Origin of the sequence: Streptomyces kronopolitis (assembly GCF_014646275.1) — a bacterium.
GTDB lineage: Bacteria > Actinomycetota > Actinomycetes > Streptomycetales > Streptomycetaceae > Streptomyces > Streptomyces kronopolitis.
This window is the reverse complement of the sequence record NZ_BMND01000013.1, coordinates 1-56,452: the sequence shown is the minus strand read 5'-3', so window position 1 is coordinate 56,452 and position 56,452 is coordinate 1. Positions and strand designations below refer to the sequence as shown.

Below are 56,452 nucleotides of genomic sequence, written 5' to 3'. Positions count from 1 at the left end.
GGCCACCTCGTCGCCGTCCCGGCCCGCCTCCAGGGCGGCCGAGCGCCACAGCGCGACCATCTCCGCCTTCTCCTCGTCACCGCAGTGCATGCCCAGCAGCATGGGCAGCCCGCGCTCGGCGGCCGTGCGCACCGAGGCGGGGGAGGTGCAGGCCACCACCACGGGTGGGCCCGGGGGCCCGGCGCAGGGATCGTCCGGAGCGGTCAGCGCCTGGTCCGGCCGCGGCACCACCGCCACCTCCCGGAACGCGTACCGCTCGCCCTCCGCGCCGACCCGCGGCTCGCGCAGCCAGCGCAGCAGCAGGTCGAGGGACTCGGGGAAGCCGTGGTCGTACGCGGCGAGCCCGGCGCCGAAGACCTCCAGATCCACCCAGGGGCCGCCCCGGCCCACACCGAGCGTGAAGCGCCCGCCGGTGGTCAGATGCAGCAGCGCCGCCTGCTCACCGAGCGCCACCGGATGCTGGGTCGGCAGCACGCTGACCGCCGTCCCGACACCGATCCGGCGGGTGCGCCCCAGCAGCAGCGCCGCCAGCGTCACCGCGCTCGGACAGACGCCGTACGGCACGAAATGGTGTTCCGCCAGCCAGACGTCGTCGAGTCCGGCCTCCTCCGCGATCTCCGCGGAGCGCACCGCGCGGTGCAGTGCTTCCCCCTGTCCCTGGCCCGGGAATTGAGCGGCCAGGATGAAAGCCCCAACGCGCATCGCTCTCTGCCTCCTCGCAGCCGACGCGACTCCCCCCACCGGCAACAACGGGTGACACGTGCCAAGGGCACGGCCTGACGCGAAATTTCCCGATGATCGCAGAATCCTGCCGAGCGGAGTCCACCCCTGACCGAGCCGCGTACGCTGGTGACATCCCGTGACCCCGTGACCCTCCGAGGTGCTCTGTGTCCCCGCGTCGAAACCGCCAGTACGGCGGCGCGAAGCCCATCGACCGCACGGGCGGTGACCGCTACGGCCTGGAACGCACCGAGGAGTGGCGCGGTGAGACCTGGGTCGTCCGGCAGCTGGGGGGCGGCGGCGCGGCCAAGCACTACCGCTGCCCCGGCTGCGACCAGGAGATCCCGCCCGGGGTGCCGCATGTCGTCGCCTGGCAGCAGCACGGTGATGTCGACGACCGCCGGCACTGGCACAAGGCGTGCTGGAACGCACGGGACCGCCGGAGCGCACGGCTCCAGCGGTCCAGGAACGCGCCCAGGTACTGAGCGGTCGAGCGGCGGGCGCGTCAGACGTCGCGCTGCGCGACGGCGGCGTAGGCGCCGCCCAGCACCACCGCGGTGACCCCGGCCAGGATCAGCAGCGGGGTCCAGCCGCTGGGACCCGTGGTGAGGAACGGGATGTCGTAGAGCTGCGCCAGGGCGCTGGGCACCGAGTACTCGATCAGCACCCGCTGGAGGTCCTTGACGCTCTCGCCCTGGAGGAACAGGGCCAGCAGCATCGGCAGCAGCACGACGCCCATCATCGTGCTGATCGCGCCCGCGGAGTGCCGCAGCAGGGCGCCGACGGCCAGCGCCAGCAGACCGAGCAGCGCGACGTACAGACCGGCGCCGAGGGTGGCGCGCAGCCACTGGTCGGTGGTCGGCGCGGGGCCCCTGAGCAGGGCGGTGTCGAGCAGCGCGACCACGGTGGTCGCGATCGTGGTGAGCACCAGCGCGAGGGCGAAGAAGACGACCGCCTTCGCGGTCAGCACCCGGGCGCGGCTGGGGCAGGCGGTCAGCGTCGTACGGATCATGCCGGTGCCGTACTCGGACGAGATCGACAGCACGCCCAGGGTGATCACGCACAGGCTGCCGAGCAGGACGCCGACGAAGCCGACGCCGAGCAGCGGGTCCATCACCCGGGTCGAGCCCGCCGCGAGGGTGGCCAGCAGGCCGATGCCGACGGTCAGGGAGACCATCACGCCCAGCGTCCAGATCGTCGAGCGCAGCGAGCGGATCTTGGTCCACTCGGACGCCAGCGCATGGCCGAGGTGGGTGGGGCGCACGGGGATGGGCGAGACATAGCCGCCCGCTCCGGCCCAGGCCTGCTGGGGGTGGGCCTGCTGGGCGTGGGCCTGGTGCGGGACGGGGGGCTGCTGGGCCTGGGGGTGGTGCCGGGGGTCCTGGGCGGGCTGCGGCGCGGGCGCGTGCTGCTGCGCCTGCTGCTGTGCCTGGGGCTGGAGCATCATCGTGCCGGCGTCCCGGCCCGGTCCGTGCGCCGCCAGGTGCTGCGGCGGGGCCGGCTGCTGGGGCTGGAGCATCATCGTGCCCGGCTCCCCGGGCTGCTGCGGGGGCGGTGCGGGCTGCCCAAGGGCGGCCTGCTGCCCGGGCTGCTGCTGGGCCTGGAGCGTCATGGTGCCGGGCTCCCCGGCGGGCGGCTGCGGCGCGGGGGGCTGCTGGGGCTGGAGCATCATCGTGCCCGGCTCGCCGGCGGACGCGGGCCGCTGACCGGGCTGCTGCGGCTGCTGCTGACCGGGCTGCGCGGGGGCGGCGGGCGGTTCCTGGGGCGGCAGCGGCGGCGCGGCCGGCAGCGGCTGCTCCCGTGCGCCGGTGTCGTCGGATCCGCGCTCAGGCTGCGGCTGCTGAGGGCTGGTCATCGGGCTTCCTCGTGGTGCGGCGTGGGCTGGTCTGCGGGGGCGGCGGGCGGCGCGAACGGGGCCGCGGGCGGCATCGGCGCGGCGGGCTGCTGCCCGTACGGGTGAGGCGCGGCGTACGACGCGGGAGCCCCGTACGGGTGACCCTGAGCCGGCCCGGGAGGCGGCTGGCCCGGCCCGGGAACGGCACCGGGCGCCTGGGCGTACGGATTGGGGTGGCCCGGTCCGGGCATGCCCGCCGGGACCTGCCCCGGCATGCCGGGCTGACCGGCCGGATACCCGGGACCACCCGGGAACCCCTGCGGGCCGGGCCCCTGCGGGGCGTACCCGGCGGGGGTCTCCTGCAGACCGGCCCGCGCGTCGGCCGTCGAGCGGTAGTCCACGGCGCCCTGCGTCATCCGCATGTACGCCTCCTCCAGGGACGCCTGGTGCGGCGACAGCTCCCACAGCCGGACCTCGGCGGCGTGCGCGAGGTCGCTGATGCGGGGGAGCGGCAGCCCGGTCACCCGCAGCGCGCCGTCCGGCTCGGGGGTGATCTGCCCGCCCGCCTCACCGAGCGCGGCGGTCAGCTTCTCGCGCTGCTCCGGTGCGGAGTCCGGGGTGCGTACTCGGGCGAAGTCGGCGGAGTTGGCCGAGATGAAGTCCTTGACCGACATGTTCGCCAGCAGCTGGCCCCGGCCGATCACGATCAGGTGCTCGGCGGTCAGCGCCATCTCGCTCATCAGGTGCGAGGAGACGAAGACCGTGCGGCCCTCGGACGCCAGCTGCTTCATCAGATTGCGCACCCACAGGATGCCCTCGGGGTCGAGGCCGTTGACCGGCTCGTCGAAGAGGAGGACCTGCGGATCGCCGAGCAGCGCCGCGGCGATGCCCAGCCGCTGGCCCATGCCGAGCGAGAAGCCCTGGGAGCGCCGTCCCGCGACGTCCTGGAGGCCGACCACCTTGAGCACCTCGTCGACCCGGCCGGCCGGGATGCCCGACAGCTGGGCGAGCGAGAGCAGGTGCTGGCGCGCGCTGCGCCCGCCGTGCACGGCCTTGGCGTCGAGCAGCGCGCCCACCTGGCGCGGGGCGTTGGGGAGCCGGCGGTAGGGGCGGCCGGCGATGGTCGCGTGCCCCGAGGTCGGTGCGTCCAGGCCCAGGATCATGCGCATCGTGGTCGACTTGCCGGAGCCGTTGGGCCCCAGGAAGCCGGTCACCGTGCCCGGCCGTACCTGGAACGACAGGTTGTACACGGCCGTCTTGGCGCCGTAGCGCTTCGTCAGGCCGACTGCCTCGATCATTCTCCGCCCCTCGCGAGATGCCTCGGGGCAGAGGCGCCCTCGTACCCCCGTGAGGGTTAGGAGGCTATCCGTAGATTGACGGTTCCCGTCAATTGGGACGGGACGCCGTGCCGGCCCGCCGCCGGCGGAGAGGCGGGTGACGGGCCGGTGCGCGGGCGTTGGCTACGCGTCCCGGCGCCTCAGCAGGACGTAGCCGCCGATCAGCGCCACCACCGTCCAGGCGATCATGATGCCGAGCCCGCCCCACGGTCCGTACGGCACATCGCTGTTGGCGGGCGCGACCACTTGCATGATCTTCGAGCCCGCCTGGTCCGGCAGGTAGCGGCCGACCTTCCGGGTCGCCGAGACATTGCCGAGGATGTTGGAGATCAGGAAGAAGAACGGCATCAGGATGCCCAGCGACAGCATCGGACTGCGCAGCATCACGGCCACCGCCATCGAGAACAGCGCGATCAGCGTCATGTAGAGCCCGCCGCCGAACACCGCGCGCAGCACCCCCGGATCGCCGAGGTGCGCGCGCAGGTCGCCCAGCATCGCCTGCCCCGCGAAGAACGCCACGAAGCTGGTCGCCAGGCCGACCGCGAAGACCAGTGCGGTGGCCACCAGCACCTTGCAGAACAGGAAGGTGCCGCGCTGCGGGACCGCCGCCAGCGAGGCCCGGATCATGCCGGTGCTGTACTCGTTGGAGACCACCAGCACCCCGAAGACGATCATCGCCAGCTGGCCCAGCCCCATCCCGGAGAAGCTGATGTTGGTGGCGTCGAACGACAGCCGCTGCCTGGCCGGCATGGAGTGGAAGTCGTTGCTCGCCAGGAAGCAGATCAGCATGCCCAGCGCGATGGTGAGCACCGCGGCGATGCCCAGCGTCCACACCGTGGACCGGACCGATCTGATCTTGGTCCACTCCGACCGAATGACCTGCCCGAGTGCCGCCATCCGTCAGCTCCTCTTCTTCTGCCAGTCGGCACCCCAGCCGGACGGCTGCGGCTCGCCGGGCCGTGCCCCGGCCGGCTCGGGGGTCCGGGCACCCGGCGCGGCGCCCGCCTGCGCCGGCACCGGCTCGCCGTCGTGTGCGTGGTACTCCACCGACTCCGCCGTCAGCTGCATGAACGCCTCTTCCAGGGACGCCTGCTGGGGGCTCAGCTCGTGCAGCACCAGCTGGTGCGCCGCGGCCAGCTCGCCCAGCCGGTCGGCGGGCACCCCGTCGACCTCCAGCGAACCGTTGCCGGCCACCGCCGCGTCGATGCCCTCGGAGTGCAGCAGGTCCAGCAGCTTCTCCCGCTCCGGGGACCGCATCCGGACGTAGGACCGGGAGTTCTGCTGGATGAAGTCCCGCATCGAGGTGTCGGCCATCAGCCGGCCCTGCCCGATCACGATCAGATGCTCGGCGGTCAGCGCCATCTCGCTCATCAGGTGCGAGGAGACGAAGACCGTGCGGCCCTGGGACGCGAGGTTCTTCATCAGATTGCGGATCCAGTGGATGCCCTCGGGGTCGAGGCCGTTGACCGGCTCGTCGAAGAGGAGGACCCGCGGATCGCCGAGCAGCGCCGCGGCGATGCCCAGCCGCTGGCTCATCCCGAGCGAGAACCCCTTCGCCCGCTTCTTGGCGACCGCGCTCAGCCCCACGGTGTCCAGCACCTCGGAGACCCGGCCGCGCGGAATGCCGTTGCTCTGTGCCAGACACAGCAGATGGTTGGCGGCGCTGCGGCCGCCGTGCACCGACTTCGCCTCCAGCAGCGCCCCGATATAGGTGAGCGGATCCCGGAGCTGGCGGTAGTGCTTGCCGTCGATCCGGACCGTCCCCGCCGTCGGGTTGTCCAGGTCGAGCATCATCCGCATGGTGGTCGACTTGCCCGCGCCGTTGGGGCCGAGGAAGCCGGTGACGATGCCGGGCCGCACCGTGAAGGTGAGGTCGTCCACGGCGACCTTGTCGCCGTAATGCTTGGTCAGCCCCTCGAGCTCGATCATGTACGGCACGCTAGGCGCGGCCGTGGGGCCCTGCCACCGGAGCGGGGCCGCCCGGCTGACCCCCCGTACGCACCGCGCCCCCGCGACCACCGGGACGGCGGTACGGGGGCGTCGGAAGCGGCGGGCCGAGACCTGCCGGGGCGCCGGCCGGCGCGGGCCGGTGGGGGAGGGTCAGCGGGTCTGCTGGGCGGGGACGCCGCGCGAGACGGTCTCCTCGTCGCCGGGGGCACCGGCCGCGGCCACCGCCGCACCGGTCAGCGTCGCGAGCATCTCGCGGACGTTGGTCAGCTGCGCGTTGATCGAGTCGCGGCGGTTGGTCAGCGCCGCCAGCTCGCGCTCGGATTCGCTGCGGATACGGTCGGCCTTGGCGTTGGCGTCCGCCACGATGTCCTCGGCCTGGCGCTGCGCGGTCTCCACCGTCTGGCGGGCCCGGCGCTCCGCGTCCGTGCGCAGCTTCTCGGCCTCCAGGCGGAGCTGCTCGGCGCGGTGCTCGATCTCGGCGAGCCGCTTCTCGGCCTTGGCCTGACGCGAGGCCAGGTCGCGCTCGGACTGCTCACGGCGCTTGGCGAGGTTGGTCTCGAAGTCCGCGGCGGCCTGGGCCGCCTTGGCGCGGGTCTCCTCGAAGAGGGAGTCCGCCTCCTCGCGCTTGGACTGCGCGTCCTTCTGGGCCTCGGCGCGCAGCGTGGACGCCTCGCCCTTGGCCTTCTCGACGATCCGGGCGCCCTCGTCCTCCGCCTTCGACTTGCGCTCGGAGGCGAACGCCTCGGCGTCGTTGCGGACCTGCTGGGCGGCCGACTCGGCCAGCTCGCGGTGCTGCTCGGCGGCCCGGCGGGCCTCCTCGCGCAGATCCTTCGCCTCTTCCTCGGCGAGCCGGAGGATCTTCTCCACGCGCGCCCCCAGGCCCGCGTAGGACGGTTCGGCGTCATTGACCTGCGCCTGGGCGTTCTGCGTCTCGAGGTGCAACTCCTCGATCCGCTTTTCCAGCGACGTGATGCGGGCCAGCGCGCTGTCGCGATCGGCGACGAGCTTCGTAATGCGGTCGTCCACCTGACCGCGGTCGTACCCACGCCGCACGAGCTCGAAGCCGAAGGGGGAGGAAGTGTCGCTCATGGGGTTCCTGTCGAAGAGACCGGTGAGGTGATACGGAGAATCCTAGGGGCCATAACGGCGTGTCATCGAGTCAATGCCGGTTTGATCTGGAGAATGTCCCCTCATTTGAGTGGCTACCCTTCAGACTGCTTGCCACTCGAACGAGTTGCCCCCGCTCCGGCGGCCGCCTTCACACCCCCGCCCTTGCCCTCCCCGTTCCCGCCGGGCGTCTCGAACGATTCCAGCGCCTCCAGCACGTCCTGGACGCGGGAGATCTCGGCGTTGATGTCCTCGCGCCGGCGCACCAGGACCTCCAGCTCCCGCTTGCCCTCGTCCACGATGCGGGCGGCCTCTTCCTCGGCCTCGCGGCGCCGCGCCTCCGCGTCGCGCACCGCCTCGGCTTTCTTGTTCTCGGCCTCCTTGATCAGGCCCTCGGCCTTCTTCACCGCCGAGATCCGGACCTTGCTCGCCTCGCTGTTGGCGTCCGCGACCATCCGGTCGGCCTTCTCCTCGGCCTCCACCTGCTGGGCGGTGGCCTGCGCGATGAGCTTGTCGACGCGCTCGCCGGCGTTCTTCATCGTCTCCGCCGACTCCCGGCGGGCCCGCTCGTGCAGCTCCTCGACCTCGGACTCGATCCGCTGGCGCAGCTCCTCGGCGCGCTCGCGGATGCCGGTGGCGTCGCGGCGGGCCTCCTCCAGCAGGGTGTTCGCGTCCGTGCGGGCCTTCTCCACCCGCTCGTTGCCGTCGGAGGCCGCCTCCGCGAGGACCCGCTCGGCCTCCTTGCGGGCCGCCCCCACCATCGTGTCGGCCTGCTCCTCGGCGGCGGTGGCCGCCTTGAGCGCCTCCTCCTGGGCCCGGGCGACGAGCTGGTCGGCCTGCTCGGCGGCGTCCCCGCGGCGCTGGGCCGCGTCCTTGCGCGCCTCGTCGAGCAGCCGGTCCGCCTCCTGCTGGGCCTCGGTCCGGGTCCGCTCGGCCGCGGCCTCGGCGTCCTCCTTGACCTTCGCGGACTCGTTGCGGGTGCGGTTGGCGTGCTCCTGCGCGGCGGTGACCGTCTCGGCCGCGTCCGCCCGCAGCCGGTCCGCCTCCGCGGTGGCCGTCGCGTGCATCCGGTCCGCCTGCTCCCGGGCGTCGGCCCGGGTGCGGTCCGCGTCCCGCTCGGCGTCCGCGGTCGTCTCCGCCGCCTCCGTGCGCAGCCGCTCCGCCTCGGTCGCGGCCTCCGACATCAGCTGGTCGGCCTGCTCCGCGGCGTCCGAGCGGGTCTTGTTCGCCGCCTCGCGTGCCTGGTCGCCGGTGCGCTCCGCGTCCACCCGGGCGCTCTCCAGCGCCTCGGCCGCCTCGGCGCGCAGCCGCTCCGCCATCCCGGTCGCCTCCGCGACCAGCGCCTGGGCGTGCTGCTCGCCCTCCGCGCGCAGCCGGTCGGCGGCCTGCTGGGCCTCCTGGACGATCCGGTCGGCGTCGCCCTGCGCCGAAGACGTCAGCTCGGTGGCCTCGGTGACGATGCGTTCGGCCTCGGTACGGGCCTCGGTGATCAGCCGGTCGGCCTGCTCCGCGGCGTCCGCGCGCATCCGGTTCGCGTCGTCCCGCGCCTCCGCACGGGCCCGGGCCGCGTCCTGCTCGCCCGACGCCAGCGCGTCCGAGGCGTCGGTGCGCAGCTGCTGGGCCTTCGCGGTGGCGTCCGCGACCAGCTTCTCGGCCTGCGCGGTCGCCTCCGACACCAGCCGGTCGGCCTGCTCGGCGGACTCGGTGCGCAGCGTGCCGGCCTCCCGGCGCGCCTCGTCGAGCCCCGCGGCCGCCTCGGCGCGCAGCCCCTCGGCCTCCTCGATGGCCTCGGAAACCGCCCGCTCGGCAAGGGACTTCGCGTCGTCCCGTGCTTCCTGCGCCTCCTGGCGCACCCGGACGGCCTCCTCGGAGGCGCGCTCGCGCTCCTCGTAGGCCTCCTTGCGGAGCCGGTCCGCCTCGTCCTGCGCCTCGGCGGTGGTGCGCTCCGCGGCGTGCTCGGCCGCCGAACGCAGCCCGGCGATCTCCTCACCGGCCTGCTCGTGCAGCCCCGCGACGGAGTCCCGCACCTGCTGGGCGGTCTGCTCGGCCGCCGCCATCAGCTCGCCGGCCCGCCGGTCGGCGTCCTCGACGAGCCGCTCGGCCTCCTCCTGGGCCTCGCCGACCCGGGTACGGGCCGCCGCCAGCAGCTCCTCGCTCTGCTCGCGCGCCGCGGTGCGCTCCTGGTGGGCCTCCTCGCGGGCCTCGCCCAGCTGCTGCTCGGCCTCCCGGCGCCGCCGCGCGGCCTCCTCCTGGGCCGCGGCCAGCGCCTGCGCTGCCTCCGTGCCCGTGCGCTCCGCGGCGGTCGCCGCCTCCGCGCGCACCCGGTCCGCGGTCTCCTGCGCCTCCGCCTTCAGCCGCTCGGCCTCGGCCGACGCCTCGGTGCGCAGCCGTACCGCCACCGCCTCGGCCTCGTCCCGCGCCGCCGACGCGTCGGCCGCGGCCTCCGCGCGCAGCCGCTCGCTCTCCTCCTCGGCCTGCTGCTCCAGGGTCCGGCGCCGCTCGGCCGACTCCGCCTTGAGGCGGGCCGCCTCCTCCTGGGTCTCCCGGCGCAGCCCCTCCGCCTCGGCGCGGGCGTCGCGCAGCCGCTGCTCGGCGGCGGTGACCTTCTCCTCCGCCTCGGTGCGCAGCCGGTCCAGCTCGGCCTGCGCCTCGGCCCGCCGCTCCTGCGCGGCCTCCTCGGCCTCGGCGCGCAGCCTCGCTGCGGACTCCTCCGCCTCGGTGGTGACCATCTCGGCGGCCTGGGCGCCCTCGGTGAGCAGCTCCTCGGCCTCCGAGCGGGCCCGCTCCAGGGCCTCCTCGGCCTGCCGGCGCAGCGACGTGGCGCGCTCGATGGCCTCCGTCCGCACCCGCTCGCTCTCCGCGACGGCGCCCGAACGGGTCTCCTCGGCGTCGTTCTTGGCCTTGCCCAGCAGCTCCTCGGCGGACCCGGCCGCCTCCTCGATCTGCTGGACCGCCTCGCGGCGGGCCTCGCTGCGGATCCGCTCGCCCTCGGCGACCGCGTCCGCCCGCAGCTGCTCGGCCTCGCCGCGCAGCCGCCGCGCCTCCTCCTGGAGTTCGACGGTCTTGGCGCGGTACTCCTTGGTGTCGTCCTTTGCCGCGCCCTTGAGCTGCGCGACGGTGTCGTGCGCCTCCTCGCGCAGCCGGTCCGCCTCGGACTCGGCCTCGTGGCGGAGCCGTTCGGCCTCCTCGGCGGCGGCCTTGGTGGTGGCCTTGGCGTCCTCCGACGCCTTGGTCAGCACCTCCTCGGCGGTGCGCGCGGCCTTCGCCAGCTGCGCGGCGGAGTCCTCGGCGGCCTGGGAGCGGGCGGACTCCTGGGCCTCGGCGAGCAGTCGCTCGGACTCCGTGCGGGCGTCGGTCCGCAGCTGCTCGGCCTCGGCCTTGAGCGCCTCGGCCTCCTTGGTGGCCTCCCCGACGAGGCGGGCGATCTCCGCCTTGGCGGTGCGGGTGCGCTGCTCGTTGTCCGACTCGACCGCCGACAGCCGCTTGGCGGCGGCCTGCTGCGCCTCCTCGACGAGCTTCTCCGCCTCGGCGCGCGCCTCGCGCAGCGCCGTGTCGGCCTCCTGGATGCGGGTCTCGGCGCTGCGGGTCAGCTCCGCGGCCTGCCGGCGCGCCTCCTCCGACTCGCTGCCGACGCTGGTGCGCAGCTGCTCGGCCTGGTCGGTGGCCTCCTGGGCCTGGCTGGAGGCGGCGTTCAGCAGCCGCTCGGCGTCCGTACGCGCCCGGCGCAGGATGGCCTCCGCCTCGCCGCGGGCCTGCTCCGCCTCGGAGCCGAGCCGCTCACGGGCGCGTTCGGCCAGCCGCTGGGCCTCGGCGCGGGCGGCCGTCAGCGCCTGCTCGGCCTCCGCCCGGGACTCCTCCATCAGCCGGCGGGCCTGCGACTCCGTACGGGCGCGCAGCTGTTCGGCCCAGGCGACGTTCTCGTTGACGTGCGACTCGACGGTCTGGCGGCGCTCGTTGAGCTCCTCGTCGAGCCGCTGGCGGCGGGTGACCGCCTCGGCGTGCAGCTCGGCCTCCAGCCGGGACTGCCGCTCGGACTGCTCCTGGAGCAGCCGCTGGGTCTGCGCCCGCGCCTCGCGGACCTCCCGCTCGGCGTCCGAACGCAGCTGATCGGCCTGGATCTGCGCATTGCGCAGCAGTTGTTCGGCCTGATGGCTGACGTTGTCGTAGGCAGGGCGGGTCGCGAGGTTGCGGCGCGCCTCATGGAGCTTGGCGCGCAGCACCTCGACCTGGTAGCCGAGGTCGTCGGCGTGCTGAACGGCCTTGTCCCGCTCGCTCTTCAGCCGCTCCATCTCGGCCTCGAACTGCGAGAGGTGGTCGTCAGCCTCGTAGCGGTCGTTGCCCCGCACTGCGCGGTCCCATCCGTCCCCTGGTCATGGTGGCGGCCGTCTCCGGATACTGCAGTGCTCGCCCCGTACACGTCACGTCGTACGGACTCGCACCCCTCGGAGCTGACCCTTCCGAAGAAATGGTGTCAGATCATCGGCAGGGTATGGACCGAGCCCCACTCCCTTACCCCGGCCGAAGCTGCACTCTACCGGCCGGGGAAGGCAAAGGTCAGTGGTCCGCCGCGGCAGGGGGCGCCGCGGTGACAAGTTCTGTGAGAACCCCATGGCAGTCCTTGGGGTGCAGGAAGGTGATCCGCGACCCCATCGAACCCGTCCTGGGCTCGTCGTAGAGGACCCGTACGCCCTTGCCGCGGATGGCCTCGGAGTCGCCGTCGACGTCCGCGGTGCCGAAGGCGATGTGGTGCACGCCCTCGCCGTTCTTGGCAAGCCACTTGCCCACCGCGGAGTCCTCGCGGGTGGGCTCCAGGAGCTGGAGGTAGGAGGCTCCGCCGTCCGAGGTCTCATTGATCTTGAGCATGGCCTCCCGGACGCCCTGCTCCTCGTTGACCTCGGAGTGGAACACCTCGAAGCCGTACGTGGCACGGTAGAACTCGACAGTCTTGTCGAGGTCGAAACAGGCGATCCCGATGTGGTCGATTCGCGTCAGCATGGCTCCAGTGCACCCCTCTCATGGCCGGTTACGCAACGTGCGCGCGATCACACCCGCTTGCCGGTGACCCGGCGCGTACCGCTCAGTACATTGACGGGAACCCTCGTTAACTTCCCTGCAAAGGAAGGCCGCACCGCATGTCTGCAACGAACGGCACCAACGGCAGCACCTCAGTGATCGTGGCGGGAGCGCGCACCCCCATGGGCCGGCTCCTGGGATCCCTGCGGACCTTCTCCGGCGCGGATCTGGGCGGTGTCGCCATCAAGGCCGCGCTGGACCGGGCGGGCATCGGCGGCGACCAGGTGCAGTACGTGATCATGGGCCAGGTCCTGCAGGCCGGGGCGGGGCAGATCCCGGCACGTCAGGCCGCCGTCAAGGCCGGCATCCCGATGAACGTCCCCGCCCTGACCATCAACAAGGTCTGCCTCTCCGGCCTCGACGCGATCGCGCTGGCCGACCAGCTCATCCGCGCCGGTGAATTCGACGTCGTCGTCGCGGGCGGCCAGGAGTCCATGACCAACGCCCCGCACCTGCTCCCGAAGTCCCGCGAGGGCTACAAGTACGGCGCCGTCGAGATGCTCGACGCGATGGCGCACGACGGCCTGACGGACGCCTTCGAGAACATCGCGATGGGCGAGTCGACCGAGAAGCACAACACCCGTCTGGGTATCGCCCGGGCGGAGCAGGACGAGGTCGCCGCGCGCTCCCACCAGCGGGCCGCCGCGGCGCAGAAGAACGGGCTCTTCGAGGCCGAGATCACCCCCGTGGAGATCCCGCAGCGCAAGGGCGAGCCGGTCGTCTTCAGCAAGGACGAGGGCATCCGCGGCGAGACCACCGCCGAGTCCCTGGGCAAGCTGCGCCCGGCCTTCGCCAAGGACGGCACGATCACCGCCGGCAGCTCCTCGCAGATCTCCGACGGCGCCGCCGCGGTCGTCGTGATGAGCAAGGCCAAGGCCCAGGAGCTCGGCCTGGAGTGGATCGCGGAGATCGGCGCCCACGGCAATGTCGCCGGCCCCGACAACTCCCTCCAGTCCCAGCCCTCCAACGCGATCAACCACGCCCTGAAGAAGGACGGCCTGGCCGTCGCCGATCTTGACCTGATCGAGATCAACGAGGCGTTCGCGGCGGTCGCGGTGCAGTCCGTGAAGGACCTCGGGGTGTCGCCGGAAAAGGTGAATGTCAATGGCGGCGCGATTGCGCTGGGTCACCCGATCGGGATGTCCGGCGCCCGGATCGTGCTGCATCTCGCGCTGGAACTGCGCCGGCGGGGCGGCGGCGTGGGTGCCGCCGCGCTGTGCGGGGGCGGCGGCCAGGGCGACGCGCTGATCATCCGCGTTCCGGGTAAGTAACCGAGGGCCCGTACGCCGGTGCGTGCGGGCGGCCGATGCGCGTACGAGCGAGCCGAAGGAGCCGAGCGGCGATGGTGGACGTTCCCCAGCTGGTGGAGCAGGCACGGCAGGGCCGGCCGCGGGCCGTGGCCCGGCTGATCTCCCTCGTGGAGGGGGCGTCGCCGGAGCTGCGCGAGGTGATGGCGGCCCTGGCGCCGCTCACCGGCAACGCCTACGTGGTCGGGCTGACCGGCTCCCCCGGTGTCGGGAAGTCCACCACCACCTCCGCGCTGGTGACGGCGTATCGCAAGACCGGCAAGCGGGTCGGCGTGCTCGCCGTCGACCCGTCCTCGCCGTTCTCCGGGGGCGCGCTGCTCGGCGACCGGGTGCGGATGAGCGAGCACGCCTCCGATCCCGGCGTCTACATCCGCTCGATGGCCACCCGCGGGCATCTCGGCGGGCTCGCCTGGGCCGCGCCGCAGGCCATCCGGGTCCTGGACGCGGCGGGCTGCGACGTGGTCCTCGTCGAGACGGTGGGTGTCGGGCAGTCCGAGGTGGAGATCGCCTCGCAGGCCGACACGAGCGTGGTGCTGCTCGCGCCGGGCATGGGCGACGGCATCCAGGCGGCCAAGGCGGGGATCCTGGAGATCGGCGACGTCTACGTGGTCAACAAGGCCGACCGGGACGGGGCCGATGCCACCGCGCGCGAGCTCAACCACATGCTGGGGCTGGGCGAGTCCCGGGCGGCGGGGGACTGGCGGCCGCCGATCGTCAAGACCGTCGCGGCGCGTGGTGAGGGTGTGGACGAGGTCGTGGAGGCGCTGGAGAAGCACCGGGCGTGGATGGAGGAGCGCGGGGTGCTGGGTGAGCGGCGGCGGTCTCGTGCGGCGCATGAGGTCGAGACGATCGCGGTCACGGCGTTGCGGGAGCGGATCGGTGATCTTCGGGGGGATCGGCGGTTGGATGCGTTGGCGGAGCGCATCGTTTCGGGGGAGACGGATCCGTATCGGGCGGCGGATGAGTTGGTGGAGGGGCTGACGAACGGGGACTGAGGCCGGGGGGTTGGTCCGCGGGGGCTTTGGGGCTTCGGCCGGTGAGGCTTGCGGGCTCTTGGGGCCGGTGTGTTCGGTGCGCCGGGTGGGGGTGGCGCTTTGCGGGGGTGTGGTGCCGTGGGGGTCGGAGGGGCCGCACCGGGGGCCGTCCTCGGCGCGGGCGCAGCTGGTACGCGGTGTTGGCGCCCCGATGTTCGCTCCGGGTCCTGCGGGCGGCCCCCGGTACGTCCCCTCCGACCCGGCGTTCGTACCCGGCTGCACGCCGTCCTTGGTGCCTCGCCCTTCGGCCGGTGATCGTGCCCGGCTGCCCGCCGTCCTTGGTGCTGCGCCCTCCGGCCAGTGATCGTGCCCGGCCGGTGTTCGTTCCTGGCTGCGGGTTGTCTTCGGTGCGGCGTCTTTGGCTGGTGTGCACGGCAGTGCCCGCCGTCCGCTGGGGGCGGGCGGCGGGCACTGGGGTGGGGGAGGGGTCAGTCGTCGGTGTCGTCGTCGTTGTCGTCCGCGGGGGCGGGGGTGAGGTTGCCCGACTGGGGGTTGACCAGCAGGGTCTGCTCCTTGCCGTTCTTGTCGGTGGTCTCGACCTCCCAGACGGGCTTCGTCCCGTGGTCGTCGTCCAGGTCGACGGAGGTCACCGTGCCGTGCGAGGCGGCGGTGCGGGCGGCCTCGGAGGCGTCCGTGCGGGTGTCCTTGAGGGCGTTCTTGAGGGCGGTGCGCTCCTGGCTGTCGTCCTCGTCGTCGCGGTCGATGTGCTGGTTCAGCACCCGTGCGGAGCCGGCGTCGAGGGTGACCTCGTGCTGCTTGCCGTCCTTGCCCAGCACGTCGGCCTCCCAGACCAGGCCGGAGCGGTCGTTGTCCAGGTCGAGGGCGGTCACGGTGCCGGGGACGGCCTTGAGGGCGGCGGCCGCGGCGTCCGGGGCGGTCACCTTGGCGGTCTTCGCCTCGCGGGCGTCGTCGTCGGTGGCGCCGTTCTGCACCTGGGCGGTGTCCTGGCCGGTCGCTCCGGTCTGGCGGGCGGTCTGCTGCGGCGCGGAGCCGCTGTCGCTGCCGGCCGCGACGGCGGTCACCGTGCCGCCCGCGAGGAGGGCGGCCGCGGCGGCGGTGGCGATGACGAGGTGGCGCTTCATGAGGTTTCTCCCTTGCGATCGGCTGTGCCCACACACTGGCTGAGCGGAGCTGAAGGGGAGCTGAAGCAGCCTGAAGGGGTCTTCAGGTTCCGGATGGCAGGCTGGGCGCATGCACCCGCACGTGTCCCGTCACCCCGTACCCGGCGCCGCGCGCCGCCCCTTCCGGCTCCTGATCGTCGAGGACGAGAAGCGGCTGGCGCTGTCACTGGCGAAGGGCCTGATGGCCGAGGGGTACGCGGTCGACGTGGTGCACGACGGCCTGGAGGGGCTGCGGCAGGCCGGTGAGGGCGGCTATGACCTGGTCGTGCTCGACATCATGCTGCCGGGGATGAACGGCTACCGGGTGTGCGGGGCGCTGCGGGCGGCCGGCCACGAGATGCCGGTGCTGATGCTGACCGCCAAGGACGGCGAGTACGACGAGGCCGAGGGGCTGGACACCGGCGCCGACGACTATTTGACCAAGCCGTTCTCGTACGTGGTGCTGGTGGCGCGGGTGAAGGCGCTGCTGCGCCGGCGCGGCCGGGACGCCGAACCGGTGCTGCGGGTGGGGTCGCTGGCCGTGGACCAGGGGGCCCGGCGGGTCGAGCGGGACGGCGCCGAGGTGGAGCTGACCGCGAAGGAGTTCGCCGTGCTGGAGCAGCTGGCGCTGCGGGCCGGCGAGGTGGTCTCCAAGGCGGAGATCCTGGAGCATGTCTGGGACTTCGCCTACGAAGGCGATGTCAACATCATCGAGGTGTATGTGAGTGCGCTGCGGCGCAAGCTCGGCGCGGGCCTCATCCTGACGGTGCGCGGCGCCGGATACCGGCTGGTGGCCGATGCGTAGGGCGCTGGGCTCCGTACGGGCCAAGGCGGCGGTGGGCGCCACCGTGGTGGTGGCGCTGGCGCTGATCGCCACGGGGGTGGCGGTGCTGCTGGTGCTGCGCAGCCACCTGCAGAGCCAGGCGGGGCTCCAGGCCGAGGTCCAGGCGCGGAACGTGGCCGGCCAGATCGCGACGGGGACGGCGTTCGACCAGCTGGACCTGCCGGACGGCGAGGACCGGCCGGTGGTGGTCACCGGTGACGGCGGGCGGGTGCTGGCCGTCGGTGAGGACGTGCGCGCCGTGGACGGCAAGCGCGTCGGGAAGGGGAAGGCGGCGGAAGGCTCCTCGAAGGACGGTTCCGACGACGGGGACGACGACGGGGACGACGACGGCGACAGCGGGCGCCGGCTCGGGCCCGGGGAGATCGATGACCATGCCGTCCTCCGGAGCGGGAGCGCCGATGTCGGGGGGAAGGTGGCCGACTACCGGTTCGCGTCCGTCGAGGCCAAGGACAGCCGCGGTACGTCGGTGACGGTGGTGGCCGGGTCGGCGCTGGCGCCGGAGGAGGACGCGGTCGCCTCGGTGCGCGACGCCATGCTGATCGGGCTGCCGCTGCTGCTCGTGGTGGTGGCGGGGGTGACCTGGCTGGTGACCCGGCGGGCGCTGCGGCCGGTGGAGGGGATCCGCGGGGAGATGGCCGCGATCACGGCGAGCACGGATCTGAGCCGGCGGGTGCCGGTGCCGTCGTCGCAGGACGAGGTCGGCCGGCTGGCGCGGACGACGAACGAGACGCTGGCGGCGCTGGAGCTGTCCGTGGAGCGCCAGCGGCGGTTCGTCGCCGACGCCTCGCACGAGCTGCGCAGCCCGATCGCGAGTCTGCGCACCCAGCTGGAGGTGGCGGTGGCGCACCCGGAGCTGCTGGACATGCCGGGTGCGGTGGCGGACACCGTGCGGTTGCAGCGGCTGGCGGCGGATCTGCTGCTGCTGGCCCGGCTGGACGCGGGGGAGCGGCCGTCGGATGCCCGGGTCGATCTGGCGGCGATGGTGCGCGAGGAGACCTCGCAGCGGCTCACGGACCGGGTGCCGGTGCGGATCGCGGAGCTGGCGGGCGGGGAAGTGGCGGGGTCGCGCGGCCAGTTGGCGCGGGTGCTGGGGAATCTGCTGGACAACGCGCAGCGGCATGCGGCCGAGTGGGTGCGGGTGTCCGTGGTGCGCGAGGGGGAGTGGCTGGCGCTGCGGGTCGAGGACGACGGGCCCGGGGTGCCGCCGGACGAGCGGGAGCGGATCTTCGAGCGGTTCGTCCGGCTCGACGACGCCCGGGCCCGCGACGACGACGACGACGGCGGCGCGGGGCTGGGGCTGGCCATCGCGCGGGACGTCGCGGTGCGGCACGGCGGCTCGCTGGCCGTGCGCACCGGGTCGGTGTTCGAGCTGCGGCTGCCGGCGGCCGGCTGAGGCCGCCCGGCCGGCCGGGCCCCGGCCCGCGCGGGGGCCGAGGCGGGCCGGTCAGAGACCGCCGCGTTCCTTGCGGAGGTGCTCGGCCACGGGGGTGAGGGAGGCGCGGAACGCCTGGAGGTCCTCGGCCGGGAACAGGTCGATGAAGTGCTTGCGGACCGAGGCGACGTGGTGCGGGGCCACCCGGCGCATGGTGTCCCAGCCCTCCTCGGTGAGCACGGCGTACAGGCCGCGGCGGTCCGACTCGCAGCTCTCGCGCCGCACCAGCCCGGCGTTCTCCATCCGGGTGATCTGGTGCGAGAGGCGGCTCTTGGACTGCAGGGTGCTGGTGGCCAGATCGCTCATCCGGAGCCGGTGGTCCTCGGCCTCGGAGAGGTTGACCAGGATCTCGTAGTCGTTGTTCGTCAGGCCGAACGGCTGCAGGTCGCGCTCGAGTTGGTGCATCAGCAGTCTGCTGACGTCCAGATGAGTGCGCCAGGCACGCTGCTCCTGGTCGGTCAGCCAGGGGGTGTCGCTGTCGGTCGTCATGGAGGAATTCTACCCGTAAATGTTGAATACTGAATTAAATGGGTGGGGGTGGTGACGTCGGCCGGCGGGGGCCGGATGTTGGTCAGACGTTCGAGGTCACCGTCCGCAGACTACCGCTCACAGCCCGAAGCGGCGCTGGAGGCTCCCGAGGTTGCCGGGCAACTGGGGCAGTTGTGAGCCACTTTGCGGGACGTGTCCGCCCCCGCCCGGAACGCCCGCTTCGGTGGGTACCGCGCCGGTCGCCAGCTCCGGCATCAGCTGTTCCGTGGACTGCAGCAGCACCGTGCCCGCGCCGACGAACTCGAATTGGTGCTCCTCGCCGGACACCCCGCCGATCCCCGTGTGGGCCCGCAGCCCGCCGAGGAATCCCCGCAGGTACTGGTGGTCGTAGTGATGGCAGGGGGACGGGCAGTCCGCCCAGCCGACCAGCGCCTGCGGGTCCACCCGGATCGGCGGCTCCATGAAGACCACCGGGCCGTTGGACGCGGCCACGAACTTGCCCGTGCCGATGAGGGTGAGGAAGCCCGGGATGATGGACTGCTTCAGCGACAGAGATGGCTGAAATGCGAGCAGGTTGCCCGAGCGAATCGTCAGGTTGCCGTCCTCCAGATCGAAGGAATTCACATCGAACGCACGGTCCGCCAGCAGCATTTTTCCGCGGCCCTCGGCGACGACCCAGTCCGCGGCGTGCAGTGGCGAATGGAAACTGCCGGCGATCAGGCGGTCCAGCCGGCCGTGCCCTATGCCGTGGAAGTCGATCTGCCCGTAGTAGGCGATCATCTTCCCCTTCTGCAGGAACCACTGGCCGTTCAGGTCGACGCTGAAGGTGTAGGCGTTGACGTTGTCGTCGACGGGCAGCGAGGAGACGTCATGGATGACGGGACCGGTCACAGCTTTTCCTCCGACGCCTGGACGTAGACGGTGCCCTGGCCCGACAGCTCCAGCTGGAAGGCCTCGCCCGAGCCGCGGCCGACCATGTCGCGCCAGCCGAGCGCCGTGGACAGTTTGTTGCGCACCTCGCCGCGGTGGGCGACATAGGCCTGCGGGTCGACATGGACCGGGCGCTGCGGGCCGATCGGCAGCTCGATGACGCCGCCGTGCGCCATCACCGCCACCGAGCCGACGCCCTTGAGGGTCGTGGTGAACAGGCCCTGGCCGGTGACCTGGCCGCGCACCATGCCCATCACCCCGCCCTGCGAGCCCATGAACATCGTGCCCTGCTGGAGGGAGCCGTCGAAGGCCAGCAGCCGGTCGGCCTCGACGTAGAGCGTCTCGCCGGTCAGGTCGACGGCATGGACGTGATGGCCGCCGTGGCCGAACATGACGGTCCCCGTGCCCTCCACGGTCATCAGGGGCGTGGCCTCGCCGGCGATGCGGCGGCCGATCATCGAGCCGACGCCGCCGCGGCCGCCCTGGATGTCGGGGGTGAAGGCGACCTCGCCGCGGTAGGCGAGCATCGCGCCGCGCTGGCTGTACAGCCGCTGGCCCGGACCGATCCGGGCCTCCACCATGCGGGAGTTGAGCGCCGTGAACGGCATCAGACCTCACCGCCCAGGGTGTTGCGCTCGCTGGGCTGGACGTAGACCAGGCCCTCGCCCTCGAAGCGGATCTGGAAGGCCTCGCCGGATCCCTCCCCGAGGAAGGTGCGGAAATTGACCCCGGACTGGAAGTGCTGCCGCAGCTCGCCGGTGTGGGCGACATAGGCGCCCGGGTCGACCTGGAGCGGGGACTGCTTGGTGACCCGCAGTACCACCGCGGGGCCGTCGGAGATGATCGCCGCCTGGCCGCTGCCCTCGACGGTGGTGGTGAACAGGCCGTTCCCCTGGGAGGCGCCGCGCAGGCCGGTGAAGGTCGTACCCGTGCGCAGCGCGGCGTCGGTGCACAGCAGATTGCCGGCCTCGACGTACAGCTTCTCGCCCTGCAGCCGGACGAGGTTGATCTCGCTGGCGCGGTCGGCGAAATAGCAGGTGCCGTGGCCCTTCACCTCCATCACCTCCATCTGCTCCCCCGTGAGCCGCCGGGTGACCATGCCGCGCAGGCCCTCGCCGCCGCCGGTCATCTTCTTGAACGACATCTGGCCGTCGTACGCGACCATCACACCGTTTTTCGCCTTGACGGCGTCGCCCGTCATGTCGACGGCGAGCACCTTGCTCCCCTGGAGCCGAAACTGAGCCACGGGTCAGACCGTAGTCGGCCCCGGCCGCGTGCGGCAGGGCCCGTGGCCCTGACTTCGCCCTGATCTCCGGGCGGAGCACGTCGGGGTGCCGAAGGTCACCGCACCCCGGCGCGGTGATCGCCGGAGCGGCTGTAACAATGGGGCCGAAGTTTGTGAACTCTTGCACAAGCCCGCCCGTCGCCCGATCACCCCCAGAAGACGGCGTTCCGCCGACCGCCACCCGAACGAGGTTCCCGTGGACATCAAGACCGCTGCCGCCCTGCACCGACTGCGCCTGGCCTCCGTCCCGGAGGCCATCTCCTTCCCGGCGCTGCTGATCTTCGGCACCGGCTTCCGCCTGGCCTTCGACTACGACTCCCTGGTGATGCCGCTCGGCATGATCCACGGACTGCTGTTCATCACCTACGTGGTGCTGCTGCTGGACGTGTGGAACCGCACCAAGTGGCCCGTCAAGCGCGTCGCCTTCTTCTTCCTGCTGGCGATCGTGCCGTTCGGCGGCCTCTACGGGGACCGGGTCCTCAAGCGCGAGGAGGAGGCCGGCGTGATCGCCGCCCGCGCCCGCAAGGAAGGCGTGCTGAACACATGATCGTCGCCTTCTCCGTGAGCCCGCTGGGCGTCGGCGAGGACGTCGGCGAGTACGTCGCCGACGCGGTCCGGGTCGTCCGCGAGTCGGGTCTGCCGCACCGTACGGACGCGATGTTCACCTCCCTGGAGGGCGAATGGGACGAGGTCATGGACGTCGTCAAGCGCGCGGTCGCGGCCGTCGAGGCCCGCTCCGGACGGGTCTCGCTGGTGCTCAAGGCCGACATCCGGCCCGGGGTCACCGACGGACTGACGTCCAAGGTGGCGACCGTCGAGCGCTACCTCGCCGACGGCGGCGCCTCCTGACCCGCACGCCTCAGCCGCCCGCCGCCAGCGCGATCCCCAGCGGCGTGCGGGCGTAGCGCACCCGGCGCCCGTCCCGGCGCGAGGTCAGCAGCCCGGCGTCGCGCAGGACGGACAGCTGCGCCGAGACGGACGACGGCGCCAGGCCGAGGCGGTGGGCCAGCTCCGTCGTGGTCGAGGGGGCGTCCAGGGCGGCCAGTACGGCGGCGCGGTTCGCCCCCAGCAGCCGGGCCAGCGCCGGGCCGGCCGCCGGCTCGGTCCACAGCCCGCCGATGCCGCGCGCCGGGTAGATCACGGTGGGCTGCCACGGCGGGTCGAACCCGCTGACCACATCCGGCCAGACGAAGACACTGGGCAGCAGCAGCACCCCGCGCCCGTCCAGGTCCTGCATCTGGACGAAGTCGGCACGGGTGCGGACGGTGAGGGTGCCGTCCGACCAGGACAGCCGCGGGTGCAGATCGGCGAACAGCAGCCGCAGCCCGCCGCCCGCCAACTGCTGTGACCGGTAGGCGATCTCGGCCTCCAGCAGCGCCCGCAGCCGCGGCCAGTCCGGGGCGAGCAGCGCCCGCCAGGCCCGTTCGGTGGCATCGGCCAGCTCATCGACCGCCCGCGCCGGGTCCGCCAGCGCCGCCCGGCCGCGCGCCGAGGCCGCGGCCTCCGGCCGGCCCGCCAGCGACTTGGCCATCTCGGCGCGGGCCAGGGCCGGGTCGGTGGCCCGCAGCCGGGCCAGCTCCTCGTCGAAGCCCGCCATCGGGGACTCCGGTGGACGGCCCAGGAAGTCGGGGGTGTAGCCGGGGGGCGAGGACGGCATGAAGAGCCACAGCGGGGACAGGTCCAGGCCGTCCAGCGCCCGGCGCATCCGGCGCAGCCACGGGACGTGGTAGCCGTGCCGGTCGGTGCGGCGCAGGGTGCGTACCGCCTCATGGGTCTCGCACAGCGGGGAGACGGCGAACCGGACGCGCAGGAAGTCGTCGGCACCGAAGTGGAGGTTCACCGGCACGGCGCGCGCTCCCTTCCCGGACCCAGGATTCGGCCGCAGCCGAAAGAGTACGGGCCCAGGACCGGCTCCGGCAGGCTGCGGACATGCCTTCGCCCTCCGGGCCCGCTCCGTCGGGCCCCACCCCCGCCTGCCCTGACGGCGACCGCGGCGCGGACACCGACGAGTGCGCCCGCGGCGGCCGGCCGGCCCGCTACCGCGCCGTCTTCGCCGTCCACGAGTTCCGGTACGTCTTCGCCGCGCACCTGCTGTCCTCGCTCGGCGTGGTCGTCTGCGAACTCGCCCTGTCCGTGCTGGTCTTCCGGCTCACCGCCTCGCCGCTGCTCGGCGCGCTGACCCTGGCGCTGGGGCTGCTGCCGTACGCGGTCGGCGGGACGCTGCTGTCGGCGCTCGCCGACCGGTGTCCGGCCCGGCGGGTGCTGGTCGGCTGCGATCTGCTGTGCGCCCTGGCGGCGGCCGCGATGGTGGCGCCGGGCACGCCGGTCTTGGGCCTGCTGGCGCTGCGCTGTGTGCTCGCCGCCGTCGCGCCGGTCTTCGCCGGTACCCGCGCGGCGACGCTGGGCGAGATCCTCGGTGCGGGGGAGCGGTTCGCGCTGGGGCGTTCGGTGATCCGCCTGGTGAACCAGGGCGCGCAGCTCGCCGGGTTCGGGGCGGGCGGTCTGCTGCTCGCCGCGGCGCCCGCGCGGACCGTGCTCGCGCTCACCGCGGGCAGCTTCCTCGGCTCGGCGCTGCTGCTGCGGCTGGGGACCCGGGCCCGGCCGGCCCGCGGCGGGGCGCCGGGCACGGCGGGGCGCGGTGCGCTGCTCGGGGCGTCGCTGGGCGGCGTCCGGCGGCTGCTGGCCGACCGCCGGGTGCGGGCGCTGCTGCTGCTGACGTGGCTGCCGCCGGCCTTCGTCGTCGTTCCGGAGGCGCTGCTGGTGCCCTACGCCGGTCTGCTGGGGGTGGGGCCGGCCGGGGCGGGGCTGCTGCTGTGCGCCATGCCGCTCGGTGCGGTGGTCGCGGAGGGCCTGGTGGGCTCGCTCCTCGGGCCGCGGGCCCGGGCCCGGCTGACCTTCCCCATGGGGTTCTTCGCCGTCCTGCCCTCGCTCGGCTTCGCCGCGCTCCCCTCCTTCGGCTGGGCGGTGCTGCTGCTGGTGCTGACCGGTACCGGGATCTCGTACAACTTCGGGGTCGACCGGTGGTTCACCGCCGCGGTCCCCGAGGAGCTGCTCGGCCAGGCGATGACGGTGCTGCAGGCGGGGCGGATGACCGTGATGGGGCTCGCGATGGGGCTGGCCGGGGCGGCCGCGGAGTGGGCGCCGCTGCGGGTGGTGATGCCGTCGGCGGGGGTGGTGGGAGTGATCGCGGTGGCGGCGGTGATCCGGGAGGTGCGGCGGACGGCGCGGGGGCCGGGCCGGGCGCGCGTCCGGGCGGGGCGCGGCGCGGCCGGACGGGTCCCCGGGGCGGCCGGACCGGCCCTCGGGCCCGAAAACTGAGACACGGCTGACCACCATGTGAGCCCCGGGTAGGGTCGGACGCGTGCCGAAGCCGCTCAGCCTTGCTTTCGACCCCATCGCACGCGCCGACGAACTGTGGCGGCAGCGCTGGGGGGCCGTGCCCTCGATGGCCGCCATCACCTCGATCATGCGCGCCCATCAGATCCTGCTGGCCGAGGTGGACGCGGTGGTCAAGCCGTACGGGCTGACCTTCGCGCGGTACGAGGCGCTGGTGCTGCTGACCTTCTCCAAGGCCGGTGAGCTGCCGATGTCCAAGATCGGTGAGCGGCTCATGGTGCATCCGACCTCGGTGACCAACACCGTCGACCGGCTGGTGAGGTCCGGTCTCGTCGCCAAGCGTCCCAACCCGAACGACGGACGGGGCACGCTCGCCACCATCACCGAAAAGGGTCGCGAGGTGTGTGACGCGGCCACCCGCGAGCTGATGGCGATGGACTTCGGGCTCGGGACGTACGACGCCGAGGAGTGCGGGGAGATCTTCGCGCTGCTGCGGCCGCTGCGGGTGGCGGCGGCCGACTTCAAGGACGAGTGACCGCTCTCCCGTTCCGGTGACCCTCCCGTTCCGGCTTCCCCTCCCGTTCGCAGGGGGGCGGCGAAGATCGGCCCGGAACCGGTGGTTACGCTCGTGGGCATGAAGCGAAGCGTCCTGACCCGCTACCGGGTGATGGCTTACCTCACCGCCGTGATGCTGCTGGTGCTGTGCACCTGCATGGTGTTCAAGTACGGCTTCGGGATGGGCAAGGACCTCACCCTGGTCGTCTCGCAGATCCACGGCGTGCTCTACATCGTCTACCTGGTCTTCGCCTTCGACCTGGGCTCCAAGGCCAAGTGGAAGTTCGGCAAGCTGCTGTGGGTGCTGATCGCCGGCACGATCCCGACCGCCGCGTTCTTCGTGGAGCGCAAGGTGGTCCGCGAGATCGAGCCGCAGCTCGCCGCCGAGGCGCCGGAGCCGGCGAAGGTCTGACGGCGGCCCCGGCCCGCCCGACGCGCCTGTCCCCGTGGGGCGGGCGCGTTCTCTTGCGTGTCCACGGTTACGGAAAGTGACACCAGTGACGCATGGGGCGATGCAGGGCCCGTTCCCGTCGACAATTACTAGGACGTCCTAGTAAATTCGAGGGTATGGACGCTGACGCGATCGATGAGGGCCGCCGCCGCTGGCAGGCTCGGTACGACTCCGCCCGCAAGCGGGACGCGGACTTCACCACGCTCTCGGGCGATCCCGTCGAGCCGGCCTACGGGCCCCGGCCCGGGGACTCCGTCGAGGGCTTCGAGCGGATCGGCTGGCCGGGCGAGTACCCCTTCACCCGGGGGCTGTACCCGACCGGCTACCGGGGGCGGACCTGGACGATCCGCCAGTTCGCCGGCTTCGGCAACGCCGAGCAGACCAACGAGCGCTACAAGATGATCCTCAAGGCCGGCGGTGGCGGACTCTCCGTGGCCTTCGACATGCCGACCCTGATGGGACGGGACTCCGACGACCCGCGCTCGCTCGGCGAGGTCGGCCACTGCGGCGTCGCCATCGACTCCGCCGCCGACATGGAGGTCCTCTTCCAGGACATCCCGCTGGGCGACGTCACGACGTCCATGACGATCAGCGGGCCCGCCGTCCCGGTCTTCTGCATGTACCTGGTGGCCGCCGAACGGCAGGGGATCGACCCCGGCGTCCTGAACGGCACCCTCCAGACGGACATCTTCAAGGAGTACATCGCGCAGAAGGAGTGGCTCTTCCAGCCCGAGCCGCATCTGCGCCTGATCGGCGACCTGATGGAGCACTGCGCCCGCGGCATCCCCGCGTACAAGCCGCTCTCGGTCTCCGGTTACCACATCCGCGAGGCGGGCGCGACGGCCGCGCAGGAGCTGGCGTACACGCTGGCCGACGGCTTCGGCTACGTGGAGCTGGGGCTCTCGCGCGGCCTGGACGTCAATACCTTCGCCCCCGGCCTGTCCTTCTTCTTCGACGCGCATCTCGACTTCTTCGAGGAGATCGCCAAGTTCCGCGCCGCGCGCCGGATCTGGGCCCGCTGGATGCGCGACGTCTACGGCGCGACGAGCGAGAAGGCGCAGTGGCTGCGCTTCCACACCCAGACCGCCGGTGTCTCGCTGACCGCCCAGCAGCCGTACAACAACGTGGTGCGCACCGCCGTCGAGGCCCTGGCGGCCGTGCTGGGCGGCACCAATTCGCTGCACACCAACGCCCTGGACGAGACCCTGGCGCTGCCCAGCGAGCAGGCCGCGGAGATCGCGCTGCGCACCCAGCAGGTGCTGATGGAGGAGACCGGCGTCGCCAACGTCGCCGACCCGCTGGGCGGTTCGTGGTTCATCGAGTCGCTGACCGACCGGATCGAGGCGGACGCGGAGAAGATCTTCGAGCAGATCAAGGAGCGCGGCCGCCGCGCGGTCCCCACCGGCGAGCACCCCATCGGCCCGATCACCTCCGGCATCCTGCGCGGCATCGAGGACGGCTGGTTCACCGGCGAGATCGCCGAGTCCGCCTTCCAGTACCAGCAGGCGCTGGAGAAGGGCGACAAGAAGGTCGTCGGCGTCAACTGCCACCACGGCTCGGTCACCGGCGACCTGGAGATCCTGCGGGTCAGCCACGAGGTCGAGCGGGACCAGGTACGCGTCCTGGCGGACCGCAAGGCCGCACGCGACGACGCCCGGGTGCAGGCCGCGCTCAAGACGATGCTGGAGGCCGCCCGCGACGGCAGCAACATGATCGAGCCGATGCTGGCCGCCGTCCGCGCCGAGGCCACCCTCGGCGAGATCTGCGACGCGCTGCGGGACGAGTGGGGCATCTACACGGAGCCGGCGGGGTTCTAGCCCCTTCGCGTCCGCGAGCCCGCGACAGGCCCCGAGAGCCCGGTGATCCGGCGCGCTCGGGGCCTTCGTCGGTTCCGGGGATTCCGGCTCCCGGCAGCCGTTGTCCGCCCCGCCGGGTCAGGGCGCCAGCGCGATCCCGAGGGCCGGGCTGACGACCACCACGCCGAAGAGGATGACGCCGGCGGTGGTGAGGACGATCGTGCGGGTGCGGGTTCCGGCGGTGGCGCGCCACGTCTGGCGCCACTGGCGCAGTGTGCCGCCGGTTTCGCCGAATCCGGTGAGCAGGTCCAGGAGCAGCAGCGGGACGAAGAGCAGGATCAAGAAGGCGATCACGAAGCTCTTGGTGATCTCCCCGCGGCCGGCGAGGGTGTACGTCGACCCGGACAGGACGCTGAGCACGGTGCTGTCGTGGTGCCCCTGGACCGCGAGCCGGGTACCGGTGCGGTGGTCGGTGTCGATACTGCTCAGGGACGCCTCGGCGTCCACGGACTTTCCGTCGTCCGAGCGGTAGGACCCGTCGCAGTCGTACTCGTGGGATGCCGAGCGGGAATGTCCTGAGCTGGAGCTGCGGTGCGGGGAGCAGTCGGCCACCGTGAACGTTCCGGGTGTGCCGGTGAGGCCCGCCGCGGTCAGGCCTTTGATGACGAAGACGGCGCTGGCCAGCACGACGACAGCGATGAGGATCAGACTGGCGGATCGCCCCCGGAGTGACTTCTTGCCGGACGCGGTTGGTACCGAGGGCATGACGGACTGCTCCCTTTCGAGGTGCTGACGGGCTCATGGAGCCTGCTGCTCGGTGGCCCGGCGCGCAAGAGGCACGGCACCGCGCGGGAAATGGATCTTCACACTCCCGTCACGGGGTCTCCGTGGGCGCCGGACTTCGCTCAGCCGGAATGGGCGAAGGCGAGCACGGGGCTGACCACGACGATGCCGACGGCGGACACGGCCACGAGGGCGACCACGGCCGCGCGGGTCGCGGTGCCCCTGGTCGCCCGCCAGGTCTCGCCCAGGACGCGCCAGCTTCCGCTGGTCCGGCCGAAGTCCGTGAGCAGCCAGAAGAGCGCGAAGGCGGCCGGCAGCAGGAACGCGAATCCCCCCGCGAACTGCTGCAAGGCCCGCCAGGGGTCGAGCAGTTCGGCGTGGTGTCCGGTGGTGCGCTGGGCCGGAAGCACCTCCCCCGCGTGGTGGTCGCTCCCCAGGCCCGTCATCTCGGCTTCGGCGTCCACGCCCCGGCCGTCCGCTGCACGGAACGTTCCCGTGCAGCTGTGATCACTGTAGGAATGGCTGTGACTCGAGCCCTTGCTGTAGCTGCCGCGGTGAAAGACGACGGAGCACTTCTCGACGGCGAAGGATCCATGGGAGCCCCGGAAGCCCGCCGCCGGCAGTCCCGACCAGGCGAACCCGACGCCGAGCGCCAGGCACGCCACCAGCACGAGCACAGTGCCGCATCGGCCCAGGAACCGCTTCGCGGCGGCGGGGAGGTGAGGCTGAGGCATAACAGGTGGTCCTTTTCGTGGTCGCCGACGAGGCCGGAGCCTGGTGCCCCGGGGGCCGCTGCGCAAGGCCGGTCACCGAATGTGAAAAGGATCTTCACTCTCCTCCCACCACAGCTGCTGCGGCTGCCGGATACCGTACGCCATAAGGTTTATCTGATCCTTACTCACACAGGTCAAGGCAAGAACAAGGGGGACTCGTGGCAGGTTCCGGGTACGACGTGGATCCGGCCGTGCTCACCACACAGGGTGGTGTCTTCGGCGACATCGGCTCCGATTTCGGCGAGGCGGCGAAGAAGTTGCAGGCCACCCTCAAAGAGGCCGAGGACTGGGGCAGCGACGAGTTCGTCACGATCTTCAATGACTTCTACAAGCCGGTGAGCGAGGGCATCGTCGAGTCGATGCCGCACCTCGCTACGGAGATCTCCAAGATCGGCGGCAAGCTCAAGGGGATGGGCGCGCGTTACGACGCCACCGAGCAGGAGCAGCACGACCACCTCGCCAGGTACGCGGCGCGCCGCCCCCGCCTCGCACCGTGACGCCGTCACGGGCCACGGCGTCCCACGGCGCCCACCCATCAATGTTCATGCGCTACCCGGGGGAGTGACACACCGTGCCCGCCATCATGCTGCCGAAAGAGGTCGACTGGGTCCTCGATCTGCTGGGCTTCCAGTGGCCCGACGCCGACGAGGACAAGATGCGGGAGGCGGCCAAGGCTTGGAGTGACTTCGCCGACGCTGTCCGCGGGTACCAGCAGCAGGGCCACACCGCCGCGAACACCGTGCGCGGCGCCAACTCCGGCGAGGCGGTGGATGCTTTCGGCACCGCCTGGAAGAAGGTCGGTGACGGCTATCTCGACGACGTCGCCGAGGCCGCCGTGGTACTCGCCGTGGTGCTCGACGTGGTGTCAACGATCGTGATGGTCATGAAGTTCGCGGTGATCGTCCAGCTGCTCGCGCTGGCCGTGGAGTTCGCGCTGGCCCAGGCCGCCGCGCCGGTCACGCTGGGTGCCTCCGAGGCGGGTGCGGCGGCCGCCACGGCGACGACCCGGGTGATGGTGCGCAGGATCTTCAACGAGGCGAAGACGAAGATCGTTCAGGCGGTCACGGAGGCGCTGGAGAAGAAGGCGGCCAAGAAGTGCAGGGAGCTGCTGCAGGACCTCGCCAAGGACCTCGGCAAGGACGCGGCCAAGGGGATCGGCCAGAACATCGTCTCGCAGGGCATCCAGGGCTACTTCGGGGCACAGGACGGTTTCGATGCGGGGAAGGCGGCACGGGCCGGGCTCGGTCCCCTCGTGAGCATCAGCGACAGCGGCGCGTGGAGGCCCGGCGACAAGCTCAAGGACGTGGGCAAGGTCTTCACCGGCGAGTTCCACACCGCCCAGGGCATCGGCAAAGTCGCGCAGGGTGATTTCGCCGCGGGGGGCAAACAGATCTGGGAAGGGCAGCAGGAGACCGCCGAAGGCGTCAAGACCGCCTACGACATGAGCCACAAGGACAAGGAGCCGGCGGCCGAGGGCGACGGTACGGGTGACGGTGACGCATCTGGCGGCGACTCGGGCTCCGCCTCGGACGGCGGCTCCGCCGCAGCCGGTTCCGGCGGTTCCTCGTCGGCCGGAAGCGGCTCCGACGGGTCCTCATCGAGCGCACCTGCGGGCGGCGCGCGATCCCGGCTCGCGGACGGTATTCCCGACAACGAGGCACCCGGTACCGAGGACGACCAGGACGAGGCCGCGCGAGTCCGCAACGCCTTCGGCTGAGAGGAACAGAGCCACCCCATGAACCACACTCACCACCCCCACCCCAGCACCAACACCCCCGCCCCCGGTGAGCGGGACTACCCCCTCGCGGAGCCGGATCTTGCGGAGGAGCAGAACGCGCGGCTCACCGAGGCGTTGCGGGGGGTGCGGGATGGGGCGGCGGCGCCGGGTGCGTTGCGGGAGCTTGCGGGGAAGGTGCTCGGTGGGCGGCTCGCGCTCAAGGATGTGCTCGACGATCCGTCCGGGTACCGGGTGCTCACCGACGGCATCTCCGGGATGCGGGAGAGCTGGCGGTCGATGTCGCCGCAGGACCGGCAGGCGGTCCGGGCGACGGTCGAGGAGCGTGCGGACGAGGCGGAGGCCGGCGGCGGCCGGCCCCGCTGAGCGGGGTCAGGGCACCGCGAGCGGCATCCGCAGCCGGAAGAGGGCGCCGCCGCCCGGGGCGTGTTCCGCCGTGAGGTCGGCGCCGTGGGCGCGGGCGATCTGGCGGGCCATCGCCAGGCCGAGGCCCGAGCCGGGCAGGGCGCGGGCGGCCTTCGCGCGGTAGAAGCGGTCGAAGACGTGGGGGAGGTCCTCGGGCGCGATGCCGGGGCCGTGGTCGCGGACCGTCAGGTGCAACTCCCCTTCGTGCAGGGCGAGTTCGGTCTCCACGGGACCGCCGGGCGGGGAGAACTTGGCGGCGTTGTCGAGGAGGTTGGACAGCAGGCGGGCGAGGCGGGCCGGCACCCCGGGGACCGTGCGCCCGGCCGCGGCCGGGGCGATGCCGGTGGTGAAGGTGATCTCCGGCCAGTGCTCGCCGGCGGTGGCCACCATGTGCTCCAGCAGGGCGGCCGGGCGGACCTGTTCGACCAGCGGCTGGGGCTCCTCGTCACGGGCGAGTTCGATCAGGTCGTTGACGAGCGTGGTGACCTCGCGCAGCTGGCGGCCCAGCGCGGCCGAGGCGCGGTCGCGCTGCGCGTCCGTCAGACGGTCGGCACGGGCCAGGAGTTCGGCGTTGGTGCGCAGCGCGGTGAGCGGGGTGCGCAGCTCGTGGGAGGCGTCGGCGACCAGCCGGCGCTGGGAGGCGACCGACTGCTCCAGCTCGCCGAGCATGGTGTTGAAGCTGGTGGCCAGCCGGGTGACCTCGTCCTCCCGGGCGAGCGGCCCCGCGGGCAGGTCGATGCGGTGGCGGGCGTCGCGGGTGGCGGCGATGCGTTCCGCGGTGGCGGTGAGCCGCGCGACGGGGGCCAGGCCGGTACGGGAGACCCAGTAGCCGAGCGCGGCGGCCAGCAGCACCCCGGCGGCGCCGACCGCGGACAGCGCCCAGGCGGCCTGCTCCACGCTCCGGTCGACGGAGTCGGAGCGCAGGGCGACCTGGACCGCCTCGTCCTGGCCGGACACCCGCGAGGTGTACATCCGGACCGGATGCCCGGCGACGGTCTGCTTGCTGTAGAACGCCTCGTGCCGGCCCGCGGCGACCTGCCGGGTGGCGTCGGAGACGGGCAGCGCATAGGGCTTGGGCGGATCCTTGGCGGGGTCGGCGGGCACGATCTGGAAGCAGGCCGAGGCCGGGTACTGGCAGAGCTTGTCGCCCGCCGTCGGGCCCCAGTCCTGCCGCCCGCGCAGCGTCTCGGTGGAGGTCAGGGCCAGGTTGCGTTCGAGCTGGCGGGTCATCTGGTAGTCGATGAGGACGAACGCGGCCGCGCAGACGCCGATCGCCACCAGCGCCACCGCGGCGGAGGCGGCCAGCGCCAGCCGGGTGCGCAGCGGGCGCCGGCGCCGCCAGCGGGCGCCCAGGCCGCGGGTGCCGCTCATGTGCCCTCCGGGTGGCCGAGGCGGTAGCCGACGCCGTGCACGGTGTGGACGAGCCGGGGCTCGCCGCCCGCCTCCAGCTTGCGGCGCAGATAACCGATGTAGACGGCCAGGGAGTTGGAGTCCGGGCCGAAGTCGCGGCCCCAGACGCGGTCCAGGATCATTTCCCGGGGCATCACCTGTCCCGGGTGCAGCAACAGCAGCTCCAGCAGCGCCCATTCGGTGCGGCTGAACTCCAGGGGGCGGTCGCCGCGGTGGCCGGTGCGGGTCACCGGGTCCACCACCAGGTCGCCGAAGGCCAGCCGGGTGTCGTCGGCGGCCGTGGTCGAGGCGCGTCGCAGCAGCGCGCGGATCCGGGCGACCAGCTCGTCCAGGGCGAAGGGCTTGACGAGGTAGTCGTCGGCGCCGGCGTCGAGGCCGTCGACCCGTTCGCTGACCGAGTCCAGTGCGGTCAGCACGAGGATCGGCGTGCGGTCGTCCAGGGCGCGCAGCCGGCGGCAGACGGCCAGACCGTCCAGGACGGGCATCATCACGTCCAGGACGAGGGCGTCCGGCTGCCAGGAGGCGACCTCGGAGAGGGCGGCGAGTCCGTCGGCGGCGCCGCGCACCTCGTAGCCCTCCACGGCGAGGCCGTCCTCCAGGGCGGCGCGCACCTCCGGTTCGTCGTCGACGACGAGGATCTTGGCGGCGGGAGTGTTCCCGGGAGTCGGCGGCATGGACATAGGCTGCCAAACACCTCTCTTAGAAGCTTCTTAGGGCACATCGCGAGCGTGGCGGCCATGCGCACACCACTCTCTGTCGTGATCGGTGCGGGCGGCACCGGCGGCCACATCTACCCGGGTCTCGCTCTCGCCGACGCGCTCCGCCGGGCCGTGCCCGACGCGGTGATCTCCTTCGTCGGGACCGAACGCGGCCTGGAGACGCGGCTGATCCCGCAGGCCGGATACCGGCTGCACACCGTCGACATGATTCCCTTCGATCCCTCGCTCGGCGCCCGACGCTATCTGCTGCCGGCCGCCCTGCTCCGCTCGGGCGCCCAGTGTCGGGCGATCCTCAAGGAACAAAAGGCCCAGGTCGCGGTCGGTATGGGCGGCTACCCGAGCGCCCCGGTGATCGTCGGGGCGCGGATGGCCGGGCTGCCGAGCCTGATCCACGAGTCCAACGCGGTGCCCGGGCGGGCCAACAAGTTCGCCGCCCGGCTCACCCCGCACCTCGCCCTCGCCTTCGACCGCAGCCGGGAGCACCTGGCCGGCGGCGAACGGGCCGAGACGGTGGGGATGCCGCTGGTGGGGCCGCTGGCCGAGCTGGACCGCGAGGCCCTGCGCCCCGCCGCCCGCCGGGCGCTCGGCGTCCCCGACGGTGCCCGGCTGCTGCTGGTCAACGGCGGCAGCCTGGGGGCCGCCCGGCTCACCGAGGCGGCCGTCGAACTGGCCGGCCGCTACCGGGGCCGCCGGGACCTGCGGCTGCTGATCAAGACCGGGCCGGCGGCCCTGGAGGAGACCTGGGCCCGGCTGGCGGCCAACGGCGGGTCGGCGGTCGCCGAGGCCGTGCCGTACCTGGACCGGATGGATCTGGCGTACGCGGCGGCCGACCTGGTGGTGTGCCGCGCCGGTTCGGCGACCATCGCCGAGCTGGCCACGATCGGGATGCCGGCCGTCCTCGTGCCGTATCCGCACGCGCCGGGCGATCACCAGACGCACAACGCGCGGGTGCTCTCCGACGACGGGGCGGCGCTGCTGCTGCCCGACCCCGAGACCTCCGCCGAGCGGCTCGACCACCTGGTCACCCCGCTGCTCGACGACCCCGCCCGGCTCGCCGCGATGGGCGCGGCCGCCGACCGGGGCACCCACGCCCGGGCCGCCGACCTGCTGGCCGCCAAGGCGCTGGCACTGGCCGGCCACCCGGCCGCCTCCCCCCACCCGCACACCCCGTTGAAGGAGTCCGCATGAGCAACCGCACCGCACAGCAGTGGGCCGGCCGCAAGGTCCTGGTCACCGGCGCCGAGGGATTCATCGGCGCGACCCTCGTCGACATGCTGGTGGAAGCCGGCGCAGAGGTACGCGCCTTCGTCCACTACAAGCCGTACGCCGAGAAGGGGAACCTGGCGCGCTACCTGGTGCCCGGCTCCCCGGTCGAGATGATCGCGGGCGATGTCCGGGACGCGGGCCGGGTGATGGACGCCGTCGCCGGCTGCGACACCGTCTTCCATCTCGCCGCGCTCATCGGGATCCCGTACAGCTACGACTCGCCGGGCGCCTACGTGCAGACGAACGTGGTGGGCACGGAGAACATCGCGGAGGCCTGCCGGCGCCACGACGTGCGCCGGATGGTGCACACCTCCACCAGTGAGGTCTACGGGACCGCGCTGACCGCGCCGATCAGCGAGGACCACCCGCTGCAGCCGCAGTCGCCGTACTCCGCCTCGAAGATCGGCGCGGACATGATGGCGCTGTCGCACCGGCACGCGTTCGGGCTGCCGGTGACCGTGGTGCGGCCGTTCAACACCTACGGCCCCCGCCAGTCCGCACGCGCCGTGATCCCCACGATCCTGGCCCAACTCCACGCGGGCGCACGGCAGATCAAGCTCGGCTCGCTCACCCCGACCCGCGACTTCACCTACGTCACGGACACCGCCGCCGGCTTCCTCGCGGTGGCCGACTGCGACCGGGCGCTGGGCGAGGTCGTCAACCTCGGTACCGGGCGGGAGATCTCGATCGGGGCGCTCGCCGAGGCGCTGATAGCGGCCTCGGGCCGGGACGCCGAGGTCGTGGTGGACACCGAGCGGCTGCGGCCGGCCGGCAGCGAGGTCGAGCGGCTGCTGTCCGACAACTCCCGGGCGCGCGAATGGGCTTCGTGGCAGCCGGAGGTCTCCCTGGAGCAGGGCCTGAAGTGGACCTCGGAGTGGGTCGCCGAGAACGTGCACCTGTTCGCGGCGGACCGCTACCAGGTCTGACCGCCGCACGCGGGGTGCCCGGCGTTCCGGGGGGACGCCGGGCCGCCCCGATGCGTCAGCTCCGGCCGCCGGGCACGGCCAGTCCGGTCAGGCCGCCCAGGAAGAGGGCGGTGAAGTCGCGCCCCCATTCGGCGTCCACGGGCTCACCGCTGACCAGGGTGCGGTGCACGATCGCCCCGGCGATCACATCGAAGATCAGGTCCATGTTGCGGGCCGCCGCCCGCTCGCCCTCCTCGCCGGAGGTGTCCGCCGGCAGCTCGCCGCGGGTCTGGGCGCGCGAGCGGCCGAGCGAGACCAGCCGCTTCTGGCGGTCGACGATCGCCGAGCGGATCCGTTCGCGCAGCGCCCCGTCGGTGGTGGACTCCGCGACCACGGCCATCAGCGCCGTCTTGGTCTCCGGCCGGGCGAGCAGCGCGCCGAACTGCAGCACCACGCCCTCGATATCGGCGCGCAGCGAGCCCCGGTCGGGGAGTTCCAGCTCGTCGAAGAGGACCGCCACGGCGTCCACGACCAGCTCGTTCTTGTTGGCCCAGCGGCGGTAGAGCGTCGTCTTGGCGACACCGGCGCGCACCGCCACCTCGCTCATGGTGAGCCGCCCCCAGCCCACGTCGACCAGCGCGGCACGGGTCGCGCCGAGAATCGCGCGGTCGGTCGCGGCGCTGCGCGGTCGGCCCGTACGGCCTTTGCGGGGGCTGGCGGAGTGGCACATGCGGGCGACCATACCGGGCAGTACGCGGCCCACCGGCGTCCGTCGTGAGGGAGATCACTTCACGCAGGACTGAAACCGGTTGTGGCTCAGGGGAGACGGCGAGTTACGCTACGGGTCGTAGCGAAAGAGTGATAACCACGGCCGTGGGTGGGGACCCATGGCCACTGAGGTCCTCCTCGGGACCGAGAAAACGGGCAGCGATCCAGGACGTGCGCCGGCATTCCGGCGGGGCGCACGGCACGGATGCGGTGCTCTGCGGAGGGTCCGGCGGCGATACCGGACCGGGGAATCCGCGCAGCAGACCGCATCGCTTTCCGGATCGCTTTTCGGAACGGACCGCCCAGGGGGGAGGATGGACCCATGCAGCCACGCAACATGTCCATGAGTGGAGTCGTCGACCTCGGCGCGCTGAAGGCGGCCGGGGAAGCGAAGCAGAAGGCGGAGCAGGCACGTGCCGAGGCCGCCCGTACGGGCCAGGCGCCCGCGAGCGGTGCCCGCCTGGTGTTCGACGTCGACGAGGCGGGGTTCCAGCAGGACGTCCTGCAGCGCTCCACCGAGGTCCCGGTCGTCATCGACTTCTGGGCCGAGTGGTGCGAGCCGTGCAAGCAGCTGGGTCCGCTGCTGGAGCGCCTCGCGGGGGAGTACGCCGGCAAGTTCGTGCTCGCCAAGATCGACGTCGACGCCAACCAGATGCTGTTCCAGCAGTTCGGGGTGCAGGGCATCCCGGCGGTGTTCGCGGTCGTGGCGGGCCAGCCGATCCCGCTGTTCCAGGGCGCGGCCCCGGAGTCGCAGATCCGCGACGTGCTCGACCAGCTGGTGCAGGCCGCCGAGCAGCAGTTCGGCATCGTCGGGGCGCCGGTCGAGGCACCGGCCGCGGACGCGCAGGAGCCTGCCGAGACCCCGGTGCCGGCCGGTCCGTACGACGCACTGCTGGAAGCCGCGAACCAGGCGCTCGACTCCGGTGATCTGGGCGGCGCCATCCAGGCCTACAAGAACGTCCTGTCCGACGACCCGGCCAACCCGGAGGCCAAGCTCGGCCTGGCGCAGGCCGAACTCCTGCACCGCGTCCAGGATCTGGACGCCACGGCCGTGCGCAAGGAGGCCGCGGAGAACCCGGCCGATGTGCCGGCGCAGATCCGGGCCGCGGACCTCGATCTGGTCGGCGGCCATGTCGAGGACGCCTTCGGCCGGCTCGTCGAGGCGGTGAAGCGGAGCGCGGGCGACGACCGCGAGGCCGCCCGGCTGCGGCTGCTGGACCTCTTCGAGGTGATCGGCGCGGACGATCCGCGGGTGACAGCGGCGCGTACGGCGCTTGCCCGGGTGCTGTTCTGACCCGCTGTCTTGCGACTCGCCCCCTTGTGACCAGTACGCCCTCCGCGGGTTGACCAAACAAACGAAGCAGCGGCCACGTTTTACCAAAACTTGGTAATCGTGGCCGCTGTTACTTGTAGTAAGTCTGAGCCACCCTCTTGCGGCATTGTGTCCGCAATTGCCTTATGTTCTCTCGCTGTCAGTAGCGACAGCCCGTGTCCAGTTGATCTCACTCCGTCGCACCGTGTTTATCGGGCCGTTACCCGCAAGTAACGAGCCCCTTGTGCGGCGGCCGTGAATGGACCACGATCGGCCACGCTCGGTCCATTCCCGCAGCCCGGCATCCGGTTGGTGTCGCGGGGTACTTGGGTCCCCACCGAGTGGTCGGCGGCGGTGTCCGCCGGCCGTGGACAGGGGGGTCTCCGCTCATCCGGCGGAGCCTGTCCAGGAGGTTGCGCGAGAGCGTGGCCAGTGGTTGTCGCTCGGGGGTGATCGCCGGTATTCGGAACACGATGTGCCTCCGAGGACGGGCGCTCTCCTTCCCGAGGACGTAGCACTTCTCCCATCCCAGGTACCGCCCCCTCAACGGAGGCGGCCGGTACCGGAGATGTACGTCCGAGAAGGAGGAAAGTCATGGAGTCCCTGGCTCGTGGCGGGACCAGATGGAAGCGGTTCGCCGTCGTCATGGTGCCGAGCGTCGCGGCGACCGCCGCGATCGGTGTCGCCCTCTCGCAGGGTGCGCTCGCGGCATCGTTCAGCGTGTCCGGCCAGCAGTTCAAGGTCAGTACTGACCGGCTGGACGGCACCGGATTTGTTCAGTACGGAGCCATTGACGCCCAGAAGGGCGGCAAGCAGGTCCCGGTGGCGGTCTCGGGGTTCTCGAACGCCAAGATCAAGAACCTGTGCCAGTCGGTGGTCGTGCCGGTCCCGGTCTTCGGCGATGTGTCGATGAAGCTGTCGGCCGGTGGCGGTGACACGCCCGTCGAGGCGAAGAACCTCTACATCGACCTCGACCAGCTGTCCGCGGACGCGACCTTCAACAACATCGACATCGGTGTTGCTGCGGGCTCGACGACCAAGGGCCCTGGGATGCACAAGGGCGACAAGGCCGACCCGGGTTCGTTCGCCCAGCAGGCCGACTCGGCCACGCTGACCCACGTCCAGCAGCAGGCCTGGGCCACGACGGCCGGCACGTTCAAGCTCAGCGGCCTCAAGATGAGCGTCGCCAAGGGCAAGAGCGAGTGCTACTGACGCACTGAGCGTGCGGGCGCGGGGCGAGCTGTAGACGGCTGTGGCCGTTCCCCGTGCCCGTACGCCGGGTAGTGCCCAGTAGGACACCCCGCACAGAACCACCGATTTGCCAGTCCCGAGGAGCTGTACGACATGAGCGCCGAAACGCGACCACGGCTGATCGAGACCATCGGCCGCAAGCGGCTTTCGTTCCGGGAGTGGCGCGGACACCGCCCGTTCTGGGGCGGAATGCTGACCCTGCTGGCCGGCTTCCCGATCATGTACATCCCTTACGCGAATCTCACGATCGGTTCCCTGACCGTCCGCATGGCGACCACCGCCGGCGCCGGCTCGCTGATCATCGGCGTACTGCTGGTCGTGCTCGGTCTCACCATGTGGTTCCAGCCTGCCTCCCGCGTCTTCGCGGGGGTGGCGGCGATCCTGCTCGCCCTGGTCTCCCTGGTCGTCTCGAACTTCGGCGCCTTCCTGGTCGGCTTCCTCCTGGGGCTGATCGGCGGTGCGCTGGGTGTCTCCTGGGCGCCGGGCAAGGCCGTCCGGAGCGAGGCGGACGGCGATCCGGCGCCGAGGACGGTCGCCGGACCCGTGGTCGCCACGCACCCCGCGCCGGCCGCCGGTCCCGGGTTCGGCAACGGGCTGGACGACCTGTCAGGAACGAGCCCGACCAATGGAGAGAACGGGAGGCACCGTGCCGGGTGACGAGCTGCACGAGGAGAGCGCAGCTGCCGGGGCGAGAAGCGGGCCCAGACACGCGGCCCCCAGGAGGCCGCTGCTGACGCGGCTCCACGTGCCCGCGGGCAAGGCGATAGCCATCGCCGCCATGCCGTCCGCCGTGCTGATGGGCATGGGGCTCACGCCCCAGATGGCCATCGCCAAGCCGGCGCCCAAGAGCCCCTTCAAGGACGGCCCCTGCGTCACCGCACCGGACAAGGCGGGCCAGAAGGACGACAAGTCCAAGGGCGGCGCGAAGGACGATACGGGCAAGAAGGACGGCGCCGAGCCGTCCGGCACGCCCTCCGCCGACCCGTCCGCCTCGCCCTCGGCCGGCAAGGACGCGGAGAAGAAGCCCGCGCCCGCGCCGTCCGCCTCGAAGGGGAGCAGCGAGCCCGCCGGCTCGGCGTCCCCCTCGCCCTCGCCCTCGTCCTCCGAGGACAAGAAGGACGACGGCGGTCTGCTGGGCGGCATCGGCGATGCGCTCGGCGGGCTGTTCGGCGGCAAGTCCGACGACTCCGCCGCCTCGTCGAGCCCCTCGGCGTCGGCCACCCCGAGCCCTTCGGCGTCCGCCTCCAAGGACGCCGCCGCGAAGGATTCGGCAGCCAAGGACGACGGGCCCGCCGGATCCGCCGTGAAGAAGGCCACCAAGCCGGTCACGGACACGGTCGACGGCCTCAAGGACGGCGCGGGCAAGGCCGGTGACGGCCTGGCGGGCGGCTCGAAGACGGTCAACGACACCGTCCACGGCGCGGTGGGTGCGGCGGACAACGCCCTGCCCGGCGGCGGCCTGGACGGCAAGGACGCCAGCGGCAAGAAGTCCTTCCCCTGCGTCGTCGAGAACAAGCAACAGGGCAAGAACGAGCAGACTCCGGTCGCTCTGCCCGACGACGCCTGGCACCTGGAGTCCAGCGCGCTCACCCTGCGCGGTCTGAACTACGAGGGCGTCGTCAACGTCCAGACCCAGAACGGCCACACCAAGCAGGCCCTGAAGTTCACCGCCGACAGCCTCGACATCGGTGATCTGCACCAGACCGTCGATGACCGGGGTTCCGGCAAGAAGTACCACGTGCAGGCGTCCCCGGGGTCCACGTCCACGATCCGCGGCGGCAAGGTGACCATGTACACCGAGCGGCTGCAGGGCAACCTCTTCGGGCTGATCCCGATCGTCTTCGACCCCGAGCACCCGCCGCCCATCAACGTCCCGTTCGCGTACTTCACCAAGGTGAAGATCGACCAGGCGGGTCAGTTCGGCGGGAACCTCCATGTCCCGGGTCTGCACCAGTTCATGACCGGCTGAGGCACGTCCCGGGCCACCGGCCCGTCCGGGAGCCGCGGAAAACGGCGGTGGGCCGCCCCCCTACCGGGGGGCGGCCCACCGCCGTTTCTGCGCGCGTGTCCGGTCAGCCCTGCTGGCCGCCGAGGTGGTGCACCCGGACCATGTTGGTGGTGCCGGGGACGCCGGGGGGCGAACCGGCGGTGATCAGCATGGTGTCGCCCTTGCTGTAGCGCTGGAGCTTGAGCAGCTCGGCGTCCACCAGGTCGACCATCGCGTCGGTGTTGTCGACGTGCTCCACGACGAAGCTGTCCACGCCCCAGCTCAGCGTGAGCTGGTTGCGGGTGGCGGCCTCGGTGGTGAAGGCGAGGATCGGCTGGGCGGCGCGGTAGCGGGAGAGCCGGCGGGCGGTGTCGCCGGACTTGGTGAAGGCCACCAGCGCCTTGCCGTCCAGGAAGTCGGCCATCTCGCAGGCCGCGCGGGCCACCGCACCGCCCTGGGTGCGCGGCTTCTTGCCGGGCACCAGCGGCTGCAGGCCCTTGGAGAGCAGCTCCTCCTCGGCCGCCTCGACGATCTTCGACATCGTCTTGACGGTCTCGATCGGGTACTGGCCGACCGAGGACTCCGCGGAAAGCATCACCGCGTCGGCGCCGTCGAGGATGGCGTTGGCGACGTCGGAGGCCTCGGCGCGGGTGGGCCGCGAGTTGGTGATCATCGACTCCATCATCTGGGTCGCCACGATCACCGGCTTGGCGTTGCGGCGGCACAGCTCGATGAGGCGCTTCTGCACCATCGGGACTTTCTCCAGCGGGTACTCCACCGCCAGGTCACCGCGGGCGACCATGACGGCGTCGAACGCCATCACGACCTCCTCCATGTTGGCCACCGCCTGCGGCTTCTCGACCTTGGCGATGACCGGGACCCGGCGGCCCACCTCGTCCATGACGCGGTGCACGTCCTGGACGTCCTTGGCGTCGCGGACGAAGGACAGCGCGACCATGTCGCAGCCCATCGCCAGGGCGAACTTGAGGTCCTCGATGTCCTTCTGGGACAGCGCGGGGACGTTCACCGCCGCGCCGGGGAGGTTGATGCCCTTGTGGTCGGAGATGACCCCGCCCTCGATGACGATGGTGCGCACCCGCGGGCCGTCGACCTCGACGACCTGGAGGGCGACATTGCCGTCGTTGATCAGGATCGGGTCGCCCTTGGACACATCGCCGGGCAGGCCCTTGTAGGTGGTGCCGCAGCTGTGCTTGTCGCCGGCCACGTCCTCGGTGGTGATGACGAACTCGTCCCCGCGCACCAGCTCCACGGGGCCGTCGGCGAAGGTCTCCAGGCGGATCTTGGGGCCCTGGAGGTCGGCCAGCACGCCGACCGCGCGGCCGGTCTCCTCGCAGGCCTTGCGGAGGCGGTGGTACCGCTCCTCGTGCTCCGGCTGGGTCCCGTGGCTCATGTTGAAACGGGCCACGTTCATACCGGCCTCGATCAGCGTCTTCAGCTTCTCGTAGGAGTCGACGGCGGGGCCCAGGGTGCAGACGATTTTGGAACGGCGCATGGGCGGAATCCTATCGGTTTGTTTAGGAGCGGAATATATAGGTCGGCGGAAACACCGACTCCTAGGCGCTGACCAGGGCGTATGTCTGCTGCGCGATCTCCAGTTCCTCATCGGTGGGCACCACGGCGACCGCGACCCGGGCGTACTCGGGCGAGATCAGCCGCGGCTCGTCGGACCGCTGGGAGTTGAGGTCCGCGTCCACCGCCATCCCCATCTCCTCCAGGCCGGCGATCGCGGCCTCGCGCACCGGGGCGGCGTTCTCGCCGACGCCCGCGGTGAAGGCCACCGCGTCGACCCGGCCGAGCACCGCGCTGTAGGCGCCGAGGTACTTCCTCAGCCGGTGGATGTAGACGTCGAAGGCGAGCCGGGCGCGCTCCCCGTCCTCGCCGCCGGCGTCGATCCGGCGCCGGATCTCGCGCATGTCGTTGTCGCCGCAGAGCCCGATCAGTCCGCTCTTCTTGTTGAGCAGCTCGTCGACCTCGTCCTCCGACATCCCGGCCACCCGCTTGAGGTGGAAGGTCACCGCCGGGTCGATGTCGCCGGAGCGGGTGCCCATGACCAGGCCCTCCAGCGGGGTCAGGCCCATCGAGGTGTCCACGCAGCGGCCGCCGGCCACCGCCGAGGCGGAGGCGCCGTTGCCCAGGTGCAGCACGATCACATTGACCTCGGAGGGGTCCTTGCCCAGCAGCGCCGCGGTCTTGCGGGAGACGTAGGCGTGCGAGGTGCCGTGGAAGCCGTAGCGGCGGATGCGGTGCCGGTCGGCGGTCGCCACGTCGATCGCGTAGCGGGCCGCGTGCTCCGGCATCGTGGTGTGGAAGGCGGTGTCGAAGACCGCGACCTGCGGCAGATCGGGGCGCAGCGCCCGGGCGGTCCGGATGCCGGTGATGTTGGCCGGGTTGTGCAGCGGCGCGAGGGGCACCAGCCGCTCGATCTCCTCCAGCACCGCGTCGTCGATCACGGTCGGCTCGGTGAACTCCAGCCCGCCGTGCACCACCCGGTGCCCGATCGCGGCCAGCTGCGGGGAGTCGAGCCCCAGCCCGTCGGCGGCCAGCTCCGCGGCGACGGCCTTCAGCGCGGCCTCGTGGTCGGCCATGTCGCCCTCGGTCTCGCGCTTCTCGCCGCCGGTGGCCAGCGGGGTGTGCGCCAGGCGCGAGGTGCTCTCGCCGATCCGCTCGACCAGGCCGGCGGCGAGCCGGGCCCCGTCGCGCATGTCGAGCAGCTGGTACTTCACCGAGGAGGAGCCGGAGTTGAGGACGAGGACGCGGGTGGCGGTGGCAGTCATGGAGCGCTTTCCGGTGGGGAGGGACGGGTCGGGCGGAGGGGCCGCGGTCAGGCGGCGGGGCCGGCGCCGGGCCGCTCGCCCTGCGCCTGGATCGCGGTGATGGCCACGGTGTTGACGATGTCCTGCACCAGGGCGCCGCGCGAGAGGTCGTTGACCGGCTTGCGCAGACCCTGCAGGACCGGGCCGACGGCGACCGCGCCGGCCGAGCGCTGCACGGCCTTGTAGGTGTTGTTGCCGGTGTTGAGGTCCGGGAAGATCAGCACGGTGGCCTTGCCGGCGACATCGGATTCGGGCAGCTTGGTCCGGGCGACCGCCGCGTCCACCGCCGCGTCGTACTGGATCGGGCCCTCGACCAGCAGATCGGGGCGCAGCGCGCGGACGATCTCGGTGGCCTTGCGGACCTTGTCGACATCGGCGCCGGAGCCGGAGGTGCCGGTGGAGTACGAGAGCATCGCGATCCGCGGCTCGACGCCGAACCGGGCGGCGGTGGTGGCCGACTGGATGGCGATGTCCGCCAGCTGCTCGGCGTCCGGGTCCGGGTTGACCGCGCAGTCGCCGTAGACCAGCACCCGGTCGGCCAGGCACATGAAGAACACCGAGGACACGATCTGGGCGCCCGGCCTGGTCTTGATGATCTCGAAGGCGGGGCGGATGGTGGCGGCGGTGGAGTGCACCGCGCCGGAGACCATGCCGTCGGCCAGGCCCTCCTCGACCATCAGCGTGCCGAAGTAGGAGACGTCCGCGACCACGTCGAAGGCCAGCTCGACGCTGACGCCCTTGTGGGCGCGCAGCGCCGCGTAGCGCTCGGCGAACCGCTCGCGCAGCGGGGAGGTCTGCGGGTCGATGATCTGGGCGTCGGCCAGGTCGATGGCCAGGTCGGCGGCGCGCTTGCGGATCGCCTCCTCGTCGCCCAGCAGCGTCAGCGCGCAGACGTCGCGGCGCAGCAGCACATCGGCGGCCCGCAGCACCCGCTCCTCGCTCCCCTCGGGGAGGACCACCCGGCGGCGGCCGGAGCGGGAGCGCTCGATCAGCTCGTGCTCGAACATCATCGGCGTCACCCGGCCGGAGCGGGCGACGGAGATACGGTTCGTCAGCTCCACGGTGTCCACGTGCCGCTCGAACAGGCCGAGCGCGGTCTCCGCCTTGCGCGGCGAGGCGGCGTTCAGCTTGCCCTCGATCGCGAACAGCTCGCCGGCCGTCGGGAAGGACCCGCCGGGCACCGAGACGACCGGGGTGCCGGGGGCGAGCCGGCCCGCCAGCGCCATGATGTCCGGGCCGGGCCGCTCGTCGAGGGTGAGCAGCACCCCGGCGATCGGCGGGGCGCCGGCGCTGTGTGCGGCGAGCGAGCCGATCACCAGGTCGGCGCGGTCCCCGGGGGTGACCACCAGGCAGCCGGGGGTGAGCGCCTTGAGGAAGGTCGGCAGCATGGCGCCGCCGAAGACGAAGTCCCGGGCGTCCCTGGCCAGGCCCGAGTCGTCGCCGAGCAGGACCTCGGCGCCCAGGGTGTGCACGATCTGGCTGACGGTCGGCGCGGAGAGCGAGCCGTCCTCGGGGAGCGCGTAGCAGGGCACCGGCAGGTGGGCGGCGAGCCGCTCGACGACGGCCTCGCGCTGCCCGGGCGCCACCCGGTTGACGACCAGGGCCACGACATCGCAGCCCAGCGAGTGGTAGGCGCGATAGGCGTTGCGGGCCTCGGCGCGCACCGACTCGGCCTCCTGGCCCTGCCCGCCGACGACGGGCAGCACGGCCGCGCCGAACTCGTTGGCCAGCCGCGCGTTGAGGTTCAGCTCGTCCGGGAGGCTGGTGCCCGCGTAGTCCGAGCCGAGGACCAGGACGTACTCGTAGTCCCTGGCGACGGCGTGGAAGCGGTCGACGAGCCGGGAGACCAGCTCGTCGGTGCCGCGCTCGGCCTGGAGGGCGGCCGCCTCCTCGTAACCCAGGCCGTGGACGGTGTCGGCGGACTGGGTGAGCCGGTAGCGCGCCCGCAGCAGGTCGAAGAGCCGGTCGGGTCCGTCGTCGTGCACCAGCGGACGGAAGACGCCCACCCGGTCGACATGGCGGGTCAGGAGCTCCATGACTCCCAGCTCGATGACCTGGCGTCCGTCGCCGCGGTCGATCCCGGTCACGTACACGCTGCGCGTCACGCGTGCTCTCCGATCCTTTTCCGTTGCTCGCAAGGGCAAAATTAGTCGTTATGGTGGGCTTGCCCCTCTTGACAATACCTGCGCGTGTGGCTAGGTCGCGTTCCCAGTTTCCCTGGTGCGGTCCCTGCGGGGAACAGTAGGGGGAGGTCCGCCGGTCGGGGAGGCCGGGCGGGCCCCGTGAAACAATCGGACCGGCTCACACGAACCGACAGCGAGCACAGGAGACACAGCACGATGCGTATCGGAGTCCTCACCGCAGGCGGCGACTGCCCCGGCCTGAACGCTGTGATCCGGTCGGTGGTCCATCGCGCCCTCACCGGGCACGGCGACGAGGTCATCGGCTTCGAGGACGGCTTCTCCGGCCTGCTCGACGGCCGCTTCCGCAAGCTCGACCTCGAAGCGGTCAGCGGCATCCTCGCCCGCGGCGGCACCATCCTCGGCTCCTCCCGGCTGGAGCGCGCCCGGCTCCGGCAGGCCTGCGAGGACGCCAAGGACCACTCCAAGGACTACGGCATCGACGTCCTCATCCCGATCGGCGGCGAGGGCACGCTGACCGCCGCGCGGATGCTGTCGGACGCCGGACTGCCGGTCGTCGGTGTGCCCAAGACCATCGACAACGACATCTCCTCCACCGACCGCACCTTCGGCTTCGACACCGCCGTCGGCGTCGCGACCGAGGCCATCGACCGCCTCAAGACCACCGCGGAGTCGCACCAGCGGGTCATGGTCGTCGAGGTGATGGGCCGGCACGCGGGCTGGATCGCGCTGGAGTCCGGCATGGCCGGCGGCGCCCACGGCATCTGCCTTCCCGAGCGCGGCTTCGAGGTCGCCGACCTGGTCACGATGGTCGAGGAGCGCTTCGCCCGGGGCAAGAAGTTCGCCGTGATCTGCGTCGCCGAGGGGGCGCACCCGGCGTCCGGCAGCATGGAGTACAAGAAGGGCGCCATCGACCAGTACGGCCACGAGCGGTTCTCCGGCATCGGCAACGCCCTCGCCCACGAGCTGGAGGAGCGCCTCGGCAAGGAGGCCCGGCCGGTCATCCTCGGCCACGTCCAGCGCGGCGGCACCCCCACCGCCTACGACCGGGTGCTCGCCACCCGCTTCGGCTGGCACGCCGTCGAGGCCGCGCACCGCGGTGACTTCGGCCGGATGACCGCGCTGCGCGGCACCGACATCACGATGGTGCCGCTGCACGAGGCGGTCACCGAGCTGAAGCGGGTGCCGGAGTGGCGGATGGACGAGGCCGAGTCGGTCTTCTGAGCCCTGGCCCCCCGGAACATCAACGGCGGCGCGCCCGCCCTCGACCGAGGGCGGGCGCGCCGCCGTTGTGCGTGGCGGTCAGGCGGTCACTGGGCGCCGATGGACTCCAGCATGTTCAGCCGGGCCGCGCGGCGGGCCGGCCAGAGGGCGGCCAGCACCCCGACGACCAGCGCGAGCAGCACGAAGAGCCCGAGCCTGCCCCAGGGCAGCAGCAGTTCGTACGTCGGGAGGCCCTGGCTGACCAGATTGCCGCCGGCCCAGGAGAGGAAGATCCCCACCCCGATCCCCAGGACCGCGCCGAACAGCGAGATGACCACCGACTCCAGCCGGACCATCTGCTTGATGCCGTTGCGGGCCAGTCCGATCGCCCGCAGCATCCCGATCTCGCGGGTCCGCTCGAAGACCGACATGGCGAGGGTGTTGACGACGCCCACCACCGCGATGATCACGGCCATGCCCAGCAGCCCGTAGACGACGTAGAGCACGGTGTCGATCTGCCCGGCGTTCTCCTTGCGCAGGTCGGCGTGGTCCTGGACCTTCAGCAGCGGGCTGTCGCCGAGGGTGTGCCGGATCTGCTTCTCCAGCTCGTCGCTCGCGCCGCCGCGGGTCTTCACCAGCAGTTCGTCGTCCTTGACCGGCGTCATGTGCGGGGCCACCAGGGAGGCGGCGCCGACGGCACTGTTGACCAGCGGGGTGTCCTCGTAGACACCGGTGATCCTCAGCTTCGCCGTCTTGTCGTCGTTGAACGTCGCGTCCAGCGTCTGGCCGGTGTGCCAGCCCTTCTCCTTGGCCGCGGTGCGGGAGACCGCGATCTCGTTTGCCGCGTGCGCCGGCCCACCGCTGGTGAAGTCCAGCTGGACGGTCTTGCCCACCGTCGCCAGGTCGGTGCCGGTGAGATCCGTGTAGTCGCCGCCGGTCTGGAAGCTGGCGTTGCGCAGCGGGGCCGCCGCCTCGACGCCCGGGAGGGCCGCCACCTTCTTCGACAGCGCGGGGTCCAGACCGGTGTACGTCGAGGTCCCGACCTTGTAGTCGGCCTTCAGCCCCTTGGCCGTCATCGTGTCCATGGCCTGCTGCGCCGAGTTCCCGACGACCGTCATGCCGGTGATCAGGGTGAGCCCGATCATCAGCGCGGAGGCGGTGGCCGCCGTACGGCGCGGGTTGCGCAGCGCGTTCTGCTTGGCCAGCTTGCCGCTGACGCCGAAGAGCCGGGTGGTGAGGCGGCCCGCCAGCGAGACCAGGGGCCGCGACAGCAGCGGCGCGAGGATGATGACGCCGGTCATCGTCAGCATCGAGCCCAGCATGGCGATCGGCATGTCGTCGGAGGACTTCAGCGTGGTGACGTAGAGCATGACCGCGACGCCGAGGCCGGCGACGACCGTGCCGAGCACGTTGCGGATCACCAGGCTGCGCAGCGCCGGGGGCGCCTCGACGGTGTTGAGCGCCTCCACCGGGGCGATCTTCGCCGCCTTGCGGGACGGCAGCCAGGCGGCCAGCACGGTCACCACGACACCCACCGCGAGGGAGGAGAGCACCGCGGTCGGGCTGATGATGAGTGGCCCGTCCGGGAAGCCCGCGCCGTTGGCGTCGAGCACGGCCCGCAGGCCCACCGCGATCCCGGCGCCCAGCGCGAGCCCGACGACCGAGGAGACCAGGCCCAGCAGGGCCGCCTCGGCCAGCACCGAGCGGACCACCTGCCGGCGGGAGGCGCCGACCGCGCGCAGCAGGGCGATCTCCCGGCTGCGCTGGGAGATCAGCATGGTGAAGGTGTTGGCGATGATGAAGATGCCGACGAACAGCGCGATGCCGGCGAAGACCAGCAGCGTCTGGCTCAGGGCCTTGTTCTGCGCGGTGACCATCCGGGACTGCTCGGCGGCGAGTGCGCTGCCGCTGGTGGCCTCGGCCCGGTCCTTGGGCAGGATCTCGCGGACCTTGGCGGTCAGCGCCTGCTGGTCGGTGCCGGGCGCGGCGCCCACCACCAGCTCGTCGAACTGCCCGGGGTGCAGGTAGAGCTTCTGCGCGGTGGCGGTGTCGAAGAGCGCGAGACTGCCGCCCGTGGTCACCTGCGGGTCGTCGGTGGTGACGATGCCGACCAGCCGCTTCGTCAGCACCGGGCCGTCGGTGGCGAACCGCACGGTGTCGCCGACCTTGAGGTGGGCCGCCTCGGCGGTGGCCCGGTCCAGCGCGATCTCGTCGCCGGCGGCCGGTCCGCGGCCCTGCACCAGCGGGTAGCGGGCGTCGCGGCCGTCCTTGTCCGGCTGGAAGTTGGCGGCGAGGTTCTGCCAGCCGTTGCCGATCGGTATGCCGTCCGGGCCGGCGAGGGTCGCGGTCCCGGTGACATCGCGCCGCAGGGACTCCACGCCCGGCAGCGCGCGGACCTTGTCCGCCAGCTTGTCGTCGAGGAGGGTGCTCCGCTTGCCGTTCTTGTCGGTGCGCGGGCCGGTGTCGGCGTCGACGGCCTGGACGGAGACGGCCACGCCGTCGAGGTTCTTGGCGGAGGCCTTCTTGACGGCCTCGCCGACGGTGTCGCTGAAGATCAGGGTGCCGGCGACGAAGGCGACGCCGAGCAGGACCGCGAGCGCGGTCATCATCAATCGGGCTTTGTGCGCAAGGACATTGCGCAGGGCTGTACGCAGCATGGTGGGTCCTGGTCCGGTTGCTCGGGGTGGAGGGCGGCGCCCGGGGGCGCGGGAGGGGCGCCGGGTCAGCTCGTACGGCCCTTGGAGTCGAACAGCCGCATCCGGTCCAGGACGCTGTCCGCGGTCGGCTCGTGCAGCTCCTCGACGATCCGGCCGTCGGCGAGGAAGACCACCCGGTCCGCGTAGCCGGCGGCGACCGGGTCGTGGGTGACCATCACCACCGTCTGGTTCATCGCGCGCACCGACTCCCGCAGGAACCCCAGGACTTCGGCGCCGGAGCGGGAGTCGAGGTTGCCGGTCGGCTCGTCGGCGAAGATGATCTCCGGCTGGGCGGCCAGCGCCCGGGCGACCGCGACGCGCTGCTGCTGCCCGCCGGAGAGCTGGGCGGGCCGGTGGGAGAGCCGGCCCGAGAGGCCGACGGTCTCGATGACGGCGTCGAGCCAGGCCTTCTCGGGCTTGCGGGCCGCGATGTCCATCGGCAGCGTGATGTTCTCCAGTGCGGTCAGCGTCGGCAGGAGGTTGAACGCCTGGAAGATGAAGCCGATCTTGTCCCGGCGCAGCCGCGTCAGCTGCCGGTCGTTGAGCGAGGACAGCTCGGTGTCACCGATCCGGGCCGAGCCGCCGGAGATCGTGTCCAGTCCGGCCATGCAGTGCATCAGCGTCGACTTGCCGGACCCGGACGGGCCCATGATCGCGGTGAACTGGGCCTTGCCGAAGTCGACCGAGACGGAGTCCAGCGCGACCACCCGGGTGTCCCCCTGGCCGTAGACCTTGCTCAGATCCGTGGCCCGGGCGGCGACGGCGGCGGTGCGGAGGGGGGCGGGAGAGGCGGGGAAACCCGGCGAGGCGGCCGCGTGGGACACGGGAACTCCTGGAAAAAGGACGGATGTTTCGATGCCTCTATTTTCGAATGCGCAGATCGTCCCGGTCTTCACCCGCAGGGACGGAAAGCCGGACCGCCGGAAGTGCCACCCCCGCCCCCGGCGTCATCCTCCAGGCGGACGCCCCTCCGCCCTCCGGCCGACGGGGGAACCCTCAGCCGTCCCGGAGGGTGGCGCCGCCGGCGGTCACGACGGCGGCGGCGCGCTGGAGCCGGCGGGGCGGCGGGGCGCCCGCGTGGCCGCCAACCGGCCGCGGTCAGCCGCCGGTTGACCGCCCCTCACCGCTGTTCACCGCCCCGACCAGCGGTAGCGCAGTTCGGGCCGGCCGACGTGGCCGTACTGGGGCGCGCGGGCGGCCCGGCCGGCGACCACGAGGTGTTCCAGGTAGCGGCGCGCGGTGATCCGCGAGATCCCCACGTCGGCGGCGGCCTCGGTGGCCGTCAGCCCGCCGCCGGAGGCCCGCAGCACATCGGTCACCGCTCGCAGGGTGGCCGCCGTCAGGCCCTTGGGCAGCGCGGCCGGCTGGGGCGAGCGCAGCGCGGCGAGTGCCCGGTCCACCTCGTCCTGCCCGCTGGCCTCGCCCGTGGTGGCGCGGAAGCGGGCGTAGCGGGTGAGCCGGTCGCGCAGGGTGGCGAAGGTGAACGGCTTGAGGACGTACTGCACCACGCCGAGCGAGACGCCCTCGCGCACCACCGCCAGGTCACGGGCGGAGGTGACGGCGATGATGTCGGCGGTGTGCCCGGCCGCGCGCAGCGTGCGCACCAGCGCCAGCCCGTGGCCGTCCGGCAGATAGAGGTCGAGCAGCAGCAGATCGACGCCGTGCGCCTCCAGATGGCGGCGGGCGTCGGCGCCGGAGTGCACGGTGCCCGAGACGGTGAAGCCGGGCACCCGCCCGACGTACAGGGCGTGCGCGTCGGCGGCGACCGGATCGTCCTCGACGACGAGGACCCGGATGTCGGCGGCGCTCACCGCGGGACTCCTGCCGAAAGGGGGCGGGCCGGGGCGCTCGCCGCGCTCATGCCGTCACCCGCGCCCGCAGCGGCAGCCGCACGGTGAACCGCGCCCCGCCACCCGGGGTCCCGTCCAGCGCCACCGTGCCGCCGTTGCGGCGCACCGCCTGCTGCACCAGCGCCAGGCCCAGACCGCGGCCCCGGGCGGACGCCGCCGCGCCCTGCTTGGTGCTCCAGCCGCGCCGGAAGATCTCGTCCGCGGCGTCCGCGGCCACCCCCGGACCGTTGTCCGCCACCCGCAGCAGCAGTTCGCCGTCGGCCGCCCGCGCGGTGACCGCCACCCGCGGCGGGGCGCCGCCGGGCTCCCCGGGCGCGGCCGCGGCGTCGAGGGCGTTGTCCAGGAGGTTGCCCAGCACCGTGACCAGGTCACGGGCCGGCAGCGCGGGCGGCAGCAGCCCGTCGTCGATCCGGCTGTCGGGCGTCAGCGTCAGCTCGATGCCGCGCTCGTTGGCCTGCGCCGCCTTGCCGAGCAGCAGCGCGGCGAGCACCGGCTCGGCGACCGCCCCGACCACCTGATCGGTCAGCGCCTGCGCCAGCTCCAGCTCCGCGGTCGCGAACTCCACGGCCTCCTCCGAGCGCCCCAGTTCGATCAGCGACACCACGGTGTGCAGCCGGTTGGCGGCCTCGTGGGCCTGCGAGCGCAGCGCCTCGGTGAAACCGCGCACCGAGTCCAACTCGCCGGACAGCGCCTGGAGTTCGGTGTGGTCGCGGAGGGTGACCACGCTGCCGCGGCGCTCGCCGCCGGAGACCGGCGCGGAGTTGACCACCAGCACCCGCTCGCCGGTCAGCTGGAGTTCGTCGACCCGCGGTCCGGGCGACAGCAGCGCCTCGGTCAGCGCCGGGGGCAGCCCCAGCTCCGCGACCGGGCGGCCCACCGCCTCGCCGGACAGCCCCAGCAGCTCCCGCCCTCCGTCATTGATCAGGGCGACCCGGCGCTGCCCGTCGAGCATCAGCAGCCCCTCGCGCACGGCGTGCAGCGCGGCCTGGTGGTACTCGTGCATCCGGCTCAGCTCGCCGGCGTTCATCCCGTGGGTGTGCCGCCGCAGCCGGGCGTTGATCACGTACGTGCCCAGGCCGCCGAGCGCCAGCGCCGCGGCCGCCACCCCGACCAGCGCCAGGACCTGGTCGCGCAGCTGCTCGCTGATGGTCTCGATGGTGATCCCGGAGCTGACCAGCGCGGTGATCCGGCCGCCGCGCCGCGGATCGCGGACCGGGGCGACGACCCGCACCGACGGGCCGAGCACCCCCATGTGCGTCTCGGCGAAGGTCTTGCCGCGCAGCGCCGGGCCGATGTGGCCCAGGTACTTGTGGCCGATCGCGGAGGGCTCCGGGTGCGTCCAGCGGGTGCCGTCCGTGCCCATCACCACCACGAAGTCGACGCCCGCGTCGTGCCGCAGCTGCTCGCTGTAGGGCTGGAGCGCGGCCGTCGGGTTCTTGCCGCGGGCCGCCGCGATGACGGCCGGGGAGTCGGCGACGGCGGTGGCCGCGGCCGTCGCCTGCCGCCGCGCGGTCTCCTCCGCCTGCCGGCCGGCGCTGAGGTACGCGAAGACGGCGCAGCCCATGACGGCCACCGCCACCAGCACGACCTGCATCGCGAAGAGCTGCCCGGCGAGGCTGCGGGGACCCCGCAGCCGTCGGGGCGGCCGGGGTCGGGGGAGTCGCATGCACAACAGTGTGCACGGTGACCGCAGAACCGTCTGCACGGTCACTTTTACGTGAACGAAATGTACGCAAGGGTGACGGGCGCCACAGCGACGTGCATAGTCGCCGGAACTTGTGGTGCGCCGGAGCCGCAGATCGGCGCACACCGTAGACGAGGAGACAACCGTGGCCGCACAGACCCCGCCACGTGGGGGCACCACCGAGGAGACCGCGCCGGCGAAGCGGGACCGGACCCACTTCCTCTACCTCGCCGTGATCGGGGCGGTGCTGCTCGGCATCGCCGTGGGCTTCGCAGCCCCCGGTGTCGCGGTCCAGCTCAAGCCGCTGGGCACGGGGTTCGTGAACCTGATCAAGATGATGATCTCGCCGGTCATCTTCTGCACGATCGTGCTGGGGGTCGGCTCGGTCCGCAAGGCCGCCAAGGTCGGCGCGGTCGGCGGGCTGGCGCTCGGCTACTTCATGGTGATGTCGACCGTCGCGCTGGCCATCGGCCTGGTCGTCGGCAACATCCTGGAGCCCGGCTCCGGACTGCATCTGACGGAGACCGTGCGGCACGCCGGCCAGGCCCAGACCTCGGGCGGCGGCGAGTCGCTGCCCGAGTTCCTGCTCGGCATGATCCCCACCACCCTGGTCTCCGCCTTCACCCAGGGTGAGGTGCTGCAGACGCTGCTGGTGGCGCTGCTGGTGGGCTTCGGGCTGCAGGCGCTGGGCACGGCGGGCGAGCCGGTGCTGCGCGGGATCGGGCACCTCCAGAAGCTGGTCTTCCGGGTGCTGGCCATGATCATGTGGGTGGCGCCGGTGGGTGCCTTCGGCGCCATGGCCGCGGTGGTCGGCGAGACCGGCCTGGACGCGCTGAAGTCGCTGGCGGTCATCATGGTCGGCTTCTACACGACCTGCCTGCTGTTCGTGATCGTGGTGCTCGGCGCGCTGCTGCGGCTCTTCGCGGGCGTCAACATCTTCCTGCTGCTGAAGTACCTCGCCCGGGAGTTCCTGCTGATCCTGTCCACCTCCTCCTCGGAGTCGGCGCTGCCGCGGCTGATCGCGAAGATGGAGCACCTGGGCGTCAGCCGGCCGGTGGTCGGCATCACCGTCCCCACCGGCTACAGCTTCAACCTCGACGGCACCGCCATCTACCTGACGATGTCCTCGCTGTTCGTGGCCGAGGCGATGGGCAAGCCGCTGCCGCTGGGCCAGCAGATCTCGCTGCTGGTGTTCATGGTCATCGCCTCGAAGGGGGCGGCGGGCGTCACCGGCGCGGGCCTGGCGACGCTGGCCGGCGGTCTGCAGTCGCACCGCCCCGAACTGGTCGACGGCGTCGGCCTGATCGTCGGCATCGACCGCTTCATGAGCGAGGCGCGCGCCCTGACCAACTTCGCGGGCAACGCGGTGGCCACCGTGCTGATCGGCACCTGGACCAAGGAGATCGACCGGGCCCGGACGGCGGAGGTGCTGGCCGGAAGGCTGCCGTTCGACGAGAAGTCGCTGGCCGACGAGGCCTCCGCCGGGGCAGGGACCGCCGCCGGGACGGACGTCGTCGGGCCGCGCGAGGGCGGGGCGGAGAAGGCGCCCGCCGGGGTCTGATCCCGGGCCGCAGGAGGGGAGAAGGGGCGGGTGCCGGTGAGGCACCCGCCCCTTCGGCGCGACCGCCGTCACCCGCCCGCGGCGTCCCCCGCCACACTCCCCGCCCGCACCGCTTTGACCTGCGGTTTCATCGACCCGGGCCGATTGTCAGTGCCTCCTGACACCATAGGAATGTGAGGGAAACCGCCGCCGGCGAAGGCCGGTGGTGTGTGGGCACATACAAGGAGGAATGAGACATAACGCCTTGGGTGAGGGATCTGATCGGCGGGGGAGCCGCGGCAGCGGGAGACGGATCGGACAAGCACCGCCCATGAGTGCTCAGAGGGGGCGCAGCCAGACGGTGGCCAAGGGGGGAAGCACCGGAGTGACGGAGGCGGCGCGGCCGTTCCAGGGGACCGGCTCCGCCGTCAGGGGATCGGGGTTGGTGACACCGCTGCCGCCGTAGCGCGGGTCGTCGGTGTTGAGGACCTCGCGCCAGGCGGGGACGTGATCGGGGACGCCCAGCCGGTAGGTGTGGCGGACCACGGGGGAGAAGTTGGTGACCGAGACCAGGGGGGAGCCGTCGGCGGCGAAGCGCAGGAAGGAGAAGACGTTGTCCTCGCGCGCGTCGCCGTCGATCCAGGAGAAGCCGGCCGGGTCGGTGTCGCGTTCCCACAGCGCGGGCGCGTCGGCGTAATGGCGGTTCAGCGCGCGGACCAGGTCGCGCACCCCCCGGTGGTCCGCCTCCGCCTCGTAGGAGGGGTCGAGCAGCCACCAGTCCGGTCCGTGGCTCTCGGCCCACTCCGCGCCCTGGGCGAACTCCTGCCCCATGAAAAGGAGTTGCTTGCCGGGGTGGGCCCACATGAAGCCGAGGTAGGCCCGGTGGGTGGCGCGCTGCTGCCACCAGTCACCGGGCATCTTCGACACCAGCGCCCGCTTGCCGTGCACCACCTCGTCGTGGGAGATCGGCAGCACATAGTTCTCGGAGTAGGCGTAGATCATGGAGAAGGTCATCTCGCCGTGGTGGTACTTGCGGTGCACCGGCTCCTTGGCGGCATAGCCCAGCGAGTCGTGCATCCAGCCCATGTTCCACTTCAGGCCGAAGCCCAGACCGCCGAAGCCGCCGGGGCCGACGTGGTGCGTGGCGCGGGTGACGCCGTCCCAGGCGGTGGACTCCTCGGCGATGGTGACGACGCCGGGGCAGCGGCGGTAGACCGTCGCGTTCATCTCCTGGAGGAAGGCGACCGCGTCCAGGTCCTCCCGGCCGCCGTGCTCGTTCGGCGTCCAGCCGCCCTCCTCGCGCGAGTAGTCGAGGTAGAGCATCGAGGCGACCGCGTCGACCCGCAGGCCGTCGATGTGGAACTCCTCGCACCAGTACACGGCGTTGGCGACCAGGAAGTTGCGGACCTCGGTGCGGCCGTAGTCGAACTCCAGGGTCCCCCAGTCCGGGTGCGCGGCCCGCACCGGATCCTGGTGCTCGTAGAGCGGCCGGCCGTCGAACTCGGCCAGCGCCCAGTCGTCGCGGGGGAAGTGCGCCGGCACCCAGTCCATCAGGACGCCGATGCCGGCCCGGTGCAGCGTGTCGACCAGGTACCGGAAGTCGTCCGGGGTGCCCATCCGGGCGGTGGGCGCGTAGAAGCCGGTGACCTGGTAGCCCCAGGAGCCGCCGAAGGGGTGCTCGCACACCGGCATGAACTCGACGTGCGTGAAGCCCAGGTCCTTGACGTACGCGGGGAGCTGCGCGGCCAGCTGGCGGTAGGTCAGCCCGGGCCGCCAGGAGGGGAGGTGCACCTCGTAGACGGAGAACGGCGCCTGGTGCACGGGCCGCTCCCCGCGCCGGGCCATCCACTCGTCGTCGGTCCACCGGTGGTGCGCGGCGTCCACGACCGACGCGGTGGCCGGCGGGCACTCGGTCCGCCGGGCCATCGGGTCGGCGCGGACGGTCCGGGTGCCGTCCGGCCGGGTGATCTCGAACTTGTACAGCTCGCCCTCGCCGACGCCCGGCAGGAAGAGCTCCCAGACGCCCGAGGAGCCCAGCGAGCGCATCGGATGGCCGGTGCCGTCCCAGCAGTTGAAGTCGCCGACGACCCGCACGCCCCGGGCGTTGGGCGCCCAGACGGCGAAGCGGGTGCCGGTCACCCCCTGGTGGTCCATGATCCGCGCGCCGAGGGCGTGCCACAGCTGCTCGTGCCGCCCCTCGCCGAACAGATGCAGATCCAGCTCGCCGAGGGCGGGCAGGAAGCGGTAGGGGTCGTGCACGGTCGTGGCGTGGTCGCCGTAGTCGACCAGCAGCTCGTAGTCCGGGACGGTGGTCAGCGGCAGCACCCCGGCGAACAGCCCCTCGCCCTCGGCGTGCAGGGCGGCGCGCAGGCCCTTGGCCAGGACGATGACGCCCTTCGCGCACGGCCGCAGGACCCGGATGAGCAGCCCGCCGCGCACGGGGTGGGCGCCCAGCAGCCCGTGCGGGTCGTGGTGGGTGCCGCCCAGCAGCCGGTCGCGGTCGTCGTCGGAGAGCGGGGCGGCGGCCCGCACCCCGCCCGGGCCGCCGGCCGGCCGCGCCGGGCTGAAGGTGGCCGGGGGGCCGTCGGCCCGTCCGGGCGCCGGGGCGGG

At 72.4% G+C, this 56,452-nt stretch carries 49 protein-coding genes (1 of these 49 cut by a window edge); 22 read left to right on the top strand and 27 right to left on the bottom strand.

The annotated features are described in order from the left end of the window. Window positions 1-702: the 5' portion of an LLM class flavin-dependent oxidoreductase gene (locus IEY78_RS16365; protein ID WP_189098923.1), read on the bottom strand. The gene continues 348 nt to the left of window position 1, outside the view; the window shows 702 of its 1,050 coding nt (coding positions 1-702); it begins with the start codon at window positions 700-702; its stop codon lies beyond the left edge, outside the window. Window positions 703-887: 185 nt separating this feature from the next. Between IEY78_RS16365 and IEY78_RS16360 the strand changes: the two genes are divergently transcribed. After that, window positions 888-1,205 (top strand): Rv1322 family protein, encoded by a 318-nt coding sequence (locus tag IEY78_RS16360; protein ID WP_189098921.1) that lies wholly within the window; start codon window positions 888-890, stop codon window positions 1,203-1,205. Between the two features lie 20 nt (window positions 1,206-1,225). Here the strand turns inward: IEY78_RS16360 and IEY78_RS16355 are convergent, their stop codons facing one another. From IEY78_RS16355 to mce, 7 genes are all read right to left on the bottom strand, one after another. Continuing rightward, a complete protein-coding gene (locus IEY78_RS16355) occupies window positions 1,226-2,164 on the bottom strand; it encodes an ABC transporter permease (protein WP_189099086.1) in 939 nt (312 codons plus the stop codon). A gap of 407 nt (window positions 2,165-2,571) precedes the next feature. Continuing rightward, a complete protein-coding gene (locus IEY78_RS16350) occupies window positions 2,572-3,852 on the bottom strand; it encodes an ABC transporter ATP-binding protein (RefSeq protein ID WP_189098919.1) in 1,281 nt (426 codons plus the stop codon). A gap of 162 nt (window positions 3,853-4,014) precedes the next feature. Next, entirely contained in the window at window positions 4,015-4,788 is a 774-nt protein-coding gene (locus tag IEY78_RS16345) for an ABC transporter permease (protein ID WP_189098917.1), read from the bottom strand. Between the two features lie 3 nt (window positions 4,789-4,791). Then, window positions 4,792-5,820, bottom strand: coding sequence for an ABC transporter ATP-binding protein (locus IEY78_RS16340; RefSeq protein ID WP_189098915.1), 1,029 nt, complete (start codon window positions 5,818-5,820; stop codon window positions 4,792-4,794). Between the two features lie 171 nt (window positions 5,821-5,991). After that, window positions 5,992-6,930: a coiled-coil domain-containing protein gene (locus tag IEY78_RS16335; protein ID WP_189098913.1), complete on the bottom strand. Its 939-nt coding sequence runs from the start codon at window positions 6,928-6,930 to the stop codon at window positions 5,992-5,994. Between the two features lie 113 nt (window positions 6,931-7,043). Continuing rightward, window positions 7,044-11,294 (bottom strand): polarized growth protein Scy, encoded by a 4,251-nt coding sequence (gene scy, locus IEY78_RS16330; RefSeq protein WP_189098911.1) that lies wholly within the window; start codon window positions 11,292-11,294, stop codon window positions 7,044-7,046. Window positions 11,295-11,502: 208 nt separating this feature from the next. Further along, window positions 11,503-11,943, bottom strand: coding sequence for a methylmalonyl-CoA epimerase (gene mce / locus IEY78_RS16325; RefSeq protein WP_189098909.1), 441 nt, complete (start codon window positions 11,941-11,943; stop codon window positions 11,503-11,505). Between the two features lie 173 nt (window positions 11,944-12,116). On the opposite strand from mce, the gene IEY78_RS16320 reads away from it, so the two are divergent. Both IEY78_RS16320 and meaB read left to right on the top strand, forming a co-directional pair. Beyond that, a complete protein-coding gene (locus tag IEY78_RS16320; RefSeq protein WP_189099084.1) occupies window positions 12,117-13,292 on the top strand; it encodes an acetyl-CoA C-acetyltransferase in 1,176 nt (391 codons plus the stop codon). Between the two features lie 71 nt (window positions 13,293-13,363). Continuing rightward, window positions 13,364-14,323 carry a methylmalonyl Co-A mutase-associated GTPase MeaB gene (gene meaB, locus IEY78_RS16315; RefSeq protein ID WP_189098907.1) on the top strand — a complete coding sequence of 320 codons (960 nt, stop codon included), beginning with the start codon at window positions 13,364-13,366 and terminating at the stop codon, window positions 14,321-14,323. Window positions 14,324-14,790: 467 nt separating this feature from the next. Here meaB and IEY78_RS16310 read toward each other — a convergent pair whose 3' ends face one another. After that, window positions 14,791-15,444 carry a PepSY domain-containing protein gene (locus tag IEY78_RS16310; RefSeq protein ID WP_189098905.1) on the bottom strand — a complete coding sequence of 218 codons (654 nt, stop codon included), beginning with the start codon at window positions 15,442-15,444 and terminating at the stop codon, window positions 14,791-14,793. Between the two features lie 109 nt (window positions 15,445-15,553). Between IEY78_RS16310 and IEY78_RS16305 the strand changes: the two genes are divergently transcribed. Both IEY78_RS16305 and IEY78_RS16300 read left to right on the top strand, forming a co-directional pair. Beyond that, window positions 15,554-16,267 (top strand): response regulator transcription factor, encoded by a 714-nt coding sequence (locus IEY78_RS16305; protein ID WP_189098903.1) that lies wholly within the window; start codon window positions 15,554-15,556, stop codon window positions 16,265-16,267. Continuing rightward, complete coding sequence (locus tag IEY78_RS16300) at window positions 16,260-17,699, top strand: sensor histidine kinase (RefSeq protein WP_229699992.1); 1,440 nt, start codon at window positions 16,260-16,262, stop codon at window positions 17,697-17,699. The genes IEY78_RS16305 and IEY78_RS16300 overlap by 8 nt, the downstream gene beginning before the upstream one ends. A gap of 51 nt (window positions 17,700-17,750) precedes the next feature. Here IEY78_RS16300 and IEY78_RS16295 read toward each other — a convergent pair whose 3' ends face one another. The 4 genes from IEY78_RS16295 to IEY78_RS16280 all read right to left on the bottom strand — a co-directional run bounded on the left by IEY78_RS16295 (window position 17,751) and on the right by IEY78_RS16280 (window position 20,403). Then, window positions 17,751-18,227: a MarR family winged helix-turn-helix transcriptional regulator gene (locus IEY78_RS16295; protein ID WP_189098901.1), complete on the bottom strand. Its 477-nt coding sequence runs from the start codon at window positions 18,225-18,227 to the stop codon at window positions 17,751-17,753. Between the two features lie 117 nt (window positions 18,228-18,344). After that, complete coding sequence (locus tag IEY78_RS16290; protein ID WP_189098899.1) at window positions 18,345-19,118, bottom strand: AIM24 family protein; 774 nt, start codon at window positions 19,116-19,118, stop codon at window positions 18,345-18,347. Then, window positions 19,115-19,765 (bottom strand): AIM24 family protein, encoded by a 651-nt coding sequence (locus IEY78_RS16285; protein ID WP_189098897.1) that lies wholly within the window; start codon window positions 19,763-19,765, stop codon window positions 19,115-19,117. Before IEY78_RS16285 ends, IEY78_RS16290 begins: the two co-directional genes overlap by 4 nt. After that, window positions 19,765-20,403, bottom strand: a complete 639-nt coding sequence (locus IEY78_RS16280; RefSeq protein ID WP_189098895.1) for an AIM24 family protein — start codon at window positions 20,401-20,403, stop codon at window positions 19,765-19,767. Before IEY78_RS16280 ends, IEY78_RS16285 begins: the two co-directional genes overlap by 1 nt. A gap of 235 nt (window positions 20,404-20,638) precedes the next feature. Between IEY78_RS16280 and IEY78_RS16275 the strand changes: the two genes are divergently transcribed. Beyond that, on the top strand, window positions 20,639-20,989 hold the full coding sequence (locus IEY78_RS16275; protein WP_189098893.1) for a DUF3817 domain-containing protein: 351 nt from the start codon (window positions 20,639-20,641) through the stop codon (window positions 20,987-20,989). After that, window positions 20,986-21,291, top strand: coding sequence for an MTH1187 family thiamine-binding protein (locus IEY78_RS16270; RefSeq protein ID WP_189098891.1), 306 nt, complete (start codon window positions 20,986-20,988; stop codon window positions 21,289-21,291). Before IEY78_RS16275 ends, IEY78_RS16270 begins: the two co-directional genes overlap by 4 nt. A 10-nt stretch (window positions 21,292-21,301) precedes the next feature. Here the strand turns inward: IEY78_RS16270 and IEY78_RS16265 are convergent, their stop codons facing one another. Next, entirely contained in the window at window positions 21,302-22,288 is a 987-nt protein-coding gene (locus IEY78_RS16265) for an ArsR/SmtB family transcription factor (protein ID WP_189098889.1), read from the bottom strand. 83 nt (window positions 22,289-22,371) lie between these two features. Here IEY78_RS16265 and IEY78_RS16260 point away from each other — a divergent pair, with 83 nt between their 5' ends. The 4 genes from IEY78_RS16260 to icmA all read left to right on the top strand — a co-directional run bounded on the left by IEY78_RS16260 (window position 22,372) and on the right by icmA (window position 26,601). Further along, on the top strand, window positions 22,372-23,760 hold the full coding sequence (locus IEY78_RS16260; protein WP_189098887.1) for an MFS transporter: 1,389 nt from the start codon (window positions 22,372-22,374) through the stop codon (window positions 23,758-23,760). A 43-nt stretch (window positions 23,761-23,803) separates the two neighbouring features. Then, window positions 23,804-24,313, top strand: coding sequence for a MarR family winged helix-turn-helix transcriptional regulator (locus IEY78_RS16255; protein WP_189098885.1), 510 nt, complete (start codon window positions 23,804-23,806; stop codon window positions 24,311-24,313). 99 nt (window positions 24,314-24,412) lie between these two features. After that, the gene (locus IEY78_RS16250; protein WP_189098883.1) at window positions 24,413-24,745 is read left to right on the top strand and encodes a DUF3817 domain-containing protein; all 333 of its coding nucleotides are present in this window, start codon (window positions 24,413-24,415) and stop codon (window positions 24,743-24,745) included. A gap of 155 nt (window positions 24,746-24,900) precedes the next feature. Beyond that, a complete protein-coding gene (icmA, locus tag IEY78_RS16245; RefSeq protein ID WP_189098881.1) occupies window positions 24,901-26,601 on the top strand; it encodes a coenzyme B12-dependent isobutyryl-CoA mutase large subunit in 1,701 nt (566 codons plus the stop codon). Between the two features lie 117 nt (window positions 26,602-26,718). On the opposite strand, the gene IEY78_RS16240 is transcribed toward icmA, so the two are convergent. Continuing rightward, window positions 26,719-27,345 carry a hypothetical protein gene (locus tag IEY78_RS16240; protein ID WP_189098879.1) on the bottom strand — a complete coding sequence of 209 codons (627 nt, stop codon included), beginning with the start codon at window positions 27,343-27,345 and terminating at the stop codon, window positions 26,719-26,721. A gap of 140 nt (window positions 27,346-27,485) precedes the next feature. Further along, window positions 27,486-28,097: a hypothetical protein gene (locus IEY78_RS16235; RefSeq protein ID WP_189098877.1), complete on the bottom strand. Its 612-nt coding sequence runs from the start codon at window positions 28,095-28,097 to the stop codon at window positions 27,486-27,488. A gap of 197 nt (window positions 28,098-28,294) precedes the next feature. Here IEY78_RS16235 and IEY78_RS16230 point away from each other — a divergent pair, with 197 nt between their 5' ends. The 3 genes from IEY78_RS16230 to IEY78_RS16220 all read left to right on the top strand — a co-directional run bounded on the left by IEY78_RS16230 (window position 28,295) and on the right by IEY78_RS16220 (window position 30,237). Then, window positions 28,295-28,633, top strand: coding sequence for a hypothetical protein (locus IEY78_RS16230; protein WP_189098875.1), 339 nt, complete (start codon window positions 28,295-28,297; stop codon window positions 28,631-28,633). A gap of 74 nt (window positions 28,634-28,707) precedes the next feature. Continuing rightward, on the top strand, window positions 28,708-29,853 hold the full coding sequence (locus IEY78_RS16225; protein ID WP_189098873.1) for a WXG100-like domain-containing protein: 1,146 nt from the start codon (window positions 28,708-28,710) through the stop codon (window positions 29,851-29,853). Window positions 29,854-29,871: 18 nt separating this feature from the next. Continuing rightward, window positions 29,872-30,237 carry a hypothetical protein gene (locus tag IEY78_RS16220; RefSeq protein WP_189098871.1) on the top strand — a complete coding sequence of 122 codons (366 nt, stop codon included), beginning with the start codon at window positions 29,872-29,874 and terminating at the stop codon, window positions 30,235-30,237. 6 nt (window positions 30,238-30,243) lie between these two features. On the opposite strand, the gene IEY78_RS16215 is transcribed toward IEY78_RS16220, so the two are convergent. After that, window positions 30,244-31,647: a sensor histidine kinase gene (locus tag IEY78_RS16215; protein WP_189098870.1), complete on the bottom strand. Its 1,404-nt coding sequence runs from the start codon at window positions 31,645-31,647 to the stop codon at window positions 30,244-30,246. After that, complete coding sequence (locus tag IEY78_RS16210) at window positions 31,644-32,366, bottom strand: response regulator transcription factor (protein WP_189098868.1); 723 nt, start codon at window positions 32,364-32,366, stop codon at window positions 31,644-31,646. Before IEY78_RS16210 ends, IEY78_RS16215 begins: the two co-directional genes overlap by 4 nt. 57 nt (window positions 32,367-32,423) lie before the next feature. On the opposite strand from IEY78_RS16210, the gene IEY78_RS16205 reads away from it, so the two are divergent. Together IEY78_RS16205 and IEY78_RS16200 are read left to right on the top strand one after the other, a co-directional pair. Next, window positions 32,424-33,593: a UDP-N-acetylglucosamine--N-acetylmuramyl-(pentapeptide) pyrophosphoryl-undecaprenol N-acetylglucosamine transferase gene (locus IEY78_RS16205; RefSeq protein ID WP_189098866.1), complete on the top strand. Its 1,170-nt coding sequence runs from the start codon at window positions 32,424-32,426 to the stop codon at window positions 33,591-33,593. Next, window positions 33,590-34,597 (top strand): GDP-mannose 4,6-dehydratase, encoded by a 1,008-nt coding sequence (locus IEY78_RS16200; protein WP_189098864.1) that lies wholly within the window; start codon window positions 33,590-33,592, stop codon window positions 34,595-34,597. The genes IEY78_RS16205 and IEY78_RS16200 overlap by 4 nt, the downstream gene beginning before the upstream one ends. Window positions 34,598-34,652: 55 nt before the next feature. Here IEY78_RS16200 and IEY78_RS16195 read toward each other — a convergent pair whose 3' ends face one another. Beyond that, window positions 34,653-35,306 (bottom strand): TetR/AcrR family transcriptional regulator, encoded by a 654-nt coding sequence (locus tag IEY78_RS16195; RefSeq protein ID WP_229699991.1) that lies wholly within the window; start codon window positions 35,304-35,306, stop codon window positions 34,653-34,655. Between the two features lie 360 nt (window positions 35,307-35,666). Between IEY78_RS16195 and IEY78_RS16190 the strand changes: the two genes are divergently transcribed. The 4 genes from IEY78_RS16190 to IEY78_RS16175 all read left to right on the top strand — a co-directional run bounded on the left by IEY78_RS16190 (window position 35,667) and on the right by IEY78_RS16175 (window position 39,876). After that, a complete protein-coding gene (locus tag IEY78_RS16190; RefSeq protein ID WP_189098860.1) occupies window positions 35,667-36,638 on the top strand; it encodes a tetratricopeptide repeat protein in 972 nt (323 codons plus the stop codon). 612 nt (window positions 36,639-37,250) lie between these two features. Next, a complete protein-coding gene (locus tag IEY78_RS16185) occupies window positions 37,251-37,868 on the top strand; it encodes a DUF6230 family protein (RefSeq protein ID WP_189098858.1) in 618 nt (205 codons plus the stop codon). A gap of 132 nt (window positions 37,869-38,000) precedes the next feature. Next, complete coding sequence (locus IEY78_RS16180) at window positions 38,001-38,564, top strand: DUF6114 domain-containing protein (protein ID WP_189098856.1); 564 nt, start codon at window positions 38,001-38,003, stop codon at window positions 38,562-38,564. Next, window positions 38,554-39,876: a hypothetical protein gene (locus tag IEY78_RS16175; protein WP_189098855.1), complete on the top strand. Its 1,323-nt coding sequence runs from the start codon at window positions 38,554-38,556 to the stop codon at window positions 39,874-39,876. Before IEY78_RS16180 ends, IEY78_RS16175 begins: the two co-directional genes overlap by 11 nt. A 103-nt stretch (window positions 39,877-39,979) precedes the next feature. Here IEY78_RS16175 and pyk read toward each other — a convergent pair whose 3' ends face one another. From pyk to pta, 3 genes are all read right to left on the bottom strand, one after another. Further along, window positions 39,980-41,407 carry a pyruvate kinase gene (gene pyk, locus IEY78_RS16170; protein WP_189098853.1) on the bottom strand — a complete coding sequence of 476 codons (1,428 nt, stop codon included), beginning with the start codon at window positions 41,405-41,407 and terminating at the stop codon, window positions 39,980-39,982. A gap of 61 nt (window positions 41,408-41,468) precedes the next feature. Then, on the bottom strand, window positions 41,469-42,689 hold the full coding sequence (locus IEY78_RS16165; protein ID WP_189098851.1) for an acetate kinase: 1,221 nt from the start codon (window positions 42,687-42,689) through the stop codon (window positions 41,469-41,471). A 47-nt stretch (window positions 42,690-42,736) separates the two neighbouring features. Continuing rightward, on the bottom strand, window positions 42,737-44,833 hold the full coding sequence (gene pta, locus IEY78_RS16160) for a phosphate acetyltransferase (protein WP_189098849.1): 2,097 nt from the start codon (window positions 44,831-44,833) through the stop codon (window positions 42,737-42,739). A gap of 234 nt (window positions 44,834-45,067) precedes the next feature. Here pta and IEY78_RS16155 point away from each other — a divergent pair, with 234 nt between their 5' ends. Beyond that, entirely contained in the window at window positions 45,068-46,093 is a 1,026-nt protein-coding gene (locus IEY78_RS16155; protein WP_189098847.1) for an ATP-dependent 6-phosphofructokinase, read from the top strand. Window positions 46,094-46,179: 86 nt separating this feature from the next. Here IEY78_RS16155 and IEY78_RS16150 read toward each other — a convergent pair whose 3' ends face one another. From IEY78_RS16150 to IEY78_RS16135, 4 genes are all read right to left on the bottom strand, one after another. Continuing rightward, entirely contained in the window at window positions 46,180-48,729 is a 2,550-nt protein-coding gene (locus tag IEY78_RS16150) for an ABC transporter permease (protein WP_189098845.1), read from the bottom strand. 65 nt (window positions 48,730-48,794) lie between these two features. Then, window positions 48,795-49,592, bottom strand: a complete 798-nt coding sequence (locus IEY78_RS16145; protein ID WP_189098843.1) for an ABC transporter ATP-binding protein — start codon at window positions 49,590-49,592, stop codon at window positions 48,795-48,797. A 306-nt stretch (window positions 49,593-49,898) separates the two neighbouring features. Beyond that, the gene (locus tag IEY78_RS16140; protein ID WP_189098841.1) at window positions 49,899-50,579 is read right to left on the bottom strand and encodes a response regulator; all 681 of its coding nucleotides are present in this window, start codon (window positions 50,577-50,579) and stop codon (window positions 49,899-49,901) included. 46 nt (window positions 50,580-50,625) lie between these two features. Then, window positions 50,626-52,284 carry a sensor histidine kinase gene (locus IEY78_RS16135; protein ID WP_189098839.1) on the bottom strand — a complete coding sequence of 553 codons (1,659 nt, stop codon included), beginning with the start codon at window positions 52,282-52,284 and terminating at the stop codon, window positions 50,626-50,628. A gap of 163 nt (window positions 52,285-52,447) precedes the next feature. On the opposite strand from IEY78_RS16135, the gene IEY78_RS16130 reads away from it, so the two are divergent. After that, window positions 52,448-53,863, top strand: coding sequence for a cation:dicarboxylate symporter family transporter (locus IEY78_RS16130; RefSeq protein WP_189098837.1), 1,416 nt, complete (start codon window positions 52,448-52,450; stop codon window positions 53,861-53,863). Window positions 53,864-54,181: 318 nt separating this feature from the next. On the opposite strand, the gene glgB is transcribed toward IEY78_RS16130, so the two are convergent. After that, window positions 54,182-56,452, bottom strand: a 2,271-nt coding sequence (gene glgB, locus IEY78_RS16125) for a 1,4-alpha-glucan branching enzyme (RefSeq protein ID WP_373294167.1), incomplete at its 5' end; no start/stop codon positions are given.

Bases quoted from the DNA above. Each gene is read 5' to 3' on its own strand.
- IEY78_RS16285 (WP_189098897.1), bottom strand. From the start codon at position 19,765: ATGCCGTTCACGGCGCTCAACTCCCGCATGGTGGAGGCCCGGATCGGT.
- meaB (WP_189098907.1), top strand. From the start codon at position 13,364: ATGGTGGACGTTCCCCAGCTGGTGGAGCAGGCACGGCAGGGCCGGCCG.
- IEY78_RS16165 (WP_189098851.1), bottom strand. From the start codon at position 42,689: ATGACTGCCACCGCCACCCGCGTCCTCGTCCTCAACTCCGGCTCCTCC.
- IEY78_RS16240 (WP_189098879.1), bottom strand. From the start codon at position 27,345: ATGCCCTCGGTACCAACCGCGTCCGGCAAGAAGTCACTCCGGGGGCGA.
- IEY78_RS16200 (WP_189098864.1), top strand. From the start codon at position 33,590: ATGAGCAACCGCACCGCACAGCAGTGGGCCGGCCGCAAGGTCCTGGTC.
- IEY78_RS16300 (WP_229699992.1), top strand. From the start codon at position 16,260: ATGCGTAGGGCGCTGGGCTCCGTACGGGCCAAGGCGGCGGTGGGCGCC.
- IEY78_RS16270 (WP_189098891.1), top strand. From the start codon at position 20,986: ATGATCGTCGCCTTCTCCGTGAGCCCGCTGGGCGTCGGCGAGGACGTC.
- IEY78_RS16190 (WP_189098860.1), top strand. From the start codon at position 35,667: ATGCAGCCACGCAACATGTCCATGAGTGGAGTCGTCGACCTCGGCGCG.
- IEY78_RS16220 (WP_189098871.1), top strand. From the start codon at position 29,872: ATGAACCACACTCACCACCCCCACCCCAGCACCAACACCCCCGCCCCC.
- IEY78_RS16205 (WP_189098866.1), top strand. From the start codon at position 32,424: ATGCGCACACCACTCTCTGTCGTGATCGGTGCGGGCGGCACCGGCGGC.
- IEY78_RS16250 (WP_189098883.1), top strand. From the start codon at position 24,413: ATGAAGCGAAGCGTCCTGACCCGCTACCGGGTGATGGCTTACCTCACC.
- IEY78_RS16215 (WP_189098870.1), bottom strand. From the start codon at position 31,647: ATGAGCGGCACCCGCGGCCTGGGCGCCCGCTGGCGGCGCCGGCGCCCG.
- IEY78_RS16180 (WP_189098856.1), top strand. From the start codon at position 38,001: ATGAGCGCCGAAACGCGACCACGGCTGATCGAGACCATCGGCCGCAAG.
- IEY78_RS16155 (WP_189098847.1), top strand. From the start codon at position 45,068: ATGCGTATCGGAGTCCTCACCGCAGGCGGCGACTGCCCCGGCCTGAAC.
- IEY78_RS16345 (WP_189098917.1), bottom strand. From the start codon at position 4,788: ATGGCGGCACTCGGGCAGGTCATTCGGTCGGAGTGGACCAAGATCAGA.
- pyk (WP_189098853.1), bottom strand. From the start codon at position 41,407: ATGCGCCGTTCCAAAATCGTCTGCACCCTGGGCCCCGCCGTCGACTCC.
- IEY78_RS16355 (WP_189099086.1), bottom strand. From the start codon at position 2,164: ATGCTCCAGCCCCAGGCACAGCAGCAGGCGCAGCAGCACGCGCCCGCG.
- IEY78_RS16340 (WP_189098915.1), bottom strand. From the start codon at position 5,820: ATGATCGAGCTCGAGGGGCTGACCAAGCATTACGGCGACAAGGTCGCC.
- IEY78_RS16235 (WP_189098877.1), bottom strand. From the start codon at position 28,097: ATGCCTCAGCCTCACCTCCCCGCCGCCGCGAAGCGGTTCCTGGGCCGA.
- IEY78_RS16335 (WP_189098913.1), bottom strand. From the start codon at position 6,930: ATGAGCGACACTTCCTCCCCCTTCGGCTTCGAGCTCGTGCGGCGTGGG.
- IEY78_RS16195 (WP_229699991.1), bottom strand. From the start codon at position 35,306: ATGTGCCACTCCGCCAGCCCCCGCAAAGGCCGTACGGGCCGACCGCGC.
- IEY78_RS16260 (WP_189098887.1), top strand. From the start codon at position 22,372: ATGCCTTCGCCCTCCGGGCCCGCTCCGTCGGGCCCCACCCCCGCCTGC.
- IEY78_RS16305 (WP_189098903.1), top strand. From the start codon at position 15,554: ATGCACCCGCACGTGTCCCGTCACCCCGTACCCGGCGCCGCGCGCCGC.
- IEY78_RS16350 (WP_189098919.1), bottom strand. From the start codon at position 3,852: ATGATCGAGGCAGTCGGCCTGACGAAGCGCTACGGCGCCAAGACGGCC.
- IEY78_RS16210 (WP_189098868.1), bottom strand. From the start codon at position 32,366: ATGTCCATGCCGCCGACTCCCGGGAACACTCCCGCCGCCAAGATCCTC.
- icmA (WP_189098881.1), top strand. From the start codon at position 24,901: ATGGACGCTGACGCGATCGATGAGGGCCGCCGCCGCTGGCAGGCTCGG.
- IEY78_RS16150 (WP_189098845.1), bottom strand. From the start codon at position 48,729: ATGCTGCGTACAGCCCTGCGCAATGTCCTTGCGCACAAAGCCCGATTG.
- IEY78_RS16185 (WP_189098858.1), top strand. From the start codon at position 37,251: ATGGAGTCCCTGGCTCGTGGCGGGACCAGATGGAAGCGGTTCGCCGTC.
- mce (WP_189098909.1), bottom strand. From the start codon at position 11,943: ATGCTGACGCGAATCGACCACATCGGGATCGCCTGTTTCGACCTCGAC.
- IEY78_RS16295 (WP_189098901.1), bottom strand. From the start codon at position 18,227: ATGACGACCGACAGCGACACCCCCTGGCTGACCGACCAGGAGCAGCGT.
- IEY78_RS16310 (WP_189098905.1), bottom strand. From the start codon at position 15,444: ATGAAGCGCCACCTCGTCATCGCCACCGCCGCCGCGGCCGCCCTCCTC.
- IEY78_RS16135 (WP_189098839.1), bottom strand. From the start codon at position 52,284: ATGCGACTCCCCCGACCCCGGCCGCCCCGACGGCTGCGGGGTCCCCGC.